Annotated in this window: 44 protein-coding genes (2 of these 44 only partly in view); 35 read left to right on the top strand and 9 right to left on the bottom strand. The window is 42.2% G+C overall.

Annotated elements, in window-relative coordinates; translation table 11 throughout:
• The 23 genes from SJY38_RS13040 to tldD all read left to right on the top strand — a co-directional run.
• Positions 1-358 carry the 3' portion of a hypothetical protein gene (locus SJY38_RS13040; protein ID WP_024032505.1) on the top strand. It extends 323 nt beyond the left edge of the window, so 358 of the gene's 681 nt are visible here — the last part of the coding sequence; its start codon lies off the left edge, out of view; the stop codon is at positions 356-358.
• Complete coding sequence (locus tag SJY38_RS13035) at positions 336-659, top strand: agglutinin biogenesis protein MshK (protein WP_377109949.1); 324 nt, start codon at positions 336-338, stop codon at positions 657-659. Before SJY38_RS13040 ends, SJY38_RS13035 begins: the two co-directional genes overlap by 23 nt.
• On the top strand, positions 643-2301 hold the full coding sequence (mshL, locus tag SJY38_RS13030; RefSeq protein ID WP_377109948.1) for a pilus (MSHA type) biogenesis protein MshL: 1659 nt from the start codon (positions 643-645) through the stop codon (positions 2299-2301). Before SJY38_RS13035 ends, mshL begins: the two co-directional genes overlap by 17 nt.
• 2 nt (positions 2302-2303) lie before the next feature.
• Positions 2304-3206, top strand: coding sequence for an ExeA family protein (locus SJY38_RS13025; protein WP_377109947.1), 903 nt, complete (start codon positions 2304-2306; stop codon positions 3204-3206).
• Entirely contained in the window at positions 3203-4393 is a 1191-nt protein-coding gene (locus SJY38_RS13020; protein ID WP_377109946.1) for a tetratricopeptide repeat protein, read from the top strand. Before SJY38_RS13025 ends, SJY38_RS13020 begins: the two co-directional genes overlap by 4 nt.
• Positions 4390-6117, top strand: coding sequence for a GspE/PulE family protein (locus SJY38_RS13015; RefSeq protein ID WP_377109945.1), 1728 nt, complete (start codon positions 4390-4392; stop codon positions 6115-6117). Before SJY38_RS13020 ends, SJY38_RS13015 begins: the two co-directional genes overlap by 4 nt.
• Complete coding sequence (locus SJY38_RS13010) at positions 6104-7321, top strand: type II secretion system F family protein (protein WP_248443228.1); 1218 nt, start codon at positions 6104-6106, stop codon at positions 7319-7321. The genes SJY38_RS13015 and SJY38_RS13010 overlap by 14 nt, the downstream gene beginning before the upstream one ends.
• A 5-nt stretch (positions 7322-7326) precedes the next feature.
• Positions 7327-7911 carry an agglutinin biogenesis protein MshB gene (locus SJY38_RS13005; protein WP_377109944.1) on the top strand — a complete coding sequence of 195 codons (585 nt, stop codon included), beginning with the start codon at positions 7327-7329 and terminating at the stop codon, positions 7909-7911.
• Between the two features lie 22 nt (positions 7912-7933).
• Positions 7934-8461, top strand: a complete 528-nt coding sequence (locus tag SJY38_RS13000) for a prepilin-type N-terminal cleavage/methylation domain-containing protein (RefSeq protein ID WP_024032497.1) — start codon at positions 7934-7936, stop codon at positions 8459-8461.
• A 9-nt stretch (positions 8462-8470) separates the two neighbouring features.
• Positions 8471-8962 (top strand): type IV pilin protein, encoded by a 492-nt coding sequence (locus SJY38_RS12995; protein WP_121636902.1) that lies wholly within the window; start codon positions 8471-8473, stop codon positions 8960-8962.
• Entirely contained in the window at positions 8949-9491 is a 543-nt protein-coding gene (locus tag SJY38_RS12990; protein ID WP_377109942.1) for a prepilin-type N-terminal cleavage/methylation domain-containing protein, read from the top strand. The genes SJY38_RS12995 and SJY38_RS12990 overlap by 14 nt, the downstream gene beginning before the upstream one ends.
• Entirely contained in the window at positions 9491-10330 is an 840-nt protein-coding gene (locus SJY38_RS12985; protein WP_377109941.1) for a type II secretion system protein J, read from the top strand. Before SJY38_RS12990 ends, SJY38_RS12985 begins: the two co-directional genes overlap by 1 nt.
• Positions 10320-10805 (top strand): agglutinin biogenesis protein MshP, encoded by a 486-nt coding sequence (locus SJY38_RS12980; protein ID WP_286741711.1) that lies wholly within the window; start codon positions 10320-10322, stop codon positions 10803-10805. The genes SJY38_RS12985 and SJY38_RS12980 overlap by 11 nt, the downstream gene beginning before the upstream one ends.
• A gap of 56 nt (positions 10806-10861) precedes the next feature.
• Positions 10862-14542 carry a DUF6701 domain-containing protein gene (locus SJY38_RS12975; RefSeq protein ID WP_377109940.1) on the top strand — a complete coding sequence of 1227 codons (3681 nt, stop codon included), beginning with the start codon at positions 10862-10864 and terminating at the stop codon, positions 14540-14542.
• Between the two features lie 176 nt (positions 14543-14718).
• Positions 14719-16758, top strand: a complete 2040-nt coding sequence (locus SJY38_RS12970; RefSeq protein WP_004585755.1) for a formylglycine-generating enzyme family protein — start codon at positions 14719-14721, stop codon at positions 16756-16758.
• Positions 16759-16894: 136 nt separating this feature from the next.
• A complete protein-coding gene (locus SJY38_RS12965) occupies positions 16895-17938 on the top strand; it encodes a rod shape-determining protein (protein ID WP_002958401.1) in 1044 nt (347 codons plus the stop codon).
• The gene (mreC, locus tag SJY38_RS12960; protein WP_024032490.1) at positions 17938-18780 is read left to right on the top strand and encodes a rod shape-determining protein MreC; all 843 of its coding nucleotides are present in this window, start codon (positions 17938-17940) and stop codon (positions 18778-18780) included. Before SJY38_RS12965 ends, mreC begins: the two co-directional genes overlap by 1 nt.
• A complete protein-coding gene (mreD, locus tag SJY38_RS12955) occupies positions 18773-19252 on the top strand; it encodes a rod shape-determining protein MreD (protein WP_004585757.1) in 480 nt (159 codons plus the stop codon). The genes mreC and mreD overlap by 8 nt, the downstream gene beginning before the upstream one ends.
• Positions 19252-19821: a Maf family protein gene (locus tag SJY38_RS12950; protein ID WP_377109939.1), complete on the top strand. Its 570-nt coding sequence runs from the start codon at positions 19252-19254 to the stop codon at positions 19819-19821. The genes mreD and SJY38_RS12950 overlap by 1 nt, the downstream gene beginning before the upstream one ends.
• Before the next feature lies 1 nt (position 19822).
• Positions 19823-21295: a ribonuclease G gene (rng, locus tag SJY38_RS12945; protein ID WP_004585759.1), complete on the top strand. Its 1473-nt coding sequence runs from the start codon at positions 19823-19825 to the stop codon at positions 21293-21295.
• Positions 21295-25152 (top strand): YhdP family protein, encoded by a 3858-nt coding sequence (locus SJY38_RS12940; RefSeq protein ID WP_377109938.1) that lies wholly within the window; start codon positions 21295-21297, stop codon positions 25150-25152. The genes rng and SJY38_RS12940 overlap by 1 nt, the downstream gene beginning before the upstream one ends.
• Complete coding sequence (locus SJY38_RS12935) at positions 25149-25976, top strand: carbon-nitrogen hydrolase family protein (RefSeq protein ID WP_286741714.1); 828 nt, start codon at positions 25149-25151, stop codon at positions 25974-25976. Before SJY38_RS12940 ends, SJY38_RS12935 begins: the two co-directional genes overlap by 4 nt.
• Positions 25973-27412: a metalloprotease TldD gene (tldD, locus tag SJY38_RS12930; protein ID WP_286741715.1), complete on the top strand. Its 1440-nt coding sequence runs from the start codon at positions 25973-25975 to the stop codon at positions 27410-27412. Before SJY38_RS12935 ends, tldD begins: the two co-directional genes overlap by 4 nt.
• 50 nt (positions 27413-27462) lie before the next feature.
• Here the strand turns inward: tldD and SJY38_RS12925 are convergent, their stop codons facing one another.
• The 3 genes from SJY38_RS12925 to gorA form a co-directional block, all read right to left on the bottom strand.
• Positions 27463-28299: a mechanosensitive ion channel family protein gene (locus tag SJY38_RS12925; protein ID WP_377109937.1), complete on the bottom strand. Its 837-nt coding sequence runs from the start codon at positions 28297-28299 to the stop codon at positions 27463-27465.
• Between the two features lie 209 nt (positions 28300-28508).
• Positions 28509-29093, bottom strand: a complete 585-nt coding sequence (locus SJY38_RS12920) for a hypothetical protein (RefSeq protein WP_286741716.1) — start codon at positions 29091-29093, stop codon at positions 28509-28511.
• A 313-nt stretch (positions 29094-29406) separates the two neighbouring features.
• Positions 29407-30768, bottom strand: a complete 1362-nt coding sequence (gorA, locus tag SJY38_RS12915; RefSeq protein WP_055254577.1) for a glutathione-disulfide reductase — start codon at positions 30766-30768, stop codon at positions 29407-29409.
• Positions 30769-30994: 226 nt separating this feature from the next.
• On the opposite strand from gorA, the gene prlC reads away from it, so the two are divergent.
• The 12 genes from prlC to SJY38_RS12855 all read left to right on the top strand — a co-directional run bounded on the left by prlC (position 30995) and on the right by SJY38_RS12855 (position 43325).
• The gene (gene prlC / locus SJY38_RS12910) at positions 30995-33046 is read left to right on the top strand and encodes an oligopeptidase A (RefSeq protein ID WP_377109935.1); all 2052 of its coding nucleotides are present in this window, start codon (positions 30995-30997) and stop codon (positions 33044-33046) included.
• Positions 33047-33178: 132 nt separating this feature from the next.
• A complete protein-coding gene (locus SJY38_RS12905; protein WP_377109934.1) occupies positions 33179-34360 on the top strand; it encodes a PleD family two-component system response regulator in 1182 nt (393 codons plus the stop codon).
• Between the two features lie 50 nt (positions 34361-34410).
• Positions 34411-35166 (top strand): class I SAM-dependent methyltransferase, encoded by a 756-nt coding sequence (locus SJY38_RS12900; protein WP_004585768.1) that lies wholly within the window; start codon positions 34411-34413, stop codon positions 35164-35166.
• A gap of 99 nt (positions 35167-35265) precedes the next feature.
• Positions 35266-35994, top strand: a complete 729-nt coding sequence (gene trmJ, locus SJY38_RS12895) for a tRNA (cytosine(32)/uridine(32)-2'-O)-methyltransferase TrmJ (RefSeq protein WP_248443219.1) — start codon at positions 35266-35268, stop codon at positions 35992-35994.
• Between the two features lie 220 nt (positions 35995-36214).
• Entirely contained in the window at positions 36215-36706 is a 492-nt protein-coding gene (gene iscR / locus SJY38_RS12890; RefSeq protein WP_004585770.1) for a Fe-S cluster assembly transcriptional regulator IscR, read from the top strand.
• A gap of 25 nt (positions 36707-36731) precedes the next feature.
• Complete coding sequence (locus SJY38_RS12885; protein WP_004585771.1) at positions 36732-37949, top strand: IscS subfamily cysteine desulfurase; 1218 nt, start codon at positions 36732-36734, stop codon at positions 37947-37949.
• 42 nt (positions 37950-37991) lie between these two features.
• On the top strand, positions 37992-38375 hold the full coding sequence (gene iscU / locus SJY38_RS12880) for a Fe-S cluster assembly scaffold IscU (RefSeq protein WP_004585772.1): 384 nt from the start codon (positions 37992-37994) through the stop codon (positions 38373-38375).
• Positions 38376-38384: 9 nt separating this feature from the next.
• On the top strand, positions 38385-38708 hold the full coding sequence (gene iscA / locus SJY38_RS12875) for an iron-sulfur cluster assembly protein IscA (RefSeq protein ID WP_004585773.1): 324 nt from the start codon (positions 38385-38387) through the stop codon (positions 38706-38708).
• Positions 38709-38804: 96 nt separating this feature from the next.
• Complete coding sequence (gene hscB, locus SJY38_RS12870; RefSeq protein WP_377109933.1) at positions 38805-39332, top strand: co-chaperone HscB; 528 nt, start codon at positions 38805-38807, stop codon at positions 39330-39332.
• Positions 39333-39373: 41 nt separating this feature from the next.
• On the top strand, positions 39374-41236 hold the full coding sequence (gene hscA, locus SJY38_RS12865; protein ID WP_377109932.1) for a Fe-S protein assembly chaperone HscA: 1863 nt from the start codon (positions 39374-39376) through the stop codon (positions 41234-41236).
• A 10-nt stretch (positions 41237-41246) separates the two neighbouring features.
• Positions 41247-41585 (top strand): ISC system 2Fe-2S type ferredoxin, encoded by a 339-nt coding sequence (gene fdx, locus SJY38_RS12860; protein WP_004585776.1) that lies wholly within the window; start codon positions 41247-41249, stop codon positions 41583-41585.
• Between the two features lie 312 nt (positions 41586-41897).
• Positions 41898-43325 carry an NAD-dependent succinate-semialdehyde dehydrogenase gene (locus SJY38_RS12855; RefSeq protein WP_286742012.1) on the top strand — a complete coding sequence of 476 codons (1428 nt, stop codon included), beginning with the start codon at positions 41898-41900 and terminating at the stop codon, positions 43323-43325.
• A gap of 257 nt (positions 43326-43582) precedes the next feature.
• On the opposite strand, the gene SJY38_RS12850 is transcribed toward SJY38_RS12855, so the two are convergent.
• The 6 genes from SJY38_RS12850 to SJY38_RS12825 form a co-directional block, all read right to left on the bottom strand.
• The gene (locus SJY38_RS12850; protein WP_377109931.1) at positions 43583-45244 is read right to left on the bottom strand and encodes an HD domain-containing phosphohydrolase; all 1662 of its coding nucleotides are present in this window, start codon (positions 45242-45244) and stop codon (positions 43583-43585) included.
• Positions 45216-47438 carry a CHASE2 domain-containing protein gene (locus tag SJY38_RS12845; RefSeq protein ID WP_377110215.1) on the bottom strand — a complete coding sequence of 741 codons (2223 nt, stop codon included), beginning with the start codon at positions 47436-47438 and terminating at the stop codon, positions 45216-45218. Before SJY38_RS12845 ends, SJY38_RS12850 begins: the two co-directional genes overlap by 29 nt.
• Before the next feature lie 5 nt (positions 47439-47443).
• The gene (locus SJY38_RS12840; protein WP_377109929.1) at positions 47444-48292 is read right to left on the bottom strand and encodes an MBL fold metallo-hydrolase; all 849 of its coding nucleotides are present in this window, start codon (positions 48290-48292) and stop codon (positions 47444-47446) included.
• A gap of 3 nt (positions 48293-48295) precedes the next feature.
• The gene (locus SJY38_RS12835; RefSeq protein WP_377109928.1) at positions 48296-56365 is read right to left on the bottom strand and encodes an Ig-like domain-containing protein; all 8070 of its coding nucleotides are present in this window, start codon (positions 56363-56365) and stop codon (positions 48296-48298) included.
• Between the two features lie 86 nt (positions 56366-56451).
• A complete protein-coding gene (locus SJY38_RS12830) occupies positions 56452-57582 on the bottom strand; it encodes a FecR domain-containing protein (RefSeq protein WP_377109926.1) in 1131 nt (376 codons plus the stop codon).
• Positions 57583-57593: 11 nt separating this feature from the next.
• A protein-coding gene (locus tag SJY38_RS12825) for a hypothetical protein (protein ID WP_377109925.1) crosses the window boundary here: on the bottom strand, positions 57594-57671 show its 3' portion. Its footprint extends 1251 nt past the window's final position; 78 of the gene's 1329 nt are visible here — the last part of the coding sequence; its start codon lies off the right edge, out of view; the stop codon is at positions 57594-57596.

Raw genomic sequence — 57671 nt, 5'->3', positions numbered from 1 at the left:
GTTAAGCACGTTTAGCCAAGGCTTTATTTCAGCAAACAAAGTACCTGCTGTATTAAAGGATTTATTAGTAAATACTCCCGATGTGCAAGTGGTTGGCTTTAGAGTAAACCCAGCAAAAGCAATTGATGTAGAAAAACTCGGTGAGCACGATACGCAAACCTTGTTTTTCGAACACCAAATGGTGGTTACTTTGCAGGGGCGTTATTTTAGCTTACAGCAGTATTTAGAAGGCCTTAAAGCTAGCCAACAAAAGTTGTTAATACAGCAGTTTAACTATCAGGTGCAAACATACCCAAATGCAGAGTTAACATTACAAATCGCAACGGTGAGTGCCAATGAAAAATTTATCGCTTTATAGTTTGTGTGTATGTTGCGTGTGTTTTTTCTCTGTTAGTTCAGCTGAAATACTGCGCGATCCTACTCAGCCAAGCAATGCACCAATACTAAAAGGCGCTGCACTTAGCAATACAGCGCTGTCGTTACAGTCAATTATTAAAACCGAAAAGCAATACAAAGCGATTATTTCTAAGCAGGTGTATAAGCCAGGAGATGTAATAGGTGAATTTCGGGTGCTAACAATAAACGCCAATTCAGTGTTGTTAGCGAATGATGATAAGCAAATAAAATTAGAATTATACGACTATGAAATTAAAAAATAATATAACAAAGCCATGGCTTGCGCTTATTTTAATACCGCCTTTTTTAACGGCGTGCCATAGTTTTAAGCCCGGAAAAGAGATTCAGCCACACATAGCACAAGAGCTTGCTCCTATAAGCAATAATGCTAAAAGTGTTGCCCCGGTAGAGGTGAGTAGCGCGCTTACACATAGCTTACTTTCGTCACTTAATAGCGAGCAAAGTTTAACAAATGAGTTAGCTGTAAAGCGTTTTGATGTAGCCGCAAAAGAGGTAGAAATAAGCTCATTTTTTAATGGATTAACTGCTGATACTCCATACAGCGTGGCAGTACACCCAAAGGTGAGCGGAGTTATTTCTTTAAATTTAAAAAACGTAACGTTTGAGGAAGTTATAGCTGTTATTAAACGCATGTACCCGTTAGATATTGTCCAAGAAGGTCGTATTGTGCAGGTGTTGCCAGCGGTCATGCGCACAGAAACTATACCGGTTAATTATTTAATGATGCAGCGCCATGGGCAATCAACGGTAAGTGTTGTTGCTGGTGGAGTGAGCCAGTTTTCACAAAACAACTCAAGTTCAAATTCAAGCTCAAACAGTAGTAATAATTCAAGCCAAAATAATCAGTTTGGCAGCGATAATCAAAATACCGAGCTAAATGGCTCTCGCATCCAAACAATTAACCAAAACGACTTTTGGAAGGAACTTGAGCTTGCTCTTAAATCGCTTATTGGTTCAAACGATGGTCGTTATGTGGTTGCCAGCCCACAGGCAAGCTTGGTTACGGTTAATGCATTACCAAGTGAAATAAACCAGTTAAAAGACTTTTTACGTCAAAGCCAAGAAAACCTTCAGCGACAAGTTATTCTTGAGGCTAAAATTGTCGAAATAACCTTAAAAGATGAATACCAACAAGGGGTTAACTGGGAGCGGATTTCTAGAGGGTTAGAAGGTGGGGTGTCGTTTGCAACTACAGCAGGCAGCATAGGTAATTCTATTTCAGCTACTTTAGGAGGGGTCTCCTCGTTAACGATTGAAAAAGGCGACTTTAGCGGCGTAATTAGTTTGCTTGAAACGCAGGGCGACCTGCAAATGCTTTCTAACCCGCGTGTAACTGCAACAAACAATCAAAAAGCCGTGATTAAAGTGGGGCAAGATGAGTACTTTGTTACTAACGTTTCGAGCACAACAGTAACGGGCACCTCAACGACTACGTCACCAGAAATAGATCTAACTCCGTTTTTTTCGGGAATTGCCTTAGATGTCACACCACAAATCGATAAATATGGCTCAGTTATTTTGCACGTTCACCCATCGGTAACCGAAACAGAAGAGCAGCTCAAGGTGATTACATTAGATGATCAGCGTTTTGAGTTGCCGCTTGCACAAAGTAATATTCGCGAATCTGACACGGTGATCCGCGCTCAAAGTGGTGAAATAGTCGTAATTGGTGGGTTAATGCAAACCACCACAGAAGATGAAGAATCGAAAACACCTATTTTGGGCGATGTGCCAATATTAGGTAATTTATTTAAAAGTATTAGTAAGCGCCAAGAGAAAAAAGAGCTCGTTATTTTAATCAAGCCAACGGTGGTGATGCCCGACACGTGGAAAAAGCAACAGGCCCATAGCCGCGCGTTGTTAAATACATGGTATGAGAACTAACTATGTATTTGAGCTTTTTTAATTTAAGTGAAATGCCTTTCACCTTAACCCCAAACACCGAGTTTTTTTGTGCACTTGAGCCGCACCACGAAGCGATGCAAGTACTTACCACAGCGCTAGAAATGGGGGAGGGATTTATAAAAGTAACAGGAGAAGTAGGGACAGGCAAAACCTTACTATGCAGAAAACTTTTAAATCAAATTGAAGAAGACTACTTTGTGGCTTATTTACCTAATTCTTACTTAAGCCCTGAAGAATTACGTTGGGCTATTGCTGTAGAACTTGGCATGGAGGTAGATAAAAGCCTAGATCAACAATCGTTAAGCCAGCAAATAAACCATTACTTACTAGAGCTGCAAGAAGATAACGAACGGGTTGTACTACTAATAGATGAAGCGCAGTGCCTTAGTTGGGATACACTTGAAGCGCTTCGATTATTTACAAACCTAGAAACCGAAACCGAAAAGCTTATTCAGGTGGTGCTATTTGGCCAACCTGAATTAGATGAAAAACTTGCCAATAGTAAAGTGAGGCAACTACGCCAGCGGATCAGTTTTTCCTACTCATTGCGTGCAATGACCGCCAGTGAAGTTATTTATTATATTAACCACCGTTTACAGGTGGCAGGCTTTAATCAGCCACCACTATTTACTAATCGTTTAGGATTAAAAATAGCGCGTGCGAGTCGAGGAATTCCCCGTTTGGTCAATATCTTATGCCATAAAGTTTTACTGCAGGCATACGGTGAAGGCCTTAATAAAGTAACACCGCGCCATATACATCTTGCCATTGCAGACACCGAAGATTGCAAAAAGCACCACGCTAACCATTACTGGGCTTACAGCTTATTAGCTATTAGTGTTTTTGTTATTGCAGTTATGTGGGTATGGAGGCAATGGGTATGAGTGTTATTAATAACATGCTAAAAAATATCGACCAGCGCCAAACTGCACAGCGTAATCAGCAAAGTGGCGGGGTCGATATTCCCCCTGTACGCGACTACCACGATGTATTATTTAAAGTGCTGAGTGTTTTATTAGCGATTGTACTAATTTTTACAGCCTACCTTTATTTACCTTTTGCACAGGTACCACAAGCGAGTAGCGACACGGCTGAAAAAGCATATGCGGTTAATAATAACAGCCAGCCGATTGAAATTGCTCAAGCTAAAGTTACGCCCGTAATTAAGCCCTTAAAACAATTAAGCGAAGAAAATACAGGCGCTAAAGCAGCTCATATTAATGCAGATACGCAAAAAGAGCTGGGGCAGGTACAAAGCAATAACGCATTGCCTGATCAGCCAAAAGACGAAGTAATACAGCAACACACTACAGACAAAGCCGCGCTACTGAGCAAAAAAGCAAGCCCCATAGAAGCAAGCGTACAAGTAGCCACTAGCACAGAAATAAATACCCCAGTTGAAGCAAATAGCAGTGCGCCAGTAAAAAGTATTACACAGGCTGAGCGACCGCCCGCTGAAAATAAATTAGTAAAAACTGCCAGTGTTAAACAAAGCAAAGCCCAGCGCATAGCACAGCAATTAAAGCGTGCTAAACAGGCGTTGGAATTTGCTTTATATGATGATGCGATTAGCGATTTAACCGCTATTTTACAAACACAACCTGAGCATATAGAGGCGCGTAATTTACTCGCGGCAACGTATTTTCAGCAACAAGATGTACTTATGGCTCAGCAGTTATTAGTTGCTGGCATAAAAATAAACCCTGAGGTTGTGCAGTGGCGCGTAATGCTCAGTAAAATTTTAATTATGCAACAAGAGTACGAAGGCGTGCTTAAACTGCTTATAGCCGAACTTGAGCCGCAAGCAAACTTGGAGTTTTGGGTATTAAAAGGCACTGCAGCACAAAATGCGCAGCAACATCAAATAGCGCTTGCGAGTTTTACACAGCTTACACAGCTTCAGCCTCAGCAGGCTAAATGGTGGCTGGCGTTAGCTACTTCAAAAGATGCATTGGGGGAGTTTGCTGATGCAAAGCACCTTTATAAAGTTGCCCTAGATTTAGGCGGTTTAAATGCCGCAATGACGCAACATGCACTACAGCGCTTAGTCGCATTGAAGGAGGCTGTATGAGACCCAGTTTAAAAATGCGTTTAGGGGACTTACTCGTTCATGAGCAAATGATCACCGAAGCGCAGCTAAGTGAAGCACTTAATGTGCAAGCTGCGTCAGGGCGAAAGTTAGGGGCTACATTAATTGCGCTTGAGTTTATAAGTGAGCCGCAATTACTGCGCTTTTTAGCCCAACAATTACAAATACCGTTTTTAGATATTTCGCAGCGCAAAATATCTTCAGATGTATCTAAATTACTTTCAGAAGTTTATGCCAGACGCTACCGAGCATTAGTAATAGAAGATAACGGGGGTTCTGTGTTAGTCGGAATGAGTGACCCCGCTGATTTGAGAGCGTTGGATCAGTTAGCGCCAATGCTAGCCCCTAAGCGAATTGAGCTTGCTGTTGTGCAAGAAAGCCAGCTTATGGCAGCGTTTGATAATGTGTACCGCCGAACAGAAGAGATTACTAACTTTGCTGAAAAGCTACACGAAGAATACGAAGACGTAGAAGAGTTTGATCTTAATTCCTTAGCAGATGAAACCTCTGACGCCACCGTAGTAAAACTACTGCAATCTATATTTGAAGATGCAGTACAAGTACGTGCCTCAGATATCCACATAGAACCCGATGAAAGGCTATTACGCATTCGCCAACGAGTTGATGGTGTATTGCAAGAGCACACATTAAACCAAGTAAAAATAGCCTCTGCTTTAGTACTTAGGCTAAAGCTTATGTCGGGGTTAGATATATCGGAGAAGCGGTTACCGCAAGATGGCCGTTTTAATATAAAAGTGCACGCGCACAGCATTGATGTACGTTTATCGACAATGCCTGTGCAATATGGCGAGTCAGTTGTGATGCGGTTGCTCGACCAATCTGCAGGGCTTTTATCGTTAGATGAAACGGGCATGCCGGTGCATATTTTAAAACGCCTGCGCAGCATTATAAAACGTCCTCATGGCATGGTGTTAGTGACTGGGCCTACCGGCTCAGGAAAAACGACCACCTTGTACGGCGCTTTAAGTGAGCTTAACCAACAAGAAAGTAAAATTATTACCGTAGAAGATCCGGTTGAATACCGCATTGGGCGGGTAAATCAGGTGCAAATAAACAACAAAATAGGCTTAAATTTTGCCAGTGTATTAAGAACCACGTTACGCCAAGATCCCGATATTATTATGGTTGGCGAAATGCGTGACCAAGAAACCGTTGATATAGGCCTAAGGGCTGCATTAACAGGCCATTTAGTACTTTCTACGTTACATACCAACGATGCCATATCAAGCGCAATGCGCTTAATTGATATGGGAGCACCCGCTTATCTAGTTGCAAGCTCACTACGCGCTATTATTGCTCAGCGCTTAGTTAGGCGTATTTGCAATGAATGTAAAACACCGTATCACCCAGATAAACAAGAACAAAGCTGGCTTACCTATTTAGGCGAAGATGTTAGCAGCACACAGTTTTGGCGAGGCCTAGGCTGCACAGCATGTAGCCATAGCGGCTACAAAGGCAGGGTGGGGATTTTTGAGCTGTTAGAAATGAACGACGCTATGATGGATGCCCTGCGTATTAACGACACGCAGCGTTTTGCCGAAGCGGCTAAAAATAGCGCTAATTTTGCACCGCTTTCTTATATGGCTTTAACGTATGCAAAGCAAGGCATTACCTCGTTAGATGAGGTATTTAAAGTGGCTGAATATGTACCTGAAGTGGTAGGTGATGACGATGCAGCTTTATAGTTACAAAGCCAAAGACGCAAAAGGTGCGCTGGTTAAAGGGCGTGTTGAGGCAAATAATGAGGCCGGTGTTGCCGATAGCTTATTAAAGCGCCAGTACATACCTATTTCAATTTCGTTAGTTGAAACAAAAAACAATATAAAGTTATTCGATAACTTATTTAGCGAAAAAATAACCCTTGATGACATGATCATGTTTTCACGGCAAATGTATTCTTTACTTAAAGCCGGGATCCCCATTATTAGGGCAATGATAGGGCTTGCTGATACCACGCAAAATAAAGAGTTTAAAAGTGTGTTGCTTGAAGTAACACGCCAGCTCGAACAAGGCCGTGAGCTATCTAGTGCGTTAGCTATACACAACAAGGTGTTTAGCCGCTTAACTATCTCTATGGTTAAAGTCGGAGAAGGGTCGGGACGATTAGAAGATGCGTTTTATCAACTGGCTATTTATTTTGAAAAAGAGCAAGAGACTCGTAAGCGCATAAAAGCCGCTATGCGTTACCCCACTTTTGTTATTTTGGCGCTTTTAGTTGCGATGATCATATTAAATATTTTTGTGATCCCAACCTTTGCCAGCATGTTCGAAAAGTTTGATGCAGAGCTGCCTTTAATGACCCAGATCCTCATTGGCACCAGTAACTTTTTTGTCAATTATTGGTGGCTGCTAGCGCTAATGTTAGTGGGGGGAATCGTTGCATGGCGTCGGTATTTAAATACGTCGGCTGGGCGCTTTAAGTGGGATCACCACAAACTCAAAATTCCATTTGTAGGCGATATTTTAAAACGCACCTTACTTGGCCGTTATAGCCAAAGTTTAGCCATGGTGCTGCGCTCGGGCGTTCCTATGACGACAGGGCTGTCGTTAACGGCCCATGCAGTTGATAACAGCTACATGGAAAAAGCCATCATCACCATGCGTCAAGATATCGAAAAAGGCGACAGTTTGTTGCGGGCTTCGCGAAGTAGCGAGCTATTTTCACAGTTGGTACTGCAAATGGTGGCAGTGGGTGAGGAAACCGGTCGCGTAGATGAGTTATTACAAGAAGCGGCTGATTTTTATGAACGAGAAGTCGATTACGATTTACGCAGTTTAACCGCAAAAATAGAGCCCATTTTGACGGTGTTTGTTGCCATTATGGTGCTTATTTTAGCACTCGGTATTTTTATGCCGATGTGGAACATGATGTCGGCTATTAAAGGGTAGCCATTGTGACTAACTGTCGTGTTCGTGCAACAGGTTTTTCGTTATTTGAGCTCGTTTTAGTAGTTGTTTTACTGGCAGTTATTATGGCTTTTGCTATACCTCAATACATAGGCATTAAAAATCAGGCACACAATGCGAGTGTGGATGTGGTGGCTGGTGGATTTGCCTCTGCGGTGTTGATGGTCAAAGGTCAGTGGGAATTATCGGGGCGTCCAAAGGGCGTTAATAATACAACACATATTAATTACGGAGGTGTCATTGTTGGTGTCGATGGACACAGAGGCACACCAACGGGTGATAAAACGACTAATACTGATACGCGGGCCAGCGCAATGACTGCACTGCAATGCCAAAAAGTATTAAGTGTAATTTTACAAGATGCGCCTACAAGCACATTAAGTACCGAGGTTTCTATAATAACCAAGGTGAGTTATTTAGTGCGTCATAACACTAAAAACAACCAGTGTATTTATTATTTAACTCATAATTTAAACACCAATAACCTACCTACTGATGGCGCCGTTATGGCTAAAAAAGTAGGGTTTTCGTACTTTCCAACAACAGGCAAAGTGCAAATTTTTAAAAACTAAGTAATTATAAAGAGGCTTACTTATGAAAACGCAGTCATTAAAACAACCAATGAATAAGCAAGCAGGTTTTACGCTTGTTGAACTAATAATTGTAATTGTAATTTTAGGTATTTTAGCGGTTACCGCTGCCCCTCGTTTTTTAAACCTGCAGGGTGATGCTAACGCTTCTACACTCGAAGGTTTACAAGGCTCAATTCGCAGTGGTATGAATATCGTAAATGGTAAATCTATTATTGCGAGTGATCACAAAAAAGATGAAGCGGAAGTTACTGTAGATACAGGTGCTGCAGTTGATACTGTTTATGGCTACCCTGCAGCGACAGAAGCAGCTTTTGAAGCTTTTTTAGATGTAGAATTTGCATCTGATGACTCTGCAGATTTTAACCTTGTAGCAGTTGCTGCTGATGAAAAAGCAATTATTTTCCCTAATAGCTACGTGCAAACTGATGATTGTCGTATTGAGTATACACAAGCAGCAGATGCAAACGACGGTACGCCGCCTGTATCTGTTACGCCTCCTACTGTTACGCTTATCACGAGTGGGTGTTAATTTATATAAATGAATAGCAGTAGTAATCAACGATTGCGTGGCTTCACACTGGTTGAATTAATTATTACTTTAGTTATTTTGGGCATACTGTCGGTAACGGCAGTGCCCAAGTTGCTAGGAAGTTCAACAGAGCAAGCATACTCATACAGAGATAGGGTATTAAACGCCCTACGCACAGTACAATTACGCGCGATGCAAAATACTGCAACAAGCAGCTGCCATAAACTGTATATTTCACCTACCTTGGTTGCGGGGCCAGAGCCAGAAACCTGTACTGGCGGCCCAAGTACCAATAATAGCGAGTATTTAGTTGTTGCTATCAATACCGAGCGCAGCGACGTACGATTTAATGCCTTAGATAGCAATGCTAATGTGTTTACGCAAATTAACTTTGACCCACTTGGGCGAGCAGATCAAAATTGCACAGTACAATGTAAAATTGACCTGGGTCTAGCCGCGGTGTGCATTAGCGGTGAAGGGCTTATTTATGCCTGCCCCTAAAATACAATCAGGTTTTACCTTGATTGAGCTGATTATTGGCATTGTGATGTTTGCTATTGCGCTAAGTATCATTACAGCGCTTATAGCACCTCAAGCAAAGCAAAGTGCCAAGCCTATTGTCGCACTCAGGGCCTCAGAGCTTGGGCAAGCATTAATGAACGAAATATTAGCTAAATCATTTGATGAACATAGCGAGCGCACGCCACCATTTAGGCGCTGCTCCGAAACAAGCTTAGGTGCCCAGCCTTGTAGTACTCATTCTGAGCTTGGTGCTGATAGCGGTGAAGCACGGGCTAATTTTAACGATGTTGATGATTACATTGCGCTCACAGGGCAACCAATTAGTGATAGTTTAGGGAATACATTAGCGCAATACAGCGACTTTTCACTGATTGTGAACGTGCAATACGACAGCGACCTAAACGAGGCAACCAATAACGATGGCGTTGCCTTTAAACGAATTACCATTGAAGTAACCTCACCCTTGGGGCAAGTGTACGGCTTTAGTGCATATAAAGGTAATTACTAATGAATAGAGCAAAGCAAAAGCGTGGCTTTACCTTAGTTGAGCTATTACTTGTGATGGTAATTATTGGTATTTTAGCCGTAGCGTCATTTTCGTTTATTAGCGCTGGATTTAATATTTACAGCCAAGGTGTGAAACGCCAAGAAGCGGTGGCGCAAAGTCGCTTTGTTTTGACCCGATTAAGTAAAGAGCTTCGCCACGCAACCCCTAACTCACTACGCTTAAATTGCGATAACGCCAGCATTGGAGCGTGTAGCACGCAGCAATGTTTAGAATTTACGCCGTTTTTATCTGCCACTCATTATACCGATTACTTACCCACTAGCGCCCCTTTTGAGATTACCGCCGTGAATTTTGCGCTTAATAATTTAACTGAGCCACAAATAAACGATTGGGCAAGTATTTATCCATTAAATAGCAGCGATATATACGATGAAAGTCAAAACAAGCGCCTACAAGTTAGCGGCTACAGCGCCGTTACAAGTGAGCTAGATACATGGCAATTTAGCAAAGCATTTGCTCAAGAGTCACCGAGTAAGCGCCTTTATTTATTAGATCAGCCCGTTAGCTTTTGTGTAGAAGGTAATTCACTGTACCGCTATAGCAACTACGGCTTTACTACAAGCCAATTAAACGCCGCCAGCTTACAGGTTAGCTCGGGCATTAAACGCGATTTAATGAGTAATTATATTGCCAACGACTTAACGAGCAGAGCCTTTTTTACGTTAAGTGAAATTTCGCTACAGCGCAGCGCGGTTGTTAATGTGTTTGCGCAAATGGGGTTTAACGACACCGAACAAATAAGTATTAGCCATGAGGTGCATGTGCCTAATGTTCCCTAATATAAAAAACATCAGTTTTGCTAAAAAGCAGCAAGGTAATTTGCTCATAATTACGTTGGTGATCATTGTCACTTTGCTGGCACTAGGGCTGGCGCTTTCTAAAGTGTTATCGGGTGCGGCGCAGCAAAATACCATTGAGTATTACGGCGCGCGCGCTTACATGGCAGCCCAAAGCGGATTAGAAACCGGCTTAAGCGAAATTTTTGCACTAAGTAGCACTGCGCAAACATGCAGTGCAGTAACCACCAGTAGGAATTTTAGCACCCTCTATCTAGCCAATTGTGAAGTTGAACTGAGCTGTAGTGAATACATAGCCTTACCCGATAGCAGCACCCGCTCTGGCACTGTTAATATTTACTACTTACAAAGCTCTGCAACGTGCGCCGCCAATGATTGTGCTGCCGGTGCAGCATGTCAAAAGGAATATTGGCAAACTCAACGTACTCTAAGTGTGGAGGCTAAAACATTACCATGAGCAAATATACCCTCTGTATTTTATGTTTATTAAGTTTGCTACTAAGCCGATGCGCTATGGCTGTACCGCCTAAAATTGAAGGGCGATTTATAGAGCTACAAGACACGTACACTTCACCCATATGGACAAAAATAAATTTTCAGCAGCAATACATAACCCCTCCTGCGGTATTTATGTTGTCCACTAATCAAGGCGGTAACCCCGCTATAGTGAGAATACGCAATGTAACAACCACAGGGTTTGAAGCATTGCCACTTGAGCCATCAGGAGAAGATGGCGAGCATATAACCATGGGCGCGCACTATTTAGCGGTAGAATATGGAGTGCATGAATTTCCTGATGGGACCATTATGGAAGTGGGGAACACCGACTTACGCCTTGAGCTACAATACGGTGATAAGTCGGGGTTTGCACCTATCACACCTAAAGGTTACAAATCACTGACTTTTAATAAACCGTTTGCGGTAAGGCCTAACTTTTTTCATTCGTTACAAACACTAAATAGTTTAGATAGTAACCCGCCGTCTCAAGCGCTTGTGCCTTTTTTAACCATTGCAGTGCAAAGTGATTCCTTATCTACAAGCGGGGTAAATATAGCGTTAGAGGCCTCAGAAACCGCATTAGGTGTTATTCAAACTGAAACGGTGGCCTACATGGCTGTAGAGCCTGGCAGTAATCGCACCTTTACCGATGACAATGGGGTAGAAGTGTCCTGGGAGACCTTTTTTACAGGATTCGAAGTTGATGGTTGGAATGATGGATGTAACTACTTTAATTTTAACAATAACTTTAGTGAAGCACCGCTGGTGGTGGCAAGTAAAAATTCCCGACTTGAAGAAGACGGTGGGTGGCTGCGCAGCTGTAATTTAAGAGCGGATCGGTTAGGGCTGGTGGTTGATGAAGACCGTGATGGCGACAGGGAGCGTAACCACGTAAAAGAAGAAGCCTCTATATTAGCTATGACCAGTACGTTTGTATTTAATGGCGATATTTTAGATTGCGATACTTTATTTCCTGGCGCTATTTCTACCTACAATGATGGACAAGTGCAGCTTGTTCAAGGTGTGGAAATAACCGATAGCAATGCACAATTTATTACCACCACTAATTTAATATCAACGGCACTCACCAACCCGCCTTTGTGTAATGGCCAAGGCTGTGTGGCCACTGGGTATAACTCCCTTGAGCCAAATCAAGCTGCGCAAGTACCCACGGTCACAAACGATGGAAGCTCTACCGGTGATGTGCCTGTATCGTTAGCTGGTGATTATTTTTATGACGAACTAGCACTTAACTTATTGGAAGATGAGTACAAGGTAACAGCGCCCACCCGTATCTTTTTAAAAGATACATCGTCGCTAATTTCTAGCGCATTTTTGAACATAGGCAAAACGAATATTGCGGTTGAGGAAGGGGCGTATTTAGCTATATATGTCGATGGGGATGTTGCCATTGCGGCCGATGCAAATATTGCTGCATACATTGTCGCAACAGGGGAGGTAAGAATTGCTCAAAATGTCACATACCAGGGCTCTATAACCGCTGCAACACAAGTAATAACCGAGGGCAGTTCTACGTTTGATGCGTTAACAGTGCCAGAGAGCATTCCTGGATTTTGCGGTATTTTTACGCCGGTTTTGCTTGATCACTACCGCATATCATTAAGTGATAACCAAGGCTTAACCTGTCAAGCAAAAGAAATGACATTAACCGCCTGTGCAAACGATGCATGTGATTTACTGTATGATGAGCCCTCCGCACTTGACATGTCTCCAGATAACAGTGGCCAACAAAGCTGGGTAAGCGGTGAAAATATTACCTTTACAGGCTCTGCCACCGTAGCGCTTGCAAAGCGTACCACAGGGACCGTCACACTTGGCTATAATACCGCCGACCCATCTGCACCGCTGCGTTGTTATATTAATGGTAGTAACGTAGGGCTGGGCGGGTGCAAAGTGGTTTTTTCTGATGCAGGGTTTATTTTTAATAACGACACAGCCAATACAGCGAGTATCCCCACTCAATTATCTGGTAAACCCTCTAGCGAGGGTTTTAATGCCGCCGAGCTATCCATTCAAGCGGTTAAAACAAATACTACAACAGGCGTATGCGAAGCCGTATTCCCTGCAGGTGGTCAAGTTGATTTAGATTTAGCTTATAGCTGCAGTGCCGGCGCTACGTGTTCAGATCCAATACAACTTAGTAATAATGCGAATACGTATAGCGTGCAGCAAGCATATCAAACTTTTTCGCTCACCTTTGATCAAGACTCAAAAGCCCCTATTGCTATTAACTACCCCGATGCCGCTAAATTAAGTTTAAATGCACGGGCAACAATTGTATTAGACCCAGTAACTAATTTATCAGTAAGCTTAACCGGCAGTTCTAACGAATATGTAGTTAAGCCCTTTGGATTAGCGATGCAAGTTGCAAGTGACGGCTATGCCCAAACAGCAAACGATAGTTTATTTAGATTAACGGGTGAGTCATTTGATTTAAAAATGAATGCAGTACAGTGGCGCGCAGGGCAAGACAATAACAACGATGGGATACCTGATAACTATAGCGCTATTCATAGTAATCCCATTGCCAAACACTTCATTAGCGAGTCTCCTTTAGTAACACATAGCTTAGTATTACCCAGCTCTGGTAATGAGGGGCAAATTGAAGCGCTAAGTACCCTTGCCTTTACTGATACAGGAAGCTTAAGTGAATCCATATCGCAGTACGCTTATGACCAAGTGGGTATTATAAACGTATTTGCGGGTTTACAAGATGGCGATTATTTTGGTGTGGGCGATGTAAAAGGGCAGCTAAACAACGTAGGGCGATTTGCTCCATCGCACTATCAAGTATTAGGTGTTCAAGCTGCTGCGCAATGTACACAGTTAGGTAGTAATTTAACCTATTTAGATCAGCCCTTTGAGCTTGGTTTTACGGTGCAAGCGCTTAATCATAACAACCAGCTAATGGCTAATTACAAACAAGGCTTTGAAAAAGCCCAAGTACAAATAAATGCCGAAAACAATCAAGCTGGTAATTATGTACCAGCAACCACGCTAACCAGCAGGTTAGCCAATATAAGCAGCAATAGTTGGAACACCCTAGCCGATGGACAATGGCAAATGAGCGACAGCACTGCCATGTTAACGCGCTTGGCTATAAATAATCCCGACGGCCCATTTACTATGGTTAATCTTATGGCCACCGTCACTAACACAGAAGGCGCTATGTTAATTGATGCTAACGATGAGCCGAGTACGCAAGCGAGCTGCAGCACTGATTGCAATAGTGTGCGTTTAAACGATGTGCCAATAGACTTTCGCTTTGGACGCTTAGTGCTAGGCAACAATGCCGGCTCAGATTTAGACTCATTACGTGTGCCTATGCAGGCTCAGTACTTTAATGGAACAGGCTTTGTATTAAATACCGAAGATAACTGCAGTGTATTTGAGCATCCGCAGTTATCCCAAATATCGCCATCAACGCCAATATTAAGCTATGAGTATGGTGCAGGTGCAGCGGGTTCATTAGAAGCAGGCAGCTACCCTACAAACAATGCTATTTATGCAACACCAAATGGCAGTGGTACATTTACATTAGAATACGAAACAGAAAATTGGTTAAAGTGGGATTGGCTTGGTGATAATTCACAGCAAGATCCCCATGCTATTTTGCAATTTGGTCGCTTTAGAGGAAATGATCGGGTTATTTACTGGCGTGAAACAAGAGAATAGTTGTAAACTAAGATAATAATTGAACAAAGCTTGTGTTTTGTGCTTCAAGTACATAGCATAAGGCATTGGGTGTAATGATTTTTGATGGTTGAAAAATGTTCAGCTTTCAAAAGTGAGTACACTCTAATAAACAATAATAACGACCAAATAATTGCCGCTTTTTGGGACTGGAATATATGCGAATTGCTCCTTTATCTCTGTTAATTTCCGCTAGTTTGTTAGCTAGTAGTGCATTTGCACAAGACACAGCAACAGTAACCGGAATTGAATCAGAGATTAGTATTAAACAAACAGAATACGATAACTCGACACAAATACTTGAAAAACACTTAAAAGAAGAAAGTCAGTTACAAAACCAACTTGAACTACTTCGTTCTCGCTCTACAGAGCTTGATAAAGAGAAAAACCAAGCACTTGATGCGATGAACGAAATGTATCGCCGCTTAATTGACGATCCTACGCTTGATATTAGTGCTGCCCAATCGCGCTATCAAAAAGCCGTGGTTGATCATAAGCAAAATAAAGACGACATCTCAATGCAGTTGGCGGCAATTGCATCTCATCGTAAAGATATAGAGCAAATTCGTGTTGCAAAACATACGCTTTTAAACACCTTAGAAAGCTTAAAAGAGCAATTAACTACAGCCCGAGTAGAGCGTTTACGTAATGAGTTTACCCGTGAAGGTACACTGGAAGTAAACCACACAATTAACTGTAAGCGTACCGAAACGCTCGCAGCTTGTGAGCAACGCGGCCAGCAAATGGGTTTACAAAAAGCCACTAAGCGCTTTGTTGATCAAATATTTGCTAATTTAACAGAAGAGCGAATTGTTGAACCAAAACGCAACATGGCAGGCGCACAAGTACAAATTTTAAGTAGCCATGTAGTTAACAGTGCATTTAGTGGACAAGGCAATTACAACGTTAACTTAAGCGTAACCATGCGCGGCGAAGTAAACAGCAGCCGCCTATGTAACTTATTAAACGTAGATAACCGTTATTGTTCTGAATATGGCTCGCCACTCGCGACAGCGTATCAGCCTGGTTACGGTACAACCTACTCTGATAGTCAGTTAACATTCAGCAACGCCGCGGATAATACCGACACTGTGTCTGTATCGCGAATGAACAATCAGCCAGTGCGCGATTATTCAGTGAAAGCTGCACCTACAAAAAAAAACTATCCATCAATTATAAATAAAGAGAAAAATCAGCAAGTTGAGCTGACTTTACGTTCAAATGTTTACGATGATGAAGTGTTTATTGATGGGGTGAGCTTTGGCTCTACGCGTTTAGTTACGCGTTTACCGCGTGGTGTGCATAACGTAGAAATACGTAAATTAGGTTATAAGCCTTACAAAGTAAGAGTTGATTTAACTAAAGCACAGACTATTCATGCTAACTTAGTAAAAAAGTCTGAGTCGATTGCTGCACCGGCTTACACTCGCGAGCAACCAAAACCTGTAAGTCGTACAGCAAGCACTAATCGCTCTGCTGATGTACAAAATAATGTTGTAGTTGTGCCCGCCGGTAAATTTAAGATGGGCGATATTAACGGCAATGGTTTAGCAAATGAACGCCCGGTTATTGAAAAAGTGATAGCCAGCTCATTTGCTATGCAAACCAAAGAGGTTACCGTAGGTGCCTACGAAGCGTTTGTAGCAAGTACTGGGTATAAAACACAAGCAGAGCAAAGCAAAGGGTGTGCTTATTATTTAAATGGCGAACCCGTATGGGAAGCTAATTTAAACTGGCGTAACCCAGGTTTTGAGCAAAGCAGCGATTTTCCTGCTGTGTGTTTAACATTTAACGACGCGAAAGCGTACGCCGAATGGCTCTCTGGCGAAACCGGCCAGCAGTACCGTTTACCTAATGAAGTTGAATGGGAATACGCCGCTCGCGCAGGTACAGAAACAGAATACCCTTGGGGTAACGAAATAGGTAAAAATTTAGCTAACTGTGGTTGGTGTGGTAGCGAATGGTCAAACAAACGTGCAGCACCGGTGGGTTCTTTTTCTCCTAACGCATTTGGATTATACGACACCGTAGGCAATGTGTGGGAATGGACAGCTAAAGAGTCAGGCGAATCTGATGTTGCAGTAAGAGGCGGGGCGTGGAACTTTGCACCAAGCCTTGCACGTGCTTCAACACGATTAATTTTAGCGCCAGATTTTAGATCTAACTACATTGGCTTTCGCTTAGTCCGCGAACGATAGCATTTAACCAAGGAAGCCTAGCTTCCTTTTTTCACAAATTAACAAAGGTAGTTGCGCTTTATATTGCTCATCTAATTAGGCATGTTAAAGTGAGTGCAGCTAACATAAGAACGTATTTCAAAGGTCATCCAGCCTCATGTTTAAAAAACTCCGTGGTATTTTTTCAAACGATCTATCGATCGACTTGGGTACAGCCAATACCCTTATCTATGTAAAAGAAGAAGGTATTGTACTTAACGAACCTTCAGTTGTAGCTATTCGTCAAGAACGCGCTGGTGGACCTAAAAGCGTTGCTTCTGTGGGTACGGAAGCAAAACAAATGCTAGGGCGTACACCGGGTAATATTAAAGCGATTCGCCCAATGAAAGATGGCGTAATAGCCGACTTTTATGTAACCGAAAAAATGTTACAACACTTTATAAAACAAGTGCACAACAATAACTTTATGCGCCCAAGCCCGCGTGTACTTATTTGTGTACCGTGTGGTGCAACCCAAGTAGAAAAGCGTGCAATCCGCGAATCAGCAATGGGTGCCGGCGCGCGCGAAGTGTACCTAATTGAAGAGCCAATGGCCGCAGCAATTGGTGCTGGGCTACCAGTATCAGAAGCAACTGGTTCTATGGTTGTTGATATTGGTGGTGGTACTACCGAAGTTGCTATTATTTCACTAAACGGTGTTGTTTACTCATCGTCTGTGCGTATCGGTGGCGATAAATTTGATGAAGCCATTATTAATTATGTACGTCGTAACTTTGGTAGCCTAATTGGTGAAGCAACGGCTGAAAATATTAAACATCAAATTGGCTCTGCTTTTAAAACTGACGAACCAATTGAAATTGAAGTACGCGGTCGTAACTTAGCCGAAGGTGTTCCTCGCTCATTTACACTTAACTCGCACGAAATTTTAGAAGCACTCCAAGAGCCGCTAATGGGCATTGTAAGTGCCGTAATGGTTGCACTTGAGCAGTCTCCACCTGAGCTTGCATCAGACATTTCAGCTCACGGTATGGTTCTGACTGGCGGTGGTGCACTATTAAAAGATTTAGATCGTTTATTAATGGAAGAAACAGGCATTCCTGTGGTTGTTGCCGATGATCCACTTACGTGTGTAGCACGTGGCGGCGGTAAAGCACTTGAAATGATTGATGTTCATGGTGGTGACGTTTTTAGTTACGATTAATGAAATTACTGTTTGGACAAACCATCTCTTTGCAACTGCGACTTTTTGTCGCAGTGCTTTTGAGCATAGTGCTCATTGCGGGCGATAAGTTTACACAAGGCGGCACGGTTGTACGTACAAGCCTCAATACACTTGTCAGCCCATTAATTTACGTTGCCAACCTACCTTACGAAATATTTAGCTTAGGTGCTAAAAGCCTGCATACCCGCGATCAGTTACTGAGTGAAAACGAAGCGCTGAAAAAAAAGCAAATGCTACAAAGCGAGCAATTGCAGCAATACCAATTTTTAGCCCGCGAAAACCAAAAGCTACGTGCTTTACTTGGCTCATCGGCTAAGCAATCTAATCGTAAAAAAATAGCCCAAGTACTTTCTGTACATTCAAACCCTTATAGTCATCAAGTGGTTATTAACCGCGGTACCACCGACGGCCTAAGCGAAGGCCAAGCGGTAATTGATGAAATGGGGGTTGTTGGTCAATTAACGAAAGTAGGCTCTACCACGTCGCGCGTGTTACTAATGACAGACACAACTCATGCTACGCCGGTACGTATACTACGAAACGACGTACGCACGGTAGTTGAAGGCATAGGTAAAATTAACGTTGTTAAGCTTTCGCATGTACCTCATAGCCTTGATGTTCGCATTGGTGATGTACTCGTGACCTCGGGGCTTGGCGGTACGTTTCCTGAAGGTTACCCGGTGGCTGTTGTCACCGAAATAAACCGCGATGAAGGACGCCCATTTGCTCAAGTATTTGCAGAGCCTATTGCACAGCTAGACCGTATTCGTTTGTTGGTTATTTTATGGCGCAATCAACAGGAGCAAATCAGCGATGATTAATCGTTATTCATTGTTAATTGCCCTAAGCATCTTTTTTGCTTTAATTATGGCATTAATGCCACTGCCTTTTTCGTTTGAGCCCTTCAGACCTGATTGGGTGTTACTGGTATTAATGTACTGGTCGCTGGCAGTGCCGCATAGATTAAATATTGGTACCGCGTGGGTTGTTGGCCTACTCATGGACTTAGCCTTAGGCTCGCCATTAGGGGTTAACTCACTCACGTATTCTATTTGTATATTTGTGACCGCAAGTAACTTTCAAAAAATACGTAACTTTTCGCTTTGGCAGCAAAGCTTATTAGTGGGCTTATTTTTAACCTTGTATCACCTAATGCAATTTTGGTTAAATCACTTTTTATTAGGTGTTTATTTTAATCCACAATACCTGTGGCCAGTGGCGACCGGTATGGTCAGCTGGTTTTGGGTCTTTTTACTTCTTCGCAAATACCGTAGACATTTTAGGATCAGGTAATGACAACCGCAGTATATTTGGCATCAGCCTCCCCGCGACGTAAAGAGTTGTTGAGTCAGTTAGGCATTGAGTTTGAACAATTTAGTGTAGATGCAGACGAAACCCCACTTGCAAACGAGCAGCCTCATGCATTGGTTGAGCGCTTAGCTCGCTTAAAAGCGCAAACAGGCGTAGCGATTGGTTACACAGACCGCCCAGTGCTTGGTAGTGATACTGTGGTTGTTATTGATAACGAATCGTTGGGTAAACCACGCGATAAAAACGATTTCATAACAACACTTAAACGTTTATCTGGTAATACACATCAAGTACTTACTGCCGTTGCTTTTGCTACACAAACAGATGTACTAAGTTGTGTGGTGAGTACCGATGTGACCTTTAAAACCCTCAGCGATGAAGAAATAAATAGCTATTGGGAGTCAAACGAGCCACAAGATAAAGCCGGTGGTTATGGCATTCAAGGCTTAGGTGGTCGCTTTGTTACACACATTGCGGGTAGCTATTTTGCTGTTGTAGGCTTACCTTTATACGAGACCGAACAATTATTACAAGCATTCCTAAGAAGGTAACATGAGTACAGAATTACTAATAAATGTCACGCCAAGTGAAAGCCGTGTTGCCCTAATCGAAAACGGTGTTTTACAAGAAATTCAACTAGAGCGTATAGGCAACCTAGGTATTGTAGGTAACATTTACTTAGGAAAAATAAGCCGCGTACTGCCAGGCATGCAAGCTGCTTTTGTTGATATAGGCCTAGAAAAAGCCGCTTTTTTGCATGCATCAGACATAGTCAATAGCGCCTCAATAGTTGAGGGCGTAGACGACGAGCCAATAAAAAAAGTACAAGACATACGTGAGCTAGTACGCCAAGGCCAATACATTATGGTGCAAGTGGTTAAAGACCCACTAGGCACTAAAGGAGCAAGGCTTACTACCGATATCACTATTCCTTCTCGCTATTTAGTGTTTATGCCAGACGCTACGCATGTAGGTGTCAGTCAGCGTATAGAAACCGAAGAAGAGCGTGCGCGACTTAAAAAAATAGTGGCAGAATACGGCGACGATAATGGCAGTTTTATTGTTCGTACAGCGGCAGAGGGGGCCAGTGAAGCGGAGCTAAGACACGATGCTGAATTTTTACGAAAACTGTGGCAAAAAATTGTATCACGTCGTAAAAAAACCAATAAAGCCAGTATATTACACGAAGACTTAACGCTTGCATTTAGAACCCTGCGCGACTACGTAGGTGAAGATATGGAGCGCATTAGGGTTGACTCTAAGCTAACCTATCAAGAGCTAAAGCTGTTTACTGAAGAGTTTGTGCCTTTGCTTTCGCAAGCGCTTGAGTATTACCCAGGTGAGCGCCCAATTTTTGACTTATTTGACGTTGAAACCGAAATTCAAAAAGCACTGCATCGTAAAGTCACGCTTAAGTCGGGCGGCTATTTAATTATTGACCAAACCGAAGCGATGACCACAGTTGATGTGAATACAGGTGCATTTGTAGGGCATCGTAATTTAGAAGAAACCATTTTTAATACCAATGTGGAAGCCACATCAGCCATTGCTAGGCAGCTACGCCTGCGTAACTTAGGCGGTATTATTATTATCGATTTTATCGATATGATCAGCGAAGATCATAAACGCAGAGTATTACATTCTCTAGAGTCAGCACTATCTAAAGACCGTGCAAAAGCCAACATAAATGGCTTAAGCGCATTAGGCTTAGTAGAAATGACCCGTAAGCGCACCCGCGAAAGCCTTGAGCATATTTTGTGTGATGTATGTCCGGCTTGCTCTGGACGTGGCTCACAAAAAACAGTCGAAACCGTATGTTATGAAATACTGCGTGAAATAGTGCGCGTTAATCGTGCTTACGATGCCGATAAATTCATGGTGTATGCGGCGCCCGCAGTAAGTGAAGCCTTACTCAATGATGAGTATCATAACCTTGCCGAACTTGAACTATTTATTGGTAAGCAGGTCAATATTCAAACAGAGAGCCTATACAGCCAAGAGCAGTTTGATGTGGTAATGATGTAATGAAAACGAAAGCGGTCTGTTTTTTTTGTTTTAGAAAGTTATGGCAAACCTGCGCCATAATTTTAGTATTACTGGCCGTGATTGTTTCTATTTTAAAGTACACCCTACCTTATGCAAACGACTACAAAGGCGATATAGAAACCTACCTGCACGATAAATTTGCCATTAGTCTTTCTATAGGCGCAATCTCTGCCAGTTGGCATGGCGCCGGCCCTGCCTTGGTATTAGAAGAGCTCTCTTTTAAGGATAACGAAACTGCGCCTATATCGCTTACTATTGCCAAAACAAGCTTAGAGCTTAACCTATGGGAGAGCATTAAAGCCTTTCAGTTAAAGTCTAATTACTTTGTTATTAATGGCTTTCATACCAGTGTAAATATTCAAAATTTATTTAATAACACCAATAACGATGATGTCTCGTTTGAACAAAAAGAGCTAATTGAAGAGCTGTTTTTAGGAGAGACAGGGCATTTTGCTATTGAAAATTCGAGTATTAATTTTATTTTAGAAGACGGTAGAGAGCGCAAACTATTACTCGAAAACATAGTATGGCAAAACCAAGATGAACAGCATTTAGGAAGCGGCAGCCTCGCCTTGCCCGGCATTAGTGTGGGTAGCTTTGACGCTCGTATCGCACTTAGTGGCAAAACTATAGAGCAAATTGCGGGTGATATTTACGTACAAGCAAATAGCGTAGATGTGTCTAATTGGTTGGCGCAATATATTAATACTGAAAAACAACAGCTTTACACAGACATAAACTTAAAGTCTTGGCTTAAGCTCGAAAATGGTTTTATCAGCGATGTAAAAATGCAGTGGTTACCTAGCTTTGTGCACTGGCAAAACAACCAACAAGCTAAACAAGTAAGCTTAAGCGAAGGAGGATTTCATTTATTTCCTGAGGCAAACGCTTGGCACTTAAAAAGCACGGGCCTAACATTTAGTAATAACGACACAACCTGGCCAAGTCTAGAATTTGAGGCAAACTTAGGTAAGCAAAATAAAGTGTGGCTGCAGCAGGTTGATCTTTCTTTACTGAGTAACTTGGCGTCGTTAACTAATTTTGAAGCATTACAGCCACTTTTAAACCGCAAACCAAGTGGTTTTATCGATCAAGCCTACCTAGAACTTAATCCAGATGAGCAATGGCAGTTATGGTTTTCAGCTAATAATATTGGCTGGCAAGAAGTGTCTGGTATTCCTGCAGCGCAGGCGCTTAGAGTCTCGGGGCTTATAAATCAGCAGCGCGGGCGAGTGCAGCTATTTGGCGAAAATGGGACTTTAATAACCGGCGACAGCTTCAGTAAAAATATTGATTACAACCAAATTAATATCGATCTGGATTTAGCAAAAACAGATAATTACTGGAATGTAAGCAGTAATAATATTTGGTTTGATAATAACGAAGTTACCTTAGCGGCTGAGCTAAATGTAAGCCTTAGCGACGATCCTCGCTTAGATCTATACGCAGAAGCCTATGCAGAGGATGCCACAGTAGCTGGGCACTACTTTCCGTTAAAGGCAATGAGCCCTCAACTTGTAAGCTACTTAAATGGCGCAATAAAAGGGGGCGAAGTGGCTAAGGCGCAAGTATTATTTGCGGGCCCGCTTTCAGGTTTTCCTTTCACCGATGGCAGCGGCCAATTTGATGTACTCGCGCAAATAGATAATGCAACATACGCGTTTGACCCCAATTGGCCGGCAGTAACTAACGCCAATGTGCAGTTGCACTTTGCCAACGAGCGAATGGATATTTATAGCCAGCAAGGCCAGCTAGTTAATTTAGAAGTAGGCGATAGCGTGCAAGTGAGTATTGCCGATTTAATGCACGCTGATGAACTCATTGTACAAATAGATAAACGCGCGCAAATGGAAAAACTGCATGACTTTTTTGCAGCCACGCCCATTGCAAACCCACTGGCCAATATTTTTGAAGTGGTGCAAGGTAAAGGTCAAGCCGATGCAAGCGTAACTCTTTTAATTGGCTCTAAATTTAAAGGTGGAGCCAGTGTAAGCGGCAAAGTAAAACTAAACGATTTGCCTGTTTATATTGCGGCCCCAGGCATTACGCTTGAAAAACTAAGCGGCGAGCTCAACTTTGAAAACGATACAATTAGCATGCAAAACGCCAGCGCTACATGGTTGGGTATGCCGCTTAGCATTAACTATAATAGTGCAAGCGAAGCACAGCAGTACACCGCTAATATTGATATAACGGCGTTACTAAATGCAGATACACTAACAACCCAGGCGCAAGGTGTACTGAAAGGGTACCTGAGTGGGCAAAGTGAAGTTGATGTAGGCCTTACACTTAATTTTACCGAGCAAGGCTTTAATTACCGCGCTCAGGTAAGCTCAGAGCTGCGAGGGTTAACGAGCATGCTACCAGCGCCCTATGGCAAAACAAGTGAACAGGTTTGGCCGTTTACGGGCATAGTGCAAGGCGATGATATTTCAAATCTTATTACGGCTAATGCTAATCAGCAGCTATATTTTAATGCGATTTTAGAAAACGGTCAGCCGCAATTTAGTAATATGCATATTGTACTTGGTGAGCAAGATTTAGGGCTAAATCAAAAAGATTTAAGCGTTAATATTAACCTTGAACAAACGCAACTAGAAGCATGGTTTGAATTAATAGACCAAATAATTAAAGCCGCTCAAGCTAAGCCAAACCAGCAGTCTGAGGGTATTATGCCGCCATTAAATGAAGTGGTTGCGCATATTGACAAGGTTAATGCTAGCGACATTATTTTTAACGATTTTGAAATGCGCTTAGCGCCCCAGCAAAACGACTTATATTTAAAAATTAATGCCAAAGAGCTGCGTGCTGACGTGTTTATTCCCAGCTCTCAGCCAAGCCAGCCGATACGTATAAGTAGCGATTACTTAAGACTTAACTTTGCACCTAAAGTAGAAGAAGATCTTGAGATCACCGATGTACTGCCAGAGCAAAACCTAGCGTGGCTTAACACAGTACCTGCCATTGAATTTGAATGTGCAGATTGTAAAGTGGCAAGTTATCAGCTTGATAAAGTGAGCGCTTCGCTGGTCGGTGAAGGCGACAAGCTCACTATTTCTGAGCTTGTGGTTGATAAGGGCGACCATATTTTACGTACCAAAGGGCAATGGCAAGGTGGCTTTACGCAATTTAATGGTGAACTTAAAAGTGACGATATAGGCGCGCTATTTGATGAATTTGATATCACCACCGCAATAAAAGACTCAAAAGCCGATATTAACTACAACCTTGCTTGGCAAGGCGCCCCGTATGACTTTGATATACCAAGTTTGGGCGGTGAAGTTAAGTGGGATTTAGGCGAAGGCCACATTGCTGAAATAAGTGATGGTGGGGCACGTGTGTTTTCGTTACTTAGCCTTGACTCGCTAGTGCGTAAATTAAAACTCGATTTTAGAGATGTATTTTCAAAAGGCTTTTTTTACAACAGCTTAAAAGGCTCTATGCAGCTAGATAAAGGTATAGCCTACACAAAAGATACCAAAATGGATGGCGTGCCAGCCGATTTAACGATTAACGGCTATGCTAATTTAAACACCCTTGAAATAGATTACGATTTAGCAGTGGCACCACAAGTAACATCTAGTATTCCGGTTATTGTGGCTTGGATGGTTAATCCCGTCACAGGGCTTGCCGCTTTAGCGCTTGATAAGGTTATTCACTCAGCAAGGGTGATCTCCGAAATTAACTTTAAAGTAACCGGCAAAATGAATGACCCTGTGGTACAAGAGCTTGAGCGTAAAAGTAAGGAAGTTACCTTACCGCAAGCTGCGCAAAATCAGCCGCAAGCGGCCAGCACACTCACACTTAAAGATGCCGCGGTAACAGCAACACAATGAGTATGCTAAACGCCAATATAATTGCTTTGCAAATGTGCTCAGGCACCAACCCCGACGACAACATGGCAACCCTTGGCGAGGCGTTAAATAAACTCCCCGCAGCCAGGCCTATGCTTGTGTGTTTACCCGAGGCGTTTTTAGTATTTAGTAAAAGTGGCCATGATACGCTAGCGGTTGCTAAACGTATTACACACTATAAACAGCAATTAAGTGCATTGTGTAAAAAGCATAATATTTGGCTAAATGCGGGCACCATCCCTGAGCCACACAAAAATAATAAATACTTTGCGGCCTCGCACTTATTTAATAGCCAAGGTGAATGCGTAGCCACGTACAATAAAATGCATTTATTTGATGTTGATGTGGCCGATAAAACCGCCAGCTATCGAGAGTCAGACTTTACTCAGGCTGGCGATGATGTGGTGGTTGTTGCTACACCGTTTGGTAAAATTGGCTTAACAATATGTTATGATTTGCGCTTTAGCGGATTATTTAGCGCACTTACGCGCCAAGGGGCTGAAATAATTTTAGTGCCCAGTGCTTTTACAGTCCCTACTGGGCAGGCACATTGGCAGCCCTTATTAAAAGCACGCGCAATAGAAACGCAATGTTACGTTATTGCAGCGGCGCAGTATGGAACGCATCAAAATGGCCGCCAAACATACGGACACAGTATTATTATTTCACCGTGGGGCGAGCAAATAGCAACGCTTGAAAGTGGGGTAGGGTTTATAAGCGGTTACGCCGACCTAAACCAGTTAAATAAAATTAGAAGAGATATGCCCGTGCAATCTCATCAACGATTTAGAGAGCATTTATTATGAATTCGGTTGAACAGCATTTATTACACGACAGCCAGCTAAATCGAGAAGAACTCGAAAAAACGCTTGGGCATATTCATCAGCATAAAGTGGATTACGCCGATTTATACTTTCAATCAAGCCATCATGAGTCATGGGTGCTTGAAGACGGCTTAGTAAAAGAAGGCTCTTACAATGTTGAGCGCGGAGTAGGTGTTCGTGCCGTTAGTGGTGAAAAAACAGGGTTTTCTTACTCTGATGCCATTAACCTTGAAGCGTTAAACAAAGCCGCAACGGCAGCTCGTAGCATTGCCGATGCAGGCGAAGATAAAACCATTAAAGTATTTAGCGATGTGAAAGCAAAAGAGCAATTTGCCCCGCATCAGCCAATTTCAAGCATGAGTGACAGCGATAAAGTGAGTTTATTGCGTGAGCTTGAAAACTACATACGCGAACTCGCCCCTGATGCTGAACAAGTAATTAGTTCAATGTCGGCTGTATACGAAGAGGTCTTAATTGCTGCCAGCGATGGCACGTTTGCTACCGATATACGCCCGCTTATTCGTTTAAACTGCTCCGTTTTACTTGAAAAAAATGGCCGCCGTGAACGCGGTGGTGCAGGGGGCGGCGCACGCTTAGATTATGGTTACTTTAAAGAACTAGTTGAAGGCAAGCCACGTTGGATGGGCTTTGCCGAAGAAGCTGTACGCCAAGCTAAAGTAAACTTAGAGGCAATTGATGCACCAGCTGGCACAATGGAAGTTGTGTTAGGCAATGGCTGGCCTGGCGTGCTTTTACACGAAGCGGTAGGCCATGGCCTTGAAGGCGACTTTAACCGTAAAGGAGCTTCGGCATTTAGCGGTAAAGTGGGGCAAAAAGTAGCGTCTGAGCTGTGTACAGTAGTTGATGATGGCACCATGGCCGATCGTCGCGGTTCACTTAACGTTGACGATGAAGGCACACCTGCAGCTTATAACGTACTTATCGAAAACGGTATTTTAAAAGGTTACATGCAAGATAAGCTCAATGCGCGTTTAATGGGTGTAAACCCAACGGGTAATGCACGTCGTGAGTCGTATGCGCATTTACCTATGCCGCGTATGACCAACACCTACATGTTAGGGGGCGAGCATAGCCAAGCCGATATTATAAGCTCAGTTAAAAAAGGGGTATTTGCACCAAACTTTGGTGGCGGCCAAGTAGATATTACTTCAGGTAAGTTTGTATTTAGCGCATCAGAGGCGTATTTAATTGAAAACGGTAAAATTACCCAGCCAATTAAAGGTGCAACACTGATTGGCAATGGCCCAGAGGTGATGCAGCATATTTCTATGGTAGGCAACGATTTAGCCCTTGATAAAGGCGTAGGTGTCTGCGGTAAAGATGGCCAAAGCGTTCCTGTAGGGGTAGGTCAACCAAGCCTTAAAATAGACCAACTTACAGTAGGTGGCACCGCATAAAACAATAAAGCGCGAAGCAATTCGCGCTCTATAGGTTACCAATGCGAGGTTTACGCCTCGCTTTGCTCTTCTTTGTTCTTCTTCGCCTGTTCGTACCACAAAGCCATAAAACACTCAGTTAATTTATGCTCTATTTCAAGTGCTTTGTTGGTTGGGCAAAATAGCGTAAAGCTTGCTTTAAACTCACCAAGCTCCGTAGTACCAAAGTGAATAACCGGTGCCGGACCTGAAATTTTTGCATCGAGTTTACGCTCTATCATCGAATTATAACGTGTTGCTACATCGTGAAACTCTTCGCAGTACAGCTTTGCCTGATTGACTAACTCGTCATGAATAACATAAGGGTTAAAGCTCTCTCTGCGTACAATAGTAAAATGATGAGTAACAAAGCGCTTTACATAATTAAGGTTTTTAATTGAGCTGGTGATCAGCTTATTATTTGGTATATAAATTGTTTTGCGCGAAAACTGATAAGTGTGCATGTCTATTTCATGCATGGTGGTTTTTACCCAGTCTGTTTCGGCTACTTCGCCAAAATAGTCACCTACTTGTATCCAATCACCTACTCTAAACGGGCGGGTGGTAACTAGGTAAAAAAAGCCACTAACGCATTGTATAAACTCGCGAGTTGCAAGCACTATAGCCACTGCAAACGCAGCAATAGACAGCGCAAAATTTTGTATTTCGGTCGACCACACAAATAGCAGCGACAACACCATAACAAAATTAATAAAGTGCTTAATGTTATGAGTGATGTAACGAATGTCTTTTTCTTTTTTTTCTGCGCGGTTTCTTGCTAGTTTATCAACCAGTACTTTAAGCACAAATGCAATGGCAAGCACGAGCACAGAAACTAAAAAAGGGTGCATGAGTATGTCTTTAATCATAACTTCCAAATACGAGTAGCAATAGGCACGCTAAGTATATTGAGTAATCAAACCAATTAGCAAATTTAAGCTACATAAAATCACTTATACCAATTGTATTAAGTTATGAGCCATTTATAGCAATAGCTGAATAGCGTTATAACCCTGTTAGCGCTTTATCTTGTACGCTAGAATGGCTAATACTTAATTAAACCGGTATTACTTAGCAGCTAGGCTGTTTGCTCTGTAATAGAGACCTGCGTGTGTTTAGCGTGTTTTTGGCAAAACAATACAAGCTCAATGGCAGCGATAAAAATAAGCGTGTAACCTAGGGTTTCTATGCCTTCCTCAATAATATTTTTAACGACCCGAACGTATTGTTCTCCCATAACTGAGTGCCAAAACTCGCCCTTGCCCATCATTCTCGAGAAAGCGAGTAAGGTCACTAAGCCAGATAGGCAAATACCATAGCTCGGTGTTTGCGAATAGGCTTTTAACGAGCTGTAAATAAAGCCTCGTTGGGCTTTTAAGTAAAGTAGTACGCTCCCTAACAGCGTATATACAATTGCTTGCCATGCGCCATCAAATACATACATATCTAGGTAGGTGTCAAATTCTCTAACAAACATAGCAGCCGACAAAGCAGCCAGTAACAGCGCGGCTATTTTAAGATCAGAGTGAATACGTGAGGCGTAGAAAAACAGCATACAACTTAAAAACGTTAAAATATCTTGCATGTGTTCGGTTAGTGTTTCTTCACTGTAAAGTGCATTTTGCTGTAAATCAAAACCTTCAAGCTGAATTAAAAAAGCCACACCTGCTAAGCATAATAAGTAAATAAAAGATCGCAGTAAAAACATATAAAAGCTCAAATAGAAAACAATGCGCGGCAGTTTAATGATAAAAATGGCTAAAAGCCAAAACATTATAGAAACTTTTTATATATTTATCGGTCTAAGTTTTTTGCTGTTAAATTAATGGGTTATGTTTTTATTTTATGTATTTATGATGTGTTTTTTGTAATAAGTTGAGTTAATTAGTTGTGCTGTATAGGGTTAAATGCGTTAAGCATAAAAAAACCCTTACTAAAACATAGTAAGGGCTTTTAACGTTATAAGCAGAATTTGCTTAGCGCATCGTCACAAACTCTTCTGAGCCTGTAGGGTGCAGAGCAACAACGGCATCAAAATCAGCTTTAGTTGCGCCCATTTTCATAGCAACAGCAAAGCCTTGAATCATTTCATCAACGGCAAAACCAATGCCGTGTAAGCCAACTACTTTTTCTTCAGGGCCTACGCATACAAGCTTCATTGCACACGGTTGGCGGTGTTGTGTAACGGCTGTGTACATAGCGGCAAAGCCCGATTTGTACACTTTTACATTTTCTTCGCCGTGGCGAGCAATGGCTTCTTGCTCGGTTTCACCAATAGTACCAATAGGTGGGTGGCTAAATACCACGGTAGGTACAAGGCTGTAATCCATTTTTAAATCATCAGGTAGGTCTTTATTAAATAAACGCTCTGATAGGGTACGGCCGGCTTTAACAGCGACAGGCGTAAGTTCTATACCGTGCTCAATAATATCGCCCACAGCATAAATACCAGGTACGTTTGTATTTTGATATTCATCTACTTTTACATAACCAGAGCTATTTAGTTCAACCCCTGCTGCTGCAATGTTAATTACATCGGTGCTTGGCTCGCGGCCAATAGCCCAAATTACTTGGTCAACGTTTTGGCTGTAACCATTTTCAAAATGAATGGTTAAGCTACCATCGCTTTCTTTAACAATTTCTTTAGGCGAGCATTCGGTATGCAGTGTTGGGCCTTCTTTTTTCATGATCTCTACCAGGGTTTCAACCAGTAGCGTATCAAAATTACGAAGCGGCGCGTGTCTGCGTACAAATAAATGAGTTTCTGTGCCTAAACCATGCAGTACACCGGCAAGTTCTACAGCAATGTAGCCTGCGCCAATTACCGCTACTCGCTTTGGCTGCTCTGTTAATTCAAAAAAGCCATTTGAGTCTATACCGTACTCAGCACCTGGAATATTAGGAGTATGCGGACGTCCACCTACTGCAATCAAAATATGATCAGCCGTGTAATGCTCGCCGTTTACTTCTACGGTTTTGCTATCAACAAATTTAGCAAAACCATTAATTACGGTTACGCCATTGTTCGCTAAACCGTTGTCGTATCCTTTGTGAATGCGACCAATGTACGCTTCGCGGCTCTCAACGAGTTTGCTCCAGTTAAAGTCTTTTACTTCTACGTTAAAGCCGTAATCAGGTGCATATAAGTTAATTGCTTCAGCAACTTGTGCGCCATGCCACATTACTTTTTTAGGCACACAGCCTACATTAACACAGGTGCCGCCCATGTGTTTTGCTTCGATAAGCGCTACTTTAGCGCCACGCATTGCCGCACGGTTAGCAGAGGCAATACCGCCACTACCACCACCAATCGCAATGTAATCAAAATGCTGAGCCATGTTTTATCCTCAAAAAATATATTTAACTATAATGTGCCGATGATAGCATATGCTAAGTGCAAGTCACCCAGCGCGGCGCGCTAAAAAGCTGATAAATACAACAAACGAAATTGTTTATTATGCCGATCAGTTTCATCCTAAGCTATATTAGACCCATTAATGGAGGCTTGTATTTCACCGTTTTGCCCCAACTTCAAATTCATAGTCAATTAAATTGAGAAAATTCATGAGCGAAGCACAAACAAATCCACTCATTGGCCTAGAAGGCTTACCCCCGTTTTCAAAAATAAAGCCAGAGTACGTAGTACCGGCACTAAAGCACGGTATAGAGCAATGTCGTAAAGCCATAGATGACGTGTTAGCGAAAGGCTCGTTTACATGGAACGATTTAGTATTACCCCTTGAAGAAGCCGACGATAAACTCTCGCGTATGTTTTCACCGGTATCGCACCTTAATTCAGTCATGAATAACGACGAGCTGCGTGAAGCCTACGAGCAATGTTTACCACTTATATCTGAGTACTCAACATTTGTCGGGCAGCATCAAGGCTTGTACGAAGCGTATAATGCGCTTTATAACAGCGATGAATTTAAAACACTCAGCACTGCGCAGCAAAAAACCATCACCAACGCCCTACGTGATTTTAAACTTTCAGGCATTGCATTATCAGCAGAAGATCAAAAGCGCTACGGCGAAATTAGCACGCGTTTATCTGAACTTGCCTCTAAATTTGGCAACAACGTAATGGATGCAACGCTTGCATGGCATAAACACATTACCGATGAAAGCCAATTGGCAGGCTTGCCAGAGTCGGCATTAGCGCTTGCTAGCGAAACAGCTAAAAGCAAAGGTTTAGACGGCTGGGTATTTACGCTTGATTTTCCGTCTTACTTACCGGTAATGACCTATGCAGATGACCGCGAGCTGCGCAAAGAAACCTACACGGCATTTTGTACGCGCGCTTCAGATCAAGGCCCTAATGCGGGTGAGTTTGATAACTCAGCCATTATGAAAGAAGAGCTTGCACTACGCCATGAGCTATCGCAGCTATTAGGGTTTAATAACTACGCTGAAAAATCATTAGCAACTAAAATGGCCGAGTCGCCAGCGCAAGTTTTCTCCTTTTTAGAAGATTTAGCCGCTAAGTCTAAGCCTCAAGCAGAGCAAGAAGTGGCAGAGCTAAAAGCCTATGCTGAGCAACACCATGGTATTGCTGAGCTTCAAGCATGGGATTTTGGTTACTACAGCGAAAAGCTCAAGCAAGAAAAATACGCAATTTCAGATGAAGTGCTGCGCCCTTATTTCCCCGCAGATAAAGTACTTAGCGGTTTATTTGAAACCGTTAACCGCCTTTTTGGTATTAAGGTAAAAGAAGTAAGCGACTTTGATAGCTACCACAGCGATGTTCGCTTTTTTGAAATTTTTGATAGCAGTAACACATTGCGTGGTCGTTTTTATCTTGATTTATATGCACGCGAGCGCAAACGTGGCGGCGCGTGGATGGATGACTGTATGGGGCGTAAAGTGCGCGCCAGCGGCGAATTACAAACACCCGTGGCATACTTAGTGTGTAACTTTAATAAAGCGGTAGGCGACAAACCGGCGCTATTTACACATGACGAAGTAACCACGCTTTTCCACGAATTTGGCCATGGTATACACCACATGCTTACCCAAGTTGATGCTGCTCCTGTTGCTGGTATTAACGGCGTTGCATGGGATGCCGTAGAGCTACCAAGCCAATTTTTAGAAAACTGGTGTTACGATGAAGAAGCGCTGAGCTTTATTTCAGGCCACTTTGAAAGTGGTGAGCCATTACCAAAAGAGCTACTTGATAAGCTACTGGCTGCTAAAAACTATAATTCTGGCATGCAAATGCTGCGTCAGATTGAGTTTTCGTTGTTCGATTTTAGAATCCACCACGACTACCAGGCAAACCAAGAGTGCCAAATTCAAGCGATTTTAAACGACGTGCGTAGCCGCACGTCGGTGGTCAACCCGCCTGAGTTTAATCGTTTTCAACATGGCTTTAGTCATATTTTTGCAGGTGGCTACAGCGCCGGTTACTACTCGTACAAATGGGCTGAGGTACTCTCTGCCGATGCATTTTCTAAATTTGAAGAAGACGGTATTTTTAACGCCGAAACAGGTAAAGCCTTCTTAGAAAATATTTTAGAAAAAGGCGGCAGTGAAGAACCTATGGAGTTATTTAAAAAGTTCCGAGGTCGCGAGCCAAATGTTGATGCGCTACTGCGTCACAGTGGTATAGCTGCATAAACAACTACTTAACCTTATAAAGCGCCTACATGGCGCTTTTTTTTATGTTTTTTAATATATTGGCCAATTGTTTTTAGTAATTTTAACCTCCCGTACTATGCTTTGTGTATACGCAGCAAAATGGACTAGGGCATGGCAAAGTTGGTACTAACGATTGATGACGATTTATATGTTCATCGAATTATTGAAGAGGCTTTAGCGGGCTTTTGTAAGCTTATTCACGCTAAAGATGGCGAACAAGGACTTAAGCTAGCCAAAAAGCACACGCCCGACATAATTTTACTTGATATAGAAATGCCCGGTAAATCCGGTTACCAAGTATGCCAAGCACTAAAAGAAGATGAGTCAACACACGATATACCCGTTATGTTTTTGTCCTCTAAGGTGGAGCTTAACGATAGAGTAAAAGGCTACAGCGTAGGCGCATCTGACTACATCATAAAACCCTTCAACACCGAAGAGCTAATGGCACGCATTAAAGTGCTTTATGAGTACCGGCAGCAATGTGAAAGGCTAAAATTTGATGTAGCTAAAGCGCAAGATACCGCCGCAATGGCCTTGGCGGAGTCTGGGGATATGGGGCGTATTGTTAGGTTTGTGGGGCAAAGCTATCACTCTCATAACTTTCAGTCATTAAGCGAGCACTTGCTTGCCTTTTTTAGCCCGTTTAATTTAGACGTGGTTATTGTGTTTTGGTATCAAGGGGGGAGCTATTTTTATAGTTTAGAAAGTGGTGTATGTCCGCTTGAGCAGGAGCTTTTAGAGCAGCACCGTAATGCCAATCGGTTTGTTGATATTGGTAGCAGCACCATTATTAACTACCCCAAAATATCTTTATTAATTAAAAATATGCCGGCTGATAATCGTGCTTTATACGGCCGTTATAAAGACTTATTCCCGCACATACTCGAAGTGACAAACGAAAAGGTCGTTGCTATGGAAAGAAACGAAAATAGCTTTGAACAAGCCACCCAAATTAGCACTGCTTTGCAAGATATAGTAAAGCAGCTTACCAGCCAAAATGTTGTACAAAACGACTACACAAGGCAGTTTATAGAGCAGCTTCATGAACTCAACTGTGCAATTAAGCAAACGCAAGCACACGCCAATCCTGCTGATTTAACTTTATACATGTCGCAATTAGACGAAACTATGCAGCTGCTAGTAACCGCAAATAGTGATTTAGCGTTTATAAAGTACCAGCTTAAACAAGTGACCGAGAGCCGCAACGAATTATTGTGCAACTTACGCTCTAAAGTAGAGGAGGCCAGCTCACATAGTCTTGCGCATCAAAGCGATATAGAGCTATTTTAGTGCTTTAACGCTTGTTATACTGCAGCTGAAATTTTTCGTCGGAGTGTGTAGTGGTTATTCAGTGTGCTTTTAAAGAGTGTCGCCCATATTTAAATGAGCTAGAAACGCGTTTTAACTTAGCCCAATGGGCGCAAAGTTGTAGCGGTTTTACTCTGCATTACGACGATAAAGGCCTTAGCCTTTTAAAAAGCGACGAGCCTAAACTTGGCGCAATAAACGTAGACTTTGTAACAGGTGCAGTTGCTCACAGGCGTAAGTTTGGCGGCGGCAAAGGCCAATCAATCGCAAAAGCGGTAGGGTTAAATAAAGGCGCAACCCCTGTTGTACTTGATGCCACCGCCGGGCTTGGCCGAGATGGCTTTGTGCTAGCGTCACTTGGCTGTAAGGTTATACTGCATGAGCGCCACCCTGTGGTAGCAGCTTTATTATTTGATGGCTTAAAACGCGCTTACGAAGATGCAGAGATTGGTTCGTGGATGCAGCAAAATATGAGCTTAGTGTTTGGCTCAAGCCACACGTTGTTAGAGCAGTGCGAGAGCATGCCCGATGTAGTGTATTTAGATCCTATGTTTCCACACCGAGAAAAATCAGCGTTAGTTAAAAAAGAAATGCGCGTATTTCAGGCATTAGTAGGCGCAGATACCGACGCCGATGACTTACTTGAATTCGCCTACCCACTTGCCAGTAAGCGTGTGGTAGTTAAACGCCCCGATTACGCCCCATTTTTAAACAACCAAACCCCCAGCATGCAAATTAAAACAAAAAAGAACCGTTTTGATGTGTATGTAAAAGCGGCCATGGTTTAACGGTATTTAGCGTGTTGATCGGCTTTAAGGATCTAGGATCTTAGCGCGCTTTTATGTTAGAATTCGCACAATTTTTTGGCATAGTAAAGTAGCACAGCAATGATCTTAGATGATATTCGCATCGTTTTAGTTAATACCTCACACTCTGGCAACATTGGTTCGGCGGCTCGCGCCATGAAAACCATGGGTTTATCAAAACTGTATTTAGTGGACCCTGCTTGTGAAGTAGACAGCCATGCAAGCGCCTTAGCAGCCGGTGCAACCGATGTTTTAGGTAATGCGGTTATTGTTGATACCGTGGCTGATGCCATTGCCGATTGTGCATTAACTATTGGTACGAGTGCTCGTTCACGCACGCTGTCTTGGCCTATGGTTGAGCCACGTGAGTGCGGTGAAAAGCTAGTTGCTGAGGCTGTAAACGGCCCTGTAGCGCTTGTATTTGGCCGTGAAAACAGCGGTTTAACTAACGAAGAACTACAGCTGTGTAATTACCATGTATGTATTCCTGCAAATCCACAGTACAGCTCGCTTAATTTAGCTATGGCGGTGCAAACGCTAAGCTACGAAACGCGTATGGCGTTTTTAAATCAGCAACCAAAGGTTGAGCAAGCAGACGATGAGACTGCTTACCCAAGCTCAAAACAAACAGAGTTATTTTACGAGCATTTAGAAGAAACGCTCGATAACACCGGTTTTATTATTAAGCAGCATCCAGGTTTAGTAATGACCAAGCTACGCCGTTTGTTTAACCGTGCACGCCCTGAAGAGGCTGAGCTAAACATACTGCGCGGCATTCTTACCTCAATTAATAAATCTATTCCTAAGTAAGGTATAGCGATTGGTTATAAAAACCTGCGGGTAAATAACGAGCTAATACTTGACTAAAACACTCAAGTAATTACAATACACCTAATACTTGACCAAAAAGGTCAGGTATTAAAAATTTGTTAATAGAACAGTGTTCTTTAATCAAATTTTTATCAAGTGATAATACTTGACTATTTTACTCTGGTAATTAAAATTTGCACTCTTTTGTGCGGGGGGCGTTATGAAGTTAACATCAAAAGGCAGATATGCCGTAACAGCTATGCTGGATGTTGCACTACATGCGAGTGTAGGTCCTGTTGCCCTTGCTGATATTTCACAAAGACAAGAAATTTCTTTGTCTTACCTTGAGCAATTATTTGCCCGTTTACGTAAAAATGGCTTAGTGAGCTCGGTTCGTGGTCCTGGCGGCGGTTATTTGCTAGGCCGAGAAGCCGCGGTTATCTCTGTTGGCGATGTAATTAGCGCCGTAGACGAATCGGTAGATGCAACACGTTGCCAAGGTGCCGATACCGGGTGTCAAAGCGGTATGCGTTGTTTAACTCACAACCTATGGTCTGATTTAAGCGCACGTATCGAAGAGTTTTTAAATAATATTACCTTAGCTGAATTGGTGGAAAAATCAGATGTGAAAGAAATCGCATCTCGCCAAGATAACAGCATCAATAATGCAATTAAGCAGTTGGAAAACATTCAAGTAAGCTGTCAACTATAAAAGTTGACCTGCAGCGGAGAGAGAAATGAAGTTACCGATTTATTTAGATTACGCAGCGACCACGCCTGTTGACGAGCGTGTTGCAAAAGAAATGATGCAATGCCTGACAATGGACGGTAATTTTGGTAATCCTGCGTCACGTTCGCACCGTTTTGGTTGGCAAGCTGAAGAAGTAGTTGACCAAGCGCGTACAGACATTGCCGATTTAATTAATGCCGACCCGCGTGAAATTGTTTTCACATCGGGCGCAACAGAATCAAATAACCTTGCAATTAAAGGTGCAGCGCAGTTTTACAAAAAGAAAGGTAAGCATGTTATTACCGCTAAAACTGAGCACAAAGCAGTAATCGACACGTGTCGTGAACTTGAGCGCCAAGGCTTTGAAGTAACCTACATGGACGTTGAAGAAAACGGCCTGTTAGATCTTAAAAAGCTTGAAGAAACTATGCGTGACGACACTATTCTTGTCAGCATTATGCACGTTAATAACGAGCTAGGTGTAATTCAAGATATCAATACTATTGGTGAAATGTGTCGCGAACGTAAAATTATGTTCCACGTAGATGCAGCACAAAGCGCAGGTAAAGTATTAATCGACGTACAACAGCTTAAAGTTGATTTTATGTCGTTCTCAGGCCACAAAGTATATGGCCCTAAAGGTGTTGGCGCACTTTACGTTCGTCGTAAACCACGCGCTCGCCTAGAAGCGCAAATGCACGGTGGCGGCCATGAACGTGGTATGCGTTCAGGTACACTTGCAACTCATCAGCTAGTAGGTATGGGTGCAGCATTTAGAATTGCTAAGCAAGATTTTGAAAAAGATCACGCACACATCAGCGCATTACGTAAACGCCTAATTGACGGCATTATGGCTGATATGGACGAAGTATACTTTAACGGCGCACAAGACCAATCAGTACCAGGTATTGTAAACATCAGCTTTAACTTTGTTGAAGGTGAGTCGTTACTTATGGCAGTAAAAGACATAGCGGTATCATCAGGGTCTGCGTGTACATCAGCAAGCTTAGAGCCTTCATATGTACTACGCGCACTTGGCCGTAATGACGAACTAGCACACAGCTCAATTCGTTTTAGTATTGGCCGTTTTACTACCGAAGAAGAAATTGATTACACCGTTGAATTAATGAAAAACTCTATCGGTCGCCTACGCGAGATGTCTCCTTTATGGGAAATGCATCAAGAAGGTGTTGATTTAGATTCAGTTGAATGGGCTCACCACTAATACGAGTGAGCACCTACCGTAGCAGGTAATGAGGATAGAATTATGGCTTATAGTGATAAAGTAATCGACCACGTAGAAAACCCACGTAATGTTGGTGTTTTAGACAAAAATGATCCGTCAGTGGCAACGGGTATGGTTGGCGCACCAGCATGTGGTGACGTAATGAAATTGCAAATTAAAGTATCGTCTGAAGGCGTTATTGAAGATGCAAAATTTAAAACATACGGTTGCGGCAGTGCAATTGCTTCATCATCGCTTGTAACAGAGTGGGTGAAAGGCAAAACACTAGACGAAGCATCAACTATTAAAAACACTGATATCAGTGCAGAGCTTGAATTACCACCAGTGAAAATTCACTGTTCAATTTTAGCTGAAGATGCAATTCAAGCAGCAATTGCTGATTACAAAAGCAAACAAGCGAAGTAAGAGAAATTCATGGCAGTGACATTGACAGATGCGGCAGCAAACCGCGTACAATCATTTTTAGCAAACCGCGGTAAAGGTTTAGGCCTGCGCGTTGGCATTAAAACGACGGGCTGTTCAGGTCTTGCTTATGTACTCGAGTTTGTTGATGAGCTTAACGAAGACGATGAAACCTTTAAAGCTAAAGGCGTTACTTTAATTGTTGACGCTAAAAGCTTGGTTTACATTGACGGCACTGAGCTTGACTACACCAAAGAAGGCTTAAATGAAGGGTTTAAATTTAATAACCCTAACCAAGCCGACGAGTGTGGTTGTGGCGAAAGCTTTACTGTTTAAGCTCAGCTACCTTTGTAGTATTTTTAAGCCCTGCCAGTAATTGTAGGGCTTTGTTATTTGTGAAATTTGTATTTCTAAATTTTATTGGTTGAAGCTATGCGTTACTTTGAGTTATTTGCAATACCAGTTGATTACAACATTGACTTGGCAACAATAAATAAGCATTACCTAGAGCTGCAGCGCGCAGTGCATCCCGATCGCCACGCTAATGCGAGCAGCCGTGATAAGTTAATGGCCGTACAAAGTACCGCTGAAATTAACGATGCGCTACAAACGCTAAAACACCCAGTAAAACGAGCTGAATATATGCTCAGCGAACTAGGTGTTGATATTCGAGCTGAGCAACAAACACTGCAAGATCCAATGTTCTTAATGCAGCAAATGGAACTGCGTGAAGAGCTAGAAGAGCTCGCTTCAGCAAGTAATCCTGAGGCCGCTATCGCCAATTTTGAATCACAAATAAAGCAATTAAAAGTCCAATACAGTAATGAACTTGCCGAGCAACTTGCAAGTAACGACGAGGCGCAATATCAACAAGCTGCTGACAACATTCGCAAATTAAAGTTTGTATATAAATTAGAAGACGAACTTGAGCGCATTGAAGACAGTTTATTTGACGATTAATTACTTGCTGTAAAGCGAGCAACACGAGTTTAAAGAGCATTATGGCATTATTGCAAATTGCTGAGCCGGGGCAGAGCGCGGCACCACATGAACACAAATTAGCAATAGGTATTGATCTAGGTACCACTAATTCATTGGTTGCAACGGTACAAAGTGGCGAAGCCCGCACATTAACAGATGACCTTGGTGCAGCCATGTTGCCATCGGTTGTGCGTTACCAAGCTGGCGGCATCACGGTAGGCACCGATGCTGCACAAGCTGCAACACAAGACCCAGCCAATACCCTTATTTCAGTTAAGCGTTTTTTAGGTAAAACCCAAGCTGAAATAGAGCAAAGCTACGGCCAATTACCGTACCAGTTTTGTGAAGATAACGGCTCGCTTGCCATTCAAACCGATGCCGGAAAAATCAGCCCTGTTAAAGCCTCTAGCCATATTTTAGCGGCTCTAAAAGCGCGTGCAGAGCAAAGCTTTGGTAATCAAGACATTTTAGGTGCAGTAATTACCGTGCCTGCGTACTTTGATGACGCACAGCGCCAAAGCACTAAAGATGCAGCCGAGCTTGCTGGCATTAACGTATTACGTTTATTAAACGAGCCAACCGCTGCGGCAGTCGCTTACGGGTTAGACTCGGGCCAAGAAGGCATCATTGCTGTTTACGATTTAGGCGGCGGCACCTTTGATATTTCAATACTTCGCTTACACCAAGGTGTGTTTGAAGTAATGGCCACTGGCGGTGATTCAAGCTTAGGTGGCGATGATTTCGATTCATTATTAGTCGATTACTTTAAGCAACAAACCGGTATTTCGGCATTATCGCCTTCTGTGCTTCGCTTATTTATTAATAAAGCAAAAGCGTGTAAAGAAGCGCTAAGCCAGTACGCAAAAGTAAATGTAGTGCTTGAATTTGACGAGCAAAAACACACCGTAGAAGTGACACGCGAAACCTTTGACGAGCTGGCTATGCCACTTGTTAAAAAAACACTTCGTTCGTGTCGTCGTGCAGTAAAAGATGCCGGCATCGAAAACGAAGAAGTGCTGCAAGTTGTAATGGTAGGCGGTTCAACTCGCATGCCACTGGTTCGCAGCCAAGTTGAAGGCTTTTTTGAAAAAGAGCCGCTAACATCAATCGATCCGGATCGTGTTGTTGCACTAGGTGCTGCATTACAAGCTGATGTATTAGTAGGTAACAAGCCCGATTCTGACATGCTATTACTTGATGTATTGCCACTGTCGCTTGGCCTTGAAACGATGGGTGGGTTAGTTGAAAAAATAATTCCGCGTAATACCACTATTCCTGTTGCTCGTGCGCAAGAATTTACTACCTTTAAAGACGGCCAAACGGCAATGTCTTTACATGTGCTACAAGGTGAGCGCGAACTGGTTGACGATTGCCGCTCGCTGGCTAAATTTAGCTTAAAAGGCATACCGGCTATGGCAGCAGGCGCTGCACATATTCGTGTTACCTTTAAAGTGGATGCCGATGGCTTGTTAAGTGTATCAGCAATGGAAAAATCAACTGGTGTGCAAGCTGAAATCCAAGTCAAACCATCGTTTGGCTTATCTGATGACCAAGTAGCTAACATGCTTAAAGAGTCAATGAGCAACGCTAAAGACGACATGCAAGCACGTATGCTTAAAGAGCAACAAGTAGAAGCGCTACGTGTTATAGAAGCACTAGAGGCGTCACTTGCTAGCGACGGTGACTTGCTCGACGATATTCAACTTGCTAATTTAAAAGCTGAAATAAGCGAGCTTGCTAAAGTGCGCGAAACCGCGCAGCAACCAGGTGATATTAAAGCTGCAATTGAAAAAGTAGATAACGCTAGCAGCGATTTTGCCTCGCGCAGAATGGATGCATCAATTAAAAAGGCCCTTACAGGGCAGTCAGTAGACAACGTTTAAAGAGGTTAGAATGCCACAAATTATTTTTCTTCCCCATCCGGAATTATGTCCTGACGGTGCAGCACTTGAAGCGCCTGCGGGCGAAACAGTCCTTGATGTGGCCCTTAAAAACGGCATTAGCATTCCACACGCATGTGAAAAATCGTGTGCATGTACTACATGCCATTTAGTGATCCGCGAAGGCTTTGACTCACTAGATGAAAGCGATGAGCTCGAAGACGACATGTTAGATAAAGCATGGGGCTTAGAGTCAGAATCTCGCTTAGGATGCCAAGCAGTTATTAGAGATGAAGACTTAGTGGTTGAAATACCTAAGTACAATCTCAATATCGTTAATGAAGAGCACTAGTTTTTAATTAACGAGAATTTTTTAAAAGCCGCTGTTTTTACAGCGGCTTTTTTGTTTAAGAGATTGTATAAGCACGTAGCAGCGACTTTACGTCGCGTTTTTAAATGAATGACCACGTAATCATAATCGCGGGGTAAACCCGCTGCTACATCTTACACCGTAGCAGCGACTTTATGTCGCGTTTTTAAAATAGGCCTAGATCTAAAGTGATCACGTTTTACAGGTTGAATTACAGTCAAGGAATTATCGCTTTTGGCTAAACCCGCTGCTACGCGTTTTACCTAACCCATAAAACTATTTCGGAGGTCTATTTTGAGTAATCTAATTTTTTGTGACTCGTTTATTAATGGTGAATTTTATAAAACCAATAAACGTTTTAGCGTTGACGACCCGGCGACCGAAAAAAGTATTGTTGAAGTAAGTGATATAGACGAGCAAGGCGTTAATAGCGCAATAAAGGCAGCGCAAGGTGCGTTTGTTAAGTTAAAATCAACCAATGCCACTGAGCGAAGTAATACGCTAATGCGTTGGTATGAGCTGGTAATAAAACACAAGCAAACGCTTGCTGAGCTAATGACAAAAGAGCAAGGTAAACCGCTTAAAGAGTCGTTAGGTGAAATAGACTATGGCGCTGGGTTTATAAAATGGTTTGCAGAAGAAGCTAAACGCAGTTACGGCGATGTGATCCCCCCAACCGACGATACACATAGATTATCGAGCTTTAAACAACCTGTAGGCGTTGTGGCTGGCATTACTCCTTGGAACTTTCCGGTTGCTATGGTGACACGTAAAGTGGCGCCAGCATACGCTGCAGGCTGTAGCTTTGTGCTAAAACCTTCTGAATATACACCTTTATGTGCTTTGGCGTTGGCATACCTTGCCGATCAAGCCGGGTTTGTAAAAGGGGCTTTTAACGTACTGATTTCGCAAGACGCAAAAACAGTAGGACAAATACTTACAGACTCAGAAGTGGTGCGCAAATTTACTTTTACAGGTTCAACAGGCGTAGGCAAGCAGTTACTTTCTCAGTGTGCGGGTACGATTAAACGTACCTCCATGGAACTTGGCGGAAACGCCCCCTTTATTATTTTTGATAATGCCGATATAGACGAAGCAATCGACGGCCTCATGGCGGCTAAGTTTAGAAACAGTGGCCAAGCATGTGTAGCCGCAAACCGCATTTTTATTCAGCGCAGTATTTTAGATGAAGTGCTGAGTAAAATTACGCCTAAAGTAGCCGCATTAAAAGTAGCCAATGGGTTTGAAGAGGACGTAGACATTGGCCCCCTGATTTACCCAAAAGCGAAAGAAAAAGTGCAGCAGCTTGTGCAAGATGCACTTGATAAAGGTGCAGACCTAATAGGGGATAACAGCGACTTAGGCGGCAGCTTTCAAAACCCGCTTATTATTACTAACGTAACGACCGAAATGGATATATACCACGAAGAAGTATTTGGCCCAGTATTAACGGTTATTCCTTTTGATGAGGAAAGCGAAGTACTAGCCTTTGCTAACGATGTTCCATATGGCTTAGCGGCTTATTTTTATAGTCAAAATATCAAGCAGATTTATCGTATTAGCGAAGGGCTTGAGTTTGGCATGGTTGGTGTTAACGAAGGGGTTATATCTAACCCTGTGGCACCGTTTGGTGGAGTTAAGCAATCAGGCTTAGGCCGAGAAGGCGGCCATCAAGGACTTGATGAATACCTTGAAGAAAAGTACGTGTGTATCAAAGTTTAAAAACGATGACACCAGAAACCATGAAAAATTGGTTACCCAGCACGGTTTAGGTTACTAATACCAATTTGCTTAATTAAGTGATCTATAACTACAGGTTACCTTTTTATTGCTAGATATAGGCCTTAGTGCTACATTTACGGCATAATTTTTGTTTAAAAGTAATCAAAAATAAAAAGAATTTCTACTTGTAGAAATAACCCGTGTGTAAATGCCACCGCAAGGTGGCATTTTTTATAGCTTGAGTAAGTTTAGCTGGCTTATTTTATAGGTGAATAGCCCGGTAGGGTGGTTAAATCAACAAAGTCTAATTGCTCTGCAATTGCGTACTCATTTATGTAGTGCTTATACACTTCACTCTCTACAAATACCGCGAATATATCGGCGTCTAAATGGTTGTTCTCTACCATTTTTCCTAAAATAGCTAAACACTCACTCACAGGCTTTGCTTTTTTATAAGGCCTATCTACTGCTGACAAGGCTTCAAAAATGTCTGCAATGGCCATTAGCCTTGCCGGAATCGACATTTGCTCTTTAGTTAATCCTTGCGGGTAGCCTGTACCATCTAGTTTTTCGTGGTGACCCAATGCATATTCAGACACATTACTTAAATGTTTAGGGAATGGCAGTGTGTCTAAAATATTTTTAGTCACATCCATATGGCGCTTCATAACGTCGCGCTCGCCGAGCGTTAATGTGCCCCTGCGTATTTGTAAATTCTCTACTTCATCTGCGTTTAGTAACGGGGTATCTTTGCCGTTTATAGTTAAATGATAGTGAGATGCTATGCGGTCAATATTCGCAACGTCTTCATCTGATAAAAACTCGCCACCCACATTAACTCTTTGCAAAAACGCGCGGTCTAAAGAAAGTTGTTTTAATTCGGTATCGAGTAAGCGCTCAAATTGTAAAACCTCAATTGGCCTATTGAGCTTCATTGCAGAGATAATTTGTTTTTGATAGCTTATTTCTAAATCACGTTTAATAACTTCAAATTTAGCTTCAATGTGTTCAATACGATCAAAAATAGTTTCTAACTTGGTCGACTTTTCCATGATGTGATCGGGAGTCGCTATTTTGCCGCAATCATGAAGCCAGCCTGCTATATCTAGCTCATGACGGTCTGCATCACTCATTAAAAAGTTAGCCAAGGGACCACGGTCAATTTTATGCACAGCATCAGCAAGCATTAAAGTAAGCGCAGGAACTCGCTTACAGTGTCCGCCGGTATGAGGCGACTTTTCGTCGATGGCCATAGCAATGGTTTCTACAAATTTAGAAAATAGCTCTCCCATTCCCTTAATAAGGGTAGAGTTTGTAAGTGATATAGCGCCTAACGATGCAAATGATCGTATCAATGTGACAAGTTCGTCACTATAAGTGATTATATTGTCGTGTTGATTTTTTACGTTGATCAGTTGGATCACACCAATAATATCATCGGTATGATCTTTTAGCGGAATCGTTAACATAGACTGAGTACGATACCCCGTACGCGCATCCATATTACGCGCAGCGCTCATATCAAAGGGCAGGGCCGCATATACATCCGGTATGTTAATAATCTCACCAGAGTTAACCGCATGAGCGACAATAGCTGTTTCGTTTTCTTTGCCATCTATAAACAAATCTATATTAGGAAAGTCAACGGGCTTCCCTGAAGCTCCCCCTAAATAGAGGTCTAAAGATTTATTAATAACTGTTTCAAACTTTAGCTGCTTGTCATCTGTAATAGAGTAAATAGTCCCTGCGTCAGAGTTAGAAATAGACATAACAACTTGTAGAATTTCTTCAAGAAGTTTACTCGCATCCTTTTCTGTTGTTAGCCTAATACTAATATCAATAAAGTGATGAAGGTTTGTTCTATCTTTAATGTACTCAGACATATTATTACTACTTTGTTTTGTGAATAAAGGCGCCATTCCAATCCTGTGCTAAAGTTTGCAAATCGGTATTTTTAATTCGGTTAATAAAAATGTGGTAAACGTGATCGGTCAATAAGCTGGTTTCACTTAGCTCTTCAAATAGCGATAGAGCGAGTTGCCAATTTTTATTATTGTAATGCTGCATAGCAGTGAACGACTTTTTAATTTCAAATAGCTGGCTTTCGCTTATATCAGCTATAAAGTTGACAGGCTCATATAGCTCAGTTGCATTTACTTTACCCACTACCTGTACTTTATCAATTAAGCGAAATGCAATATGTGGACAAGCAAGCATTGTCTCTTCTGTAACCAGAATAGCTACCCCGTAAAATTTGGTCAAGCTTTCTACTCTTGAGCCTAAATTAACTGCATCTCCAAGTACTGTATAGGCTTTTCTGTACACCGAGCCCATATCGCCAACATTCATTTCGCCAGTGCTTATACCCACACCAATGCTAATGGGAGGAAGCTGCTGCTCAGCAAATGCCTTATTAAGGCTTGTAAGGCCTGCTACCATTGCCATTGCTGCTTCAACTCCGTGTTTTGCGTGGTCGCTATCTTCAAGTGGAGCATTCCAAAAGGCCATAATCATATCGCCTACGTATTTGTCAATTGTGCCGCTGTGATCAAAAATAACTTTTGTAGTCGCCGATAAGTACTGATTTAAATAATCACTTAATTGATTTGCGCTCATTCCTTCCGACAGCGCAGTAAAACTTCTTATATCAGCAAATAATACGGTCATATTTCGTTTTATACTTTGCTGAGTAAGCTGTTTACGTTGGCGAATTAACTGCTCAATATGATCAGGCGGTACATACTGATTAAACATCGATTTAATTTTTCGGCTGTGCTTCATTTCTGCTATAGAGCCAATAAAAACAAAGTAGGCTGCTAATAGGGAAATAAGTAACAGCGGCATAAATAGCGGCAGACTAATTTTTTGTACTGACCATAAATAAAAATTAAGCAATATAACCAGCCCAGCCATACTCACTGAAAGCGTGACAATAAAGCGGGCGCTTTTACGAAAACTTAAAAACGATAAGCAACAGCCCACAAAGGTAATTATTAATAATGTTGCCCCTAAAGCCCATGTGGGTTGAGAAGGTAAAATTTCTGGATGGAGTAGCCCTTCAAAAATATTGGCATGGACTTCTACCCCTGGGTATTGTAAACCCACTGGTGTTGCTCTTAAATCAGCTAAACCAATTGCGGATGTACCAATAAATGCTACGCTGCCTTCTAATTGCTGCTCGGTAACTTTTTTGGTTAATACATCTGTGGCAGAGTAATATTGAAAACTTTTAGCACGGCCTTTATACGGGATATAAATTTGGCCGTACTCATCTGTTTGAATCCAATGCTCATGAAATTTTACCCCTTCAAAAAAAGTCAGGTCGCCTTGGGCACTCGCGCGTGTTTCAACACTGTCCGCTAAGGTATATAAACGTGCTGCCTCAAGTGCTAAAGAAGGATAGAGCTTATCACCGACTCTATTAACCAGTGCCGCTTTACGGATAAATCCGTCGTTTTCGCTGTGAGCATTGATAAATCCGTTGCCCGTGGCACTATTTTGCAGCATAGGTATATTAACAGTAGCGCCTAAAAACTGGGTTACTTGGGAGTTACTTTGCTCGCTCTTTGGCCATAGTAGGCTTGTTTCTGGCAACGGGTTACGCTGTTTGTAGGTATCGTTGTTTAATAAAAAACCCAATACGGTATCGTTACTATTGAGTGCTTTAGCAAAGGTGGTATCAGCATCTACCTGATGTTTAATATCATTTAACGCTACTTTGTATGCACTTAATAAATCAGGGGCTCTAGATTGAATTTGGTTAACAGGGTTTGTTTCCGGTTCAGAAAAAAATATATCAAATGCAATAACTACAACACCGGCCTCTGTGAGTTTATTTACCAGGTCTGCCATTTTTGCCCGGCTCCACGGGAAACGCCCTTGCTCTTGCATCGTTTTTTCATCTATGTCGATAATAACAACGGTTTCGTCGAGCTGACGGGGAGTATCGGGTAAAGTTAGCAATAGCCTAGAGTCGTAAATAATACCTTCGACCCTATTGAGCAGCTTGGCTAATGCGCCACTAGAGAATAATTCTACAGCAGCTATAAGCAGCGTAATGGCTAAGCCTACAAATAGGTGGCGGTAAATTTTAGGAATATAAACGCGAGAAATAACTATTAATCCTTACTTGGCGTAAACTCAAACGTTCGGCCTTCTCTGGCACATTCAATATTAATATGCTCGCCATAATTTGCCTGTAAATGTGTTTCTATTGCGAGTAGCTCGTCATCGGTTCTTGCTGGGTCGTGGCTTATAATCGCTAAATTTTTAATACACGATTGCATTGCTAATTCAGCTACTTGCTTAAATGTACTATGCCCCCAACCGTGCTTAAGTGGAAGCTCTTCGGTAGTAAACTGTGCATCATGAATTAATAAGTCTGCACCTTTAATAAACTCAGCCCACTGGGTAACTGTGGTTTTAACAACACCGGGTGGGGCCAATTCGTTATCTGTTATATAAGCAATTTTTTTGCCTTCAGCATGCACACAATACGCTGTGCCGCCGCCTGGGTGATTTAACGGCGCGGTAAATACGTTAAAACTATTTAGAGTAAAGTTTTTTTGAGAAGCAAGCTGAGTGTTTAATGTAATGTTTGCAGGTAAGTGTTGGTAGCTAACCGGAAAAAAAGAGCCAGACATTTGCATTAAAATCGCATTTTTAGTTTGCTCGTCTTCAACATCACCTACAACAATGGTTATATCGCGATCGGCTTGGTAAATAGGCTTAAAAAAAGGAAAGCCTTGAATATGATCCCAATGATTATGCGTTAATAAAATTGCAATGGGGGTCGTGTGCTCTATGAGCTTTTCACCTAACTGTGCAATGCCCGTTCCTGAGTCGAGTATCAGGCTTTTGCCATTTGTTTGCTCAACATACACACATGAGGTGTTACCACCAAATTGGTGGGTATGCTCACCCGGAGATGGCATTGAGCCTCTTACGCCATAAAATTTAACTTTCATAATTTAGGGCTTAACTCCATCAGGGTAAAAGTTAAACTTAGATAAACTGACATTATTAGAGGCATTATCAAAGCATGTACTGCTAAGTACCACTTGGGTATCTGTTTGTAAAAGCATTGATGTAAACTGATGTGTGCCATCGCATTGATTAGCCTGATAATAACCAAGCGTATTTTCTCCAAATAAGGTGTCGATAGTGCCATTAGCTAATATGCGGGCAATCACCCCTTTAGAGTCACTCATGCCTGATAAAATTATATTACCTGTAGTATCAATCGCCGCATCGGTAACTTTAGTATCAGAACTTGATGCTAATTGATATTGCCCCACACCACTAGTGGCAAAGCTTGTATCTTCGCTACCATCTGGTTGTAACTTGATGATCACCGCTTGGTTTGGCGTAGTGCCTTCATTAGCAACTAAATAGAGATTTGCCGCACTATCGGCGAGTATTTTTGCTGCTCTATTACTAATATCTGTCGAAGAGCGGCTATCTGTATAGCTAAATAGCGCGTTAGCATCATCGTCTATTTTCAACATTATTAATTGTGAGTCACTGCCAGATACTTGCTTGCCTGCAATATATATATCTTTATTTGCATCAATATAGAGTGTTTCAAAAAACTCATTTACGCTGCCGTAATAAGCACCGCTTGTAGCAAAGCTATTTTCTAATTTACCATCGCTTTTTAACATCATTGCAAACGATCTTGTTACGCTTAAAGCATTAGTCGAAGATCCTACAGCAACAATATAGCCGCTGCTATCTACTGCAACATCTGCAAAGTTAATATTGATATTTAATATATCTACAGTGGTATAAATACCTTCGCTGGCAAAGCTTTCATCTAGGTAACCGTCCTGGTCTACTTTTGCTATAAAGCCTTCTTCGTTTAAACCGTTTATGAGTGTACCCGCAATAATGATGCTGCCATCGCTCAGCTCTTTTAAAGTAATGGTTTTAAACGCAACATCAATATTTAAGGCTTTACTACCATCAAGGCTAAAGCTGGTATCAATAATGCCTGCACTGGTATAGCGAGTGAGCACTAGCTTATTATTAGTATTAAGTTGTGCAATAGAGGCACTTAAAAACTTATTGGCTTGCACGCCGTTTTGTAGCTGCAATACATTCATCGATAAGTCGTCTGAGCTAACACTTAAGTCATTTATACTTGTATAGCCATTTATTGCAAAGTCGGTGTTTAAATTTGCATCACTCGTTATTGACGTTACAAAAGGCTCATTAGATGAATCGTTAAATTTGCCTGATAGCCACAGAGTGTCATTTACATCAATAGTTGATGCATTAGCAGATTGATGACTGATAACGTTAGAGACGATGTTTATGCCTGCATTGCCGTAGCTAGTGTCAAGCGCGCCATCAGATATAGATACCCGCGCCGAAAATAGTTGCTCGTTTTGAGTATCATCAGAGGCTTCCACACCAGTAGTACCTGAGAGAATTAGTTGATTACTCATAGGGGCGTATTGCACACCCGTTATTTGTGCGCCGCCATTAGCAGAACCAGAATCTCCATCAATATTATATACGGCGATTCCTTCATCCCCTATATTCTCATCAATATTGCCATTGTTATCAATTGAGATCATTACAGCCTCTTTTTCAACTGAAGAGCGAGTAATATATCCACCTACAAAGGCATTAAAGTTAGCTGCGTCTACTCCGCCAACTGCAAGTAGCTCATCGTCACCTTCTTCGTCCGATAAATCTAATATAAGCGCATCGCCAGAGTTAAAACTTCCGTTATTGTTGCCATCCGGAATAAGGTATCTGATGGTTGCATCTAAATCACCTTCTTCACCTATGGCGCTGCCCACTACAAGTAAATTAGAGTTACCAAAGTTTTTAATAGCGTGCGATTCATCATCCAGGTTTTGGCCACTTACATCTACTATACCTGGGCTGCCTGATTCATAAGCGAGGGTCGATACATCAAATTTAAGGAATAAACTGTCTTTGTCTGAACCATTTACCGAGTAGCCAACGCCTTGTATTTTATTGTCGGTGAACTCAAGGTCGTTTATTACAGATTCACTAGCCAGTGTTGTACATTTAGTACCGCTGTTAGCGTCGCCAGAGTTAGTACTTATAACGCCTGCAGCACTCATTTTTAATAAACATGCTTCAGTTTCTGAGCCATTAAAGCTTGAATAACCTATAAATAACTCGCCATTACCAGAGATAATAGCTGTACCTGTTTCATCTTCACCAAAATCTATCGTTTTAAAGCCGCTGCTATTAAATGCAGTGTTTAAATCGCCCGTATTGGTATAAGAAACAACAACGATATCTGTATCTGTGTTGTTATTGTAACCTACAAAATAAAGGTTAGTGTTAAGCTCAATGCTATCGTTAAATTCACCGTTTGAAAAAACGCTCGAAAGATCTAACTGTTCGCTAATCGCTCGTCCAAATGTATCATCTTCTACAGGAATTAATGGGTCTTCTTCATCCGTAATATTCACATTAATGGTTATTGTAGTGGTTTCATTTGGTGAGCCGTTATCGGTAATATCAATATTAACTGTGTGCTGTGTAGCTGTTTCAAAATTAAAGGCACTGTTGCCATTTACGGTTAACAACCCGCTATTGCTATCAATATTAAATAATGAGGTTTCGCCACCGCTTAGGCTAAATGTAAGGGTATCATTTTCAATATCAGACGCTGTTATAGTACCAATTGTTTCTCCATCAGCGGCATTTTCACCAATAGCAAAAGTTTGGTTTACTGCCGTTGGAGCATCGTTAATTGCTACAATTGTAATGGTTAAATTACCTTGTACCTCATCAGTACCATCACTTAACGTGTAGGTGAGTGTTGCTGTGCTTTCGTTGTTTAAGGCGGGGGTATATTTAATTTCATTATTTTCAACGCTGGCTGTACCAATATCTGCTGTAACGGCTGTTATAGCTAGGGTATCGGTTGCATCTGCATCGGTGTCGTTGCTTATAACGTCAATTGTTGTTTCGGGAGCATCTTCATTGATAGTTGCTGTATCAGGTTGCGCTACAGGCGCATCATTTACAGGGGTTACATTAATGGTTAGTGTTCCCGCTGCAGTGTCTGTACCATCGCTTAGGATATAATTTACGATTACTTGGCCATAAAAGTTAGCTTCTGGCGTGTAAACAACGTTAGCACCAGAGCTAGAAATGGCGCCAACATCAGCATTTACCGAAGTAATAGAAAGAGTATCGTTTTCTATATCTGTATCGTTGCTCAGCACATTTATATTTGTTGCTGCGGCATCTTCTAAAATAGTGGCAGTATCAGGGTTTGCAACAGGAGCATCGTTCACTGGGGTAACCGTAATAGTTAACACGCCATTGGTTGTATCGGTGCCATCACTTAGAGTGTAATTTATAGTAGCCTGACCGCTAAAGTTTGCATCTGGGGTATAAATTACATCACCTGCAGAGCTTGCCACTGTGCCCGATGTGGCAGTTACAGCACTAATAGAAAGTGTATCGTTTTCTACATCCGTATCGTTGCTCAATACATTTATACTAGTTGCTGAGGCATCTTCTAAAATAGTGGCAGTATCTGGGTTGGCAACTGGCGCATCGTTCACTGGGGTAACCGTAATAGTTAACACGCCATTGGCTGTATCGGTGCCATCAGTTAGGGTGTAATTTATAGTAGCTTGGCCATTAAAGTTTGCCTCAGGGGTATAAATTACATCACCTGCAGAGCTTGTTACTGTGCCCGATGTGGCAGTTACAGCACTAATAGAAAGTGTATCGTTTTCTACATCAGTGTCGTTGCCCAACACATTAATATTTGTTGCTGCGGCATCTTCTAAAATAGTAGCTGTATCAGGGTTTGCAACTGGCGCATCGTTCACTGGGGTAACCGTAATAGTTAACACGCCATTGGCTGTATCAGTGCCATCAGTTAGGGTGTAATTTATAGTGTCTTGACCATTAAAGTTTGCATCTGGAGTATAAATTACATCACTGGCAGAGCTTGTTACCGTGCCCGATGTGGCAGTTACAGCACTAATAGAAAGATTATCGTTTTCTACATCAGTGTCGTTGCCCAACACATTAATATTTGTTGCTGCGGCATCTTCTAAAATAGTGGCAGTATCTGGGTTGGCAACTGGCGCATCGTTTACTGAATTGATTGTGATATTAAGTGTAGCTGATGTAGCCGCCTCGCCATCACTAATTGTATAGGTAACAACTGCAGTGCCGTTATAATCAGCTTGCGGTGTATATTGTATTTGATTAGCCACAATGGTTGCGCTTCCTGAGTCAGCAGAAACCGTGGTAATAGTTAGTGAGTCGCCCTCAGTGTCAGTATCATTAGCCACTACATTTACAGTAGTCGAGCTGTCTTCATTTATTGCGGCTGTATCAGGGTTGGCAACTGGCGAATCGTTCACAGGTGTAACCGTAATATTAAGTACCCCAGAGGCTGTATCAGTACCATCACTTAGGGTGTAATTTATAACTGCTTGGCCGTTAAAATCGGCCTCTGGAGTATAAGCAAGGTTGCTACCGGCTACCGAAACGCTACCAGTATTGGTACTTGCATCGCTTATCGTGAGCGAGTCATTTTCAGGGTCTGTGTCGTTACTTAATACATTAATGTTTGTTGTTACGGCATCTTCTAAAATGGTGGCAGAATCAGGGTTTGCAATTGGGGCATCGTTAACGGGCGTTACTGTTATTGTTAGTACGCCCATAGCCGTATCAGTACCATCACTTAGGGTATAATTTACCGTTACTTGGCCATTAAAATTGGCCTCAGACGTGAAGATTACATCATTACCTGTACTTGTAACTGCACCTGATGTGGTCGTTAGCGCACTAATAGAAAGAGCGTCGTTTTCTTCATCTGTATCGTTGCCAAGTACGTTAATATTTGTTGCTGCAGCATCTTCTAGAATAGTCGCTGAGTCGGGGTTAGCAACAGGTGCATCGTTAACTGCTGTTACCGCTACCGTAAGCACACCTGCGGCGGTAGTCGTGCCGTCAGTAAGTGTGTAATTTACAACGGCTTGGCCGTTAAAGTTTGCCTCAGGTGTGTAAACTAGGTTACTGCCAGACACCGATACTGAGCCGGTGCTTGCACTTGCTGTGCTAATAGCAAGGGGGTCGTTGTCTACATCGGTGTCGTTAGCTATCACGTTAATACTCGTTGGCGCAGCATCTTCTAAAATGGTTGCGGTATCAGGGTTTGCTACCGGCGTATCATTAACAGAAGTGATTGTTACTGTAAGTATCCCCGAAGCACTTTGCGTACCATCGGTTATTGTATAGCTGACTGTTGCAGTGCCATTATCGTTTTCTGCAGGGGTATATTGAATTTGAGAATTTACAATTGAGACACTGCCAATATCACTGCTAGCAGAGCTAAGAGTTAAGGTATCACCATCTATGTCTGTATCGTTACTTAATACATTTATTAAGGTAGCAGTAGCGTCTTCTGTAATGGTAATGCTATCGGCATTTGCTATGGGTGCATCATTAACTGGCGAAATGGTTACTTGTAAATTAGCCGTTGCTTCTGCGCCGTTGTTATCGGATACACTGTACGATACAACTGCCACGCCATGAGTGTTAGGTGCAGAGCTATACTGAATTTTATTATCAACAATACTGGCTGAGCCAAATTCGGTGCCAACACTTGTTATAGTTAAATTATCACTGTCTATATCAGTATCGTTGGCAAGCACATCAACTAAAATTGGCGATCCATCTTCTTGCATTGCGGCGCTATCAGCCACCGCAATGGGGGCATCGTTAACCGGTATAATAATGAGGGTGGCTATTGCGCTACTTTGAGCTGGCGTGCCATCTGCAATGCCATCAGAAATCGTATAGTTTAGAGTTACTTCACCAAAGTAATTGGGCTCAGGTGTATACTCAATTCTATTGTTTACAATGCGTGCGCTGCCGATTGTATTTGTAACATTAGTAAGGGTAAGTGTATCGCCGTTGGCATCGGTATCGTTTTCTAATACGTTTAACAAAGTAGCTGGGCTGTCTTCTAATAACGTATATTCATCGTCATTAGCTTCAGCAGGGGAGTTAGACCCAGTTTTACTTAATACAACTTGTGCTGTGGATGTTAACCCTTGTTCATTTGAAACTGAATAAGTAAAACTATCAACATCTAATGCGTCTGAATCGGGTTGATAGGAAAATGACCCATCAACGTTAAGTGCCAAAGTACCGCTTTGTACGTTAACTACGGGAGTGGTGTTAACGGTGAGATTACCTGGCTCTATGTTTACATCGTTTTTAAGTAAGCCATTTTCAGCTGAAATAACCAGTGTTTGATTATACTGAAATTGGTATTCATCATTTTGAGCATTAGGGGTATCAGGCGTGCTATTTATTGTGAGTGTTGCCGTTGCAGTGGCCGTGGCACCGAAAGTGTCGATTACTTGGTATTGAAATTCATCGATACCGTAGTAGTTAGCATCAGGAATATATGAAAAACTACCATCGGTAGCTAATTGCAATTGCCCATGGGCAGGTGAAATAAGATAAGTATCATCAATGATGAAAGTATCATTATTAGGGTCTGTGTCGTTAGCAAGTAAACCCTGGCTTGCATCAACTACAAGTGTGGTATCTTCATCTACACTATAGCTATCGTTTGCAGCAGTAGGCGGGCTATTTTGATCCAGTGCATTAATTGTAACACTTGCAATAGCCTCAGCACCTTGAGCATCAAAAATACGGTACTGAAAACTATCAGTGCCTTGCATATTTGCACTAGCTACATATTCAAAGCTGCCATCAGCAACAAGTGTGAGAGTACCCTTACTCGGTAGGCTAACAGGCGTTGTATCTAGAGTGAGCAGATCTTGGTCTATATCGCTGTCGTTATTTAATAAGCCGGGGGCGCCAACTAATAACGTTCCGTCAGCACTTATATTGTATGTGTTATTAAGGGCTATGGGGGCATCGTTTACAGCATTAATCGTTATTTCTACAATACCGGTATCTGTCATCCCAAGTTCATTAATTACTTGGTAACTAAATGCATCAATGCCGTTAAAGTTAGCTCGCGGGGTATAAGTAAAATCACCGCTTTCGCTGAGTGAAATACTGCCATGCTGAGGGGTAACCAAAGGGGTTGTGTTTATATATAGCTCCCCTTGGTACTCATCAGTGTCGTTAGTTAAAATGTTGCCTTGTAAGGCTTGATCTTCATTAACTAAGAATTGATTGTTTACCGCTTTTGGCGCAAAGTTTAGCTCTCCTCCTTGCGGTGCTACGTTAATTAACTCAGCAAAGCCACTTTCACCACTGCCATCTACACCAGTTATTAAAACTTGATAGCTTTTATCAGCTAATAGGTTGTCTACACTAAAGCTAGAGCCAGATACACTTAAAAACTGCTGGCCATTTTCTAGCGTATTTATATTGCTGGTGGTAATGCCTGCTTCGGTTGCTAAGTAAATATTGTAGCGGTTTAAGTTTTCGTTTTCTTGCCACTCTAAATTAATCGTTTGTCCGTCTCGCTGTGCTGTTGTGCCTTCTATTTGGTAGGGTTGCCAATTAGCCGTCACTGCGTCTGCAAGCACCTGATTGTTAAGGCTATCGGTGATCCATATCTCTAAGCGTAGATCACCATGATCAACGCCATAAAAGTAAGGGCTCAACCCTATAACCGACTGCTCAAAATCTGTTCCACATGCTTGTGTGCAAAGTGCTAGGCTTTTATTTACACTCGGCAGTACTAAATTTACTGCGCTAATGCCATCGGGATCAGACACGCTAAGTAAAAAAGTGATATTGCCTTGTATAACTTCATTAGTTTGCGAAAGAGTTATTGTCGCTTGAGAGTTTGCAACCGTTGTGCCTACAACCCCTCTGCTAGAGGCGACAGCACCCGACACCTGTGTTTTAGTAACAACAGAGTCACCAGTTATACCTGTAAGGTTTATCGGTGTAGCAGAAGGGGTGGGTGTAACTTGTTCTACAGGTAGCTGTTCTGAGTCTTGTTGAGCTGTCTCATCGGAGCCTCCACACGCACTAAGCAAAAAAACCATTGAACCGAGCAAAAAAAGGTTCTTTGCTGTCATTCTACATACTCCAATAAAAAGCTTTATATTCAAGTTACTTAACCTGAATACTAGTTAAGAAAATTATTACCCACAGTGCAGGTTACTTAAGGTTCTAATCTAAAGTCGCCACTGGCATTTACAGCAGGATTATTAATTTCACTAAGGCTAAAATCACCCGTGATGGTATCTATGTCATTTAAAAACACAGCATCAATTTGGCCAGTTGCTTTATTGTTATTATGAGAAGCAAATGTAACGGCTAAATCTAGTTTGGTTAAATCAATTAAGCCGCTGTAAGCTGCGTACCAGTTGCCGCCAGCATCATTAAAGCTAATTTCACCATCGGGAACTGTGCCGTTATCAAAATCTACCGACATAGACATAGAAAAATCACTGACCTCTCCTAGGCTCGACGACACATCAAAACTGGTTGCTTGGTAATTAAAAACACCTTGGCGCTGCGCGATTTGGTCAATTAAGGTTGCATCATTTACCGCCTGAAATTGCTGCTGAGCATAAACATCAGTTATTGATATATCGGCATCTGTCGTTTTTTCTGAAGTATTGTTTTGTACTATTGATTGCTGCTCTGTTGGTTGCTCAGCAGTTGTGTCATCACTAATAGTCGCTATGGTTTGGGTAAAAACAGCAGGTGCCTGAGTTGTTTTAATCACGCGCCCTGATGAAGTAACCTGCGCAAAAGAAAAGGGCTCATTACTACCAAGGGATACAACGCTTTGATCTTCTAGTGTTAGATCTATTGCGCCATCCCAAACAGCTACATACATATCACCATCTATAAGCTGTAGTTCAAAATGGGTACCGCGAATACCAATTGATCCAACCGGTGTTTTAACACTGTACGCGCCACCATTTTTTTTAATAACACCCGAAATAGAGCGCAGCCCGCCTTTTATTAGCTCAATAGAGGCAGAGCCTTGCTGAGTCGTTGTATTAAACTCATAGTTAGCAATATTTAGCTCAGAGTTTTCTTTTAATGCTATTAAGCCGCCATCAGACATTGAAAATTGCGCTTTGCTTTTTTCGCCAGTCGTTATTTTATCAACGCCATAAACCGTGTCGCGTCGCTTAAGTGTGCGTTGTTGGGTGGATTCGGCATCTGTAGCAAGTACAGCGCCCCGGGCTAAAATAGTTTTTCCTGCAACAGTTGTGCTCGCTTGAGAATAAAAACTCACACAAAGTAAGGTGGTTAATACCGGAATTAAATGTTTCATAAGTACCTTAATTAGAATGAGTAACTTGCGCTTATATTGGTATCAAAGCGATCGTATTCGAACAAAGAAATATCACTGGTTTTGTCTTG

The sequence above is a fragment of the Pseudoalteromonas sp. R86517 genome, assembly GCF_042466295.1.
Lineage (GTDB): Bacteria > Pseudomonadota > Gammaproteobacteria > Enterobacterales > Alteromonadaceae > Pseudoalteromonas > Pseudoalteromonas atlantica.
The sequence above is the reverse complement of the archived record's forward strand: the minus strand, read 5'-3'. Positions and strand labels throughout refer to the sequence as shown.

Excerpts from the sequence above, each read along its gene's own strand:
- rng (WP_004585759.1), top strand. The coding sequence starts at position 19,823 with ATGAGTACAGAATTACTAATAAATGTCACGCCAAGTGAAAGCCGTGTT.
- SJY38_RS12885 (WP_004585771.1), top strand. The coding sequence starts at position 36,732 with ATGAAGTTACCGATTTATTTAGATTACGCAGCGACCACGCCTGTTGAC.
- iscR (WP_004585770.1), top strand. The coding sequence starts at position 36,215 with ATGAAGTTAACATCAAAAGGCAGATATGCCGTAACAGCTATGCTGGAT.
- tldD (WP_286741715.1), top strand. The coding sequence starts at position 25,973 with ATGAATTCGGTTGAACAGCATTTATTACACGACAGCCAGCTAAATCGA.
- SJY38_RS13000 (WP_024032497.1), top strand. The coding sequence starts at position 7,934 with ATGAAAACGCAGTCATTAAAACAACCAATGAATAAGCAAGCAGGTTTT.
- SJY38_RS12985 (WP_377109941.1), top strand. The coding sequence starts at position 9,491 with ATGAATAGAGCAAAGCAAAAGCGTGGCTTTACCTTAGTTGAGCTATTA.
- SJY38_RS12975 (WP_377109940.1), top strand. The coding sequence starts at position 10,862 with ATGGCTGTACCGCCTAAAATTGAAGGGCGATTTATAGAGCTACAAGAC.
- SJY38_RS12905 (WP_377109934.1), top strand. The coding sequence starts at position 33,179 with ATGGCAAAGTTGGTACTAACGATTGATGACGATTTATATGTTCATCGA.
- SJY38_RS12840 (WP_377109929.1), bottom strand. The coding sequence starts at position 48,292 with ATGAAAGTTAAATTTTATGGCGTAAGAGGCTCAATGCCATCTCCGGGT.
- hscA (WP_377109932.1), top strand. The coding sequence starts at position 39,374 with ATGGCATTATTGCAAATTGCTGAGCCGGGGCAGAGCGCGGCACCACAT.
- SJY38_RS12830 (WP_377109926.1), bottom strand. The coding sequence starts at position 57,582 with ATGAAACATTTAATTCCGGTATTAACCACCTTACTTTGTGTGAGTTTT.
- SJY38_RS12850 (WP_377109931.1), bottom strand. The coding sequence starts at position 45,244 with ATGGCGCCTTTATTCACAAAACAAAGTAGTAATAATATGTCTGAGTAC.
- SJY38_RS13035 (WP_377109949.1), top strand. The coding sequence starts at position 336 with ATGAAAAATTTATCGCTTTATAGTTTGTGTGTATGTTGCGTGTGTTTT.
- trmJ (WP_248443219.1), top strand. The coding sequence starts at position 35,266 with ATGATCTTAGATGATATTCGCATCGTTTTAGTTAATACCTCACACTCT.
- SJY38_RS13010 (WP_248443228.1), top strand. The coding sequence starts at position 6,104 with ATGCAGCTTTATAGTTACAAAGCCAAAGACGCAAAAGGTGCGCTGGTT.
- SJY38_RS13015 (WP_377109945.1), top strand. The coding sequence starts at position 4,390 with ATGAGACCCAGTTTAAAAATGCGTTTAGGGGACTTACTCGTTCATGAG.
- mreC (WP_024032490.1), top strand. The coding sequence starts at position 17,938 with ATGAAATTACTGTTTGGACAAACCATCTCTTTGCAACTGCGACTTTTT.
- SJY38_RS12965 (WP_002958401.1), top strand. The coding sequence starts at position 16,895 with ATGTTTAAAAAACTCCGTGGTATTTTTTCAAACGATCTATCGATCGAC.
- SJY38_RS12940 (WP_377109938.1), top strand. The coding sequence starts at position 21,295 with ATGAAAACGAAAGCGGTCTGTTTTTTTTGTTTTAGAAAGTTATGGCAA.
- mshL (WP_377109948.1), top strand. The coding sequence starts at position 643 with ATGAAATTAAAAAATAATATAACAAAGCCATGGCTTGCGCTTATTTTA.
- SJY38_RS12990 (WP_377109942.1), top strand. The coding sequence starts at position 8,949 with ATGCCTGCCCCTAAAATACAATCAGGTTTTACCTTGATTGAGCTGATT.
- mreD (WP_004585757.1), top strand. The coding sequence starts at position 18,773 with ATGATTAATCGTTATTCATTGTTAATTGCCCTAAGCATCTTTTTTGCT.
- iscU (WP_004585772.1), top strand. The coding sequence starts at position 37,992 with ATGGCTTATAGTGATAAAGTAATCGACCACGTAGAAAACCCACGTAAT.
- SJY38_RS12835 (WP_377109928.1), bottom strand. The coding sequence starts at position 56,365 with ATGACAGCAAAGAACCTTTTTTTGCTCGGTTCAATGGTTTTTTTGCTT.
- iscA (WP_004585773.1), top strand. The coding sequence starts at position 38,385 with ATGGCAGTGACATTGACAGATGCGGCAGCAAACCGCGTACAATCATTT.
- SJY38_RS12950 (WP_377109939.1), top strand. The coding sequence starts at position 19,252 with ATGACAACCGCAGTATATTTGGCATCAGCCTCCCCGCGACGTAAAGAG.
- SJY38_RS13025 (WP_377109947.1), top strand. The coding sequence starts at position 2,304 with ATGTATTTGAGCTTTTTTAATTTAAGTGAAATGCCTTTCACCTTAACC.
- hscB (WP_377109933.1), top strand. The coding sequence starts at position 38,805 with ATGCGTTACTTTGAGTTATTTGCAATACCAGTTGATTACAACATTGAC.
- prlC (WP_377109935.1), top strand. The coding sequence starts at position 30,995 with ATGAGCGAAGCACAAACAAATCCACTCATTGGCCTAGAAGGCTTACCC.
- SJY38_RS12925 (WP_377109937.1), bottom strand. The coding sequence starts at position 28,299 with ATGATTAAAGACATACTCATGCACCCTTTTTTAGTTTCTGTGCTCGTG.
- SJY38_RS12970 (WP_004585755.1), top strand. The coding sequence starts at position 14,719 with ATGCGAATTGCTCCTTTATCTCTGTTAATTTCCGCTAGTTTGTTAGCT.
- fdx (WP_004585776.1), top strand. The coding sequence starts at position 41,247 with ATGCCACAAATTATTTTTCTTCCCCATCCGGAATTATGTCCTGACGGT.
- SJY38_RS12935 (WP_286741714.1), top strand. The coding sequence starts at position 25,149 with ATGAGTATGCTAAACGCCAATATAATTGCTTTGCAAATGTGCTCAGGC.
- SJY38_RS13020 (WP_377109946.1), top strand. The coding sequence starts at position 3,203 with ATGAGTGTTATTAATAACATGCTAAAAAATATCGACCAGCGCCAAACT.
- SJY38_RS12995 (WP_121636902.1), top strand. The coding sequence starts at position 8,471 with ATGAATAGCAGTAGTAATCAACGATTGCGTGGCTTCACACTGGTTGAA.
- gorA (WP_055254577.1), bottom strand. The coding sequence starts at position 30,768 with ATGGCTCAGCATTTTGATTACATTGCGATTGGTGGTGGTAGTGGCGGT.
- SJY38_RS12980 (WP_286741711.1), top strand. The coding sequence starts at position 10,320 with ATGTTCCCTAATATAAAAAACATCAGTTTTGCTAAAAAGCAGCAAGGT.